This is a genomic window from Paenibacillus caui, from assembly GCF_019904135.1.
In the GTDB taxonomy this organism is placed as follows: Bacteria; Bacillota; Bacilli; order Paenibacillales; family Paenibacillaceae; genus Fontibacillus; species Fontibacillus caui.
The window spans coordinates 1-57,671 of sequence record NZ_JAIOGQ010000020.1; the positions used below are offsets into that span (position 1 = coordinate 1).

Sequence of the window (57,671 nt, forward strand, 5' to 3'; positions counted from 1 at the left end):
ATTCCTTGATCAGCGGCACGATCTTGTTCGTTACGTTCGAAATCATCGTCGGCGAAACGTCGACACCATATAGCTGAAGCAGATGATCTTGAATTTCGCGGGTGCTGACGCCTTTGGCGTAGAGCGCAATAATCTGGTCCTCGATGCCGGTTACGTTCGATTGATGCTTCCGGACGACGAGCGGTTCAAACTCGCCTTGGCGATCTCTGGGAACCGCAATCTCCTGCTCGCCATACTCGCTCGTGATCGTCTTCTTGCTTTTTCCATTGCGGCTATTTCGGGTCTGCTTGTTCTGCACGTCATGTTTCGTGTAGCCCAGATGCGTGTCCATCTCGGCTTCCAGCATCTCCTGCAGCGTCTCGGCAAACAGGTCTTTCAAGGCATTTTGTGCATCTTGCGCGGTGACCAAGTTGTTCTCCTTGATGAAAGCCCGTAGTTGTTCTTTTGACCAAAGTCCCATGTATTCTCCCAACCTTTCTATTACTTCCATTTTACTGGGTTTAGGAGTTTACACAAACTATTTTACAGACTCAGAGGTGGCATCAGCTAACACCGTATTCACACTGCGGCGCATTCGCGCCTTGGTCCGCCAGGAGTATTTAGCAGGGAGCTGAGTCAAGCGGACACATCGATCCCCCTAAGATAGGAGCTGTCTAAGGAGGATCGACGTCGTGAATACACAGAACGTTATATGAAAGAACAGGCTAGATTTCAATATAAATTGTAAATTTTATAGATGAATAATTACTAAGGGGGAGATTACATATGAAAAAAATTCCGACAATTCAATTAGAAAGACTAATATTACGACCTTTCAATTTAGATGATGCACAAGTAGTTCAAGAATTAGCAGGTGATAAATATGTTGCTGAAATGACATTAAATATCCCACATCCATATGAGGATGGGATGGCAGAAGAATGGATAGAAACACATATCGATAATTTTAATGAAGATCGATTACTTACATTAGCTATTGTACATAAGGAAGAAAAATATTTAATCGGCGCTATAAGTATAGGAATTAATAAGAAGTTTGATCATGGGGAACTTGGATATTGGATTGGGAGAAAGTATAACAATAATGGATATTGTACTGAAGCAGCAAAAGGAATCGTAAAATATGCATTTGAAGAAATGAAATTAAACCGTATATTTGCCCGTCATCTAGGGAAGAATCCTGCATCGGGAAAAGTTATGAAAAAATTAGGCATGAAATATGAAGGATTATTAAAACAGCATGTTAGAAAATGGGGTGAATATGAAGACCTTGTGCATTATGGTCTTTTAAAGGCTGAATATAATTCAGAGAATAACTAGTTAAAGATTCATCTAACGCCAGTTCCATAGTCGGTCACCATCCCCGTTAAAAGCGCCCCCCTCGGGGTCCAGATTGTCGTCGTGAATCCACATCAAGAGCTTCCCTTTACGCCGGAATTCTGCTATGATTGATACACTTATTAAAGATGTTTAATAAGTGTTCGCAAATGAGGTGATGTTTCTGTGAGCGAAAAGATATCAACGCCGAAAGAAATGAAGAAAGTCATTTTGAGGGGCATTCGTGCAACGCTGTTGGCGTCTGGAAGCGCAACAAAAGTCGAGCTAAGTGAAAAGCTGGGGGTCAGTTTTCCTACGATTAGTAAGTTTATCACCCAGATGGAGAAGGCAGGTGAACTGCTACCCGTCGGTCTCGACGACTCGAGCGGCGGCAGAAGAGCCCAGCGTTACGCGTATAATCCGGAATATAGACTGGGCGTCGCGCTATTTCTTGAGAAAGCGGAAACTCAATACACGATCTATAACGCTTTGGGCGAAGTGAAGGAAAAAGGGACTTCCTCCGGTTTTCTGCTGGGCGGGATTGAGATACTGACGAAGCAAATCGAGTCCTTGATCGAACGGCACCCTAGGATCCGTTCGTTGTCTTTCGGCGTGCCTGGATCGGTCAACGACGGGCGAATCATTTATATTCCGGGATACGAGAAGTTTCATAATTTTGACCTAAAAGGCTATTGCGAAGCGCGATTCACGCTTCCTGTCGTCGTGGAGAACGATATGAACGCGGCCGTTTTGGGCTATTATGACAAGTTGGACATCCGCGATAATCCTTCGCTGATCTATCTATATCTCGGCCAGAACGGGCCGGGGGCGGGCATATTGGTCAACGGCAGCGTCGTGCGGGGAAACACGTCATTCTCGGGTGAAGTCTCTTTCGTTCCCCTATATGACGGCCGAAACTTCCAACAAGCGATTACGGACGCTGAAGGAACGTTCACCGTCATGCACGAGGCCATCGGGGTCGATGCCGTGGGCCGGCTGGTCGCTGCTTTTGCAGCGATCTTGAACCCGAATGCCGTGATCTTTTGCCGCGACGAAGTAACAGGAGACCTTCTGGACGCCATCACAGCAAGAAGCGCGTCCTATATTGCGAAGGAGCATCTGCCTAAACTTATGGCCAGCGATTGGAGAGAAGACTACTTGAATGGATTGAAAAAGCTAGGGCTGAATCTAATGATTACCGCAAACGACGATTGTATCTGAAGATAGGAGCGCACCTGTATGGGTACGATTTTGCTATTGGTCATTTATTTGGCCTTTATCAGCCTCGGGCTACCGGATTCCTTGCTCGGTGCGGCATGGCCCGTCATCCGGCCGGATCTGGAAGCGCCGCTCGGGATGGCAGGGTTGTTGTCGATGACAGTTACGGTCGGCACGATCGCATCCAGCTTGTTAAGCGGAGCCGTTGTGCGCCGGTTCGGCACGGGAGGCGTGACGCTGGCAAGCTGCATCATGACGGCCGGTGCACTGATGGGATTTGCGTATGCGCCATCTATCGTTTGGCTGATCGTCTGCGCCATACCGCTCGGGATGGCAGAGGGGCTGTCGATGCAGGGCTCAACCATTACGTGGCGGCGCGGTACAAAGCCCATCACATGAGTTGGCTGCATTGTTTCTGGGGACTCGGTGCGACGGCCGGTCCGATGATTATGGCCGCGTTCTTGTCGGGGAATGCTTCTTGGAGAGACGGCTATTTAGCCGTGGCCGGCATTCAGTTCGCGTTGGTGACCTTGCTTGTCGTCTCGCTCCCGTTATGGAGGCGTCGAGTCGGGAATCAAGGCACTGGCTTGGACGCGGAGCAATCGGAGGCGGAACCGTCGCTTGGTAACGGGGGGACGTACAAACCGCAGCATGTGAAAGGAGTCAAGTATGCACTGGCATCGTTCTTGTTTTACTGCGGGGTCGAGATGACGGTGGGCTTGTGGGGCAGCAGCTATCTGGTGAAGGAGAGAGGTCTCCCTGCTTACGAAGCTTCGCAGTGGGTTTCGATTTACTTTGCGGGCATAACGATCGGAAGGTTGATCACCGGATTCGTCACCTTCAAGTTGAGCAATCCGCTGTTAATTCGAGGTGGCCAAATCACGGTGCTTGCCGGTGCACTGCTTCTGCTGATGCCGCTTCCGACCGGTTTCGCGCTGTCCGGATTGCTGATCACGGGGCTGGGACTCGCGCCGATCTATCCGTGCATGCTGCATGAGACGCCTATTCGATTCGGCAAGGCGCAGGCACAACGGATCATGGGCTATCAGATGGCCGTTGCTTATACGGGAAGCACGTTGATGCCGCCGCTTCTCGGCATGCTGGCCGGGTTCTCGACCATCGGCATATTCCCGCTCTATATCGTCGTCTCGGCTGCCGCCATGCTGTTATTCTCGGAACGGTTGAACGTCTTCCTGAACAGGCGGAACGAACGCAACGGCGCAATCCACCAATACTGAAGATAGGAGTTGTCCCATGAAAACGGAGAAAGAGAAAATGCTAAGCGGTGAGCTCTATCACGCCGGTGATCCCGAACTGACGCAAGAAAGGCTGAACGCCCGCCAGCTTATCCGGCTCTTCAACGAAACGCTCGAGACGGACCTCGACCATCGCATGAAGCTGCTCAAAACGCTGTTCGGGTCAACCGGCAGCAAACTGTATGTTGAACCGACTTTCCGATGTGATTACGGCTATAATATCCATGTCGGTGAAAATTTCTATGCAAACTTTGATTGTGTCTTTCTGGACGTTTGCGAGATTCGGATCGGCGACAATTGTTTTATTGCGCCCGGTGTCCATATATACACCGCAACGCACCCAATTGATGCCAAGGAAAGAATCTCAGGCGCGGAGTACGGTAAATCAGTGACGATCGGCCATAACGTATGGATCGGCGGGCGGACCGTGATCAACCCGGGGATAAACGTAGGCAACAACGTCGTGATCGCGTCTGGCGCGGTCGTCACAAAAGACGTGCTGGACAATGTCGTGGTTGGGGGGAATCCGGCCAAGGTGATCAAGCCGATTCTATAATGCTACAGGAGTAACCAGGTGATGGGATGTTGAAATTGAAATATCTATTCAATAATGAAAGCTTAGCAGAAATGATATATTAAAAAATTGGGATTTCGACGAACATTCGATGGAGCTGTTTAAGTATTATCGTATATCGTCAAACGCCATTTATCCGTTTAGATGGGAAGGTAAAACTCAACTATTAAGCAATAAAGGGAGCAATAGCACGGCCCATGTTTGAGATATTCCAAGTTCGAATAGATTCTTGACAACTTGGTAATAATAAATTATTGTATCAATAAGCATATCCACATATTGTAAAATGCAATGAAGAGGAAGAGTAATTAATCACTCGAATCTTAGAGAGCCCATGCTGGTGAAATTGGGTATTCGAGCTTAATGAAAGAAGCCTTGGAGCAGTAGACCGAAAAATTGGAGTAGGTCTATCGGGGATTTCCCGTTAAAGAAATGTGCAGCAAGATAATGAATTGCTGAATAATGAGCGGGTTTTTAACCAATTTAGGTGGTAACGCGGAAGCAAGCCTTTCGTCCTTTAACAGGATGAAGGGCTTTTTATTTTGAACCTATAGGGGGATATGATTATGTCAAATGAGAACATGGCAGAACTGTTATTTCCGGATGTCGGGCAGTTACCAGCTGATATTTACTCACTGTATCCGCCAAGAAATTTGTCTTCATCTGCTATGGTAACACGTTTTGCACCAAGCCCAACAGGTTTATTAAACATTGGGGGGCTTTACGCAACTTTAATATCGGAGAGATTAGCCCACCAAAGTAACGGGGTATTTTTCCTGCGTATCGAAGACACAGACAAAAAACGAGAAATAAAAGGCAGCCTCGAAAACATTATCAATTCATTGTCATACTGCGGGATTCATTTTGATGAAGGACTTACCTTATCCGGTAACGATAAGGGTGCTTACGGACCCTATAAACAAAGCTCACGAATACAAATCTATAAGGTATTTATTAAGCACTTAGTGCGAAATGGATTAGCATATCCTTGCTTCTGTGATACGGACGATTTACAAAAGATAAGAATAAGCCAGCAGAACTTAAAAGTAACCACAGGTTATTATGGTAGGTGGGCTAAACATCGAGATATTTCTTTTCAGCAAGCCAAAGAAGAGATTTTAAATGGTAAACCGTTTGTTATTAGACTTAGATCTTCAGGTTCATCAGACAGGAGAATCATGTACAATGATTTGGTGAAAGGTCCGATTGAGTTCCCTGAAAATGACCAAGATATTGTTATTATGAAAACGGATGGGTTACCAACATATCACTTTGCTCATGTCATAGATGATTATCTAATGGGTACAACCCATGTTATTAGGGGCGATGAATGGCTTTCTTCTGTGCCTACCCATTTTCAGCTGTTCGAAACCTTAGGTTTTAGAATACCGGAATACGGACATATTGCTCCAATAATGAAGCAAGTCGGAGCTTCTAAACGGAAACTCAGTAAACGTAAGGATCTTGATGGTACCGCTGAGTATTACAAAGAACAAGGATACCCAGGAGTGGCTATAAGTGAATACTTCATGAATCTCATCAATTCTGACTTTGAAGAATGGAGGAAGACAAACCTTCATAAATCATTTAGAGACTTTTTTATTTATACTGATAAAATGAATGCTAGTGGTGCTTTATTAGACATGAATAAACTTAATGACATCAGCAAGGATGTTATCTCAAGGCTCACGGGTAAACAAGTATTTGACCATTTATATACTTGGTCAAAGGAATTTGATACTGAGCTTTTTACTTTAATTGACAAGAATATGGAATACACTGTAAACATTCTAAATATAGGTCGAACAATTGAGAAACCAAGAAAAGATTATTCAAAGTGGTCAGATGTGAAGACAATGATTGCTTTCTTTTATGACGAATTGTTTGAAAAGGATGTACTCAGTGGCTACAAGTTACCTACAAATGTAAGTTTAGATGTTGCGAAAGAAATTGTACTAGGTTTCAGCAAAACTTATAGGTTTAATAATGAAAAGGAAGCTTGGTTCCATGAAATTAAAGAACTTGCTGAGGAACTCGGATTTGCAAAGGAAATGAAGCAATATAAAGCCAACCCTAACAGTTACAAGGGGCATGTTGGTGATGTAGCGATGGTAATTAGGGTCGCTCTAACTAACAGAATCAATACACCTGATTTGTTTGATATTATGAAAGTAATGGGCGAAAATAGGGTTTTTGAACGAATGCAGAGATTCGTAAGGATTTAAAGTAAAATGACCGGTCAAACGCCGGTCATTTTTTTCTGCTGGTTTGGGTTTAGGGATCATGATGAGATGAGGTGAGAAAAACAAATTTTCGCCTGAATTTCTTTTAAAAATATATCAGCAGCAGCGGAAAAAACCTGATGTTTTTTCCAAACAATATTTAAGCCAGCCTGTTTAAGAAAGCAGACCACTTCCAAAAAATCATGTTCAGCGTCTACAGCTGATAATGAGAGGGAGAGTGAAGGTCATGTCTAAGCAACTACAACCATTAACAGCGAAACAAGCAACCGTCCTGGAATTTATTAAGGCACACGTAAAACAACATGGCTATCCTCCGCCAATCCGTGAGATTACAGAGGGCTTGAATTCAAATAGGAGGCGTTAAGGTGGATATCAGAGTCATACCAATCGAGCAAAAAAATGCAGCATCCTACAACCCACGAGCCGGCCTACAGCCGGGTGATCCGGAGTACGAGAAGCTCCGACAATCCATCGAGGCGTTCGGCTATCTGGCCTTTTCGGTTGTGGATCTGGACGAGCAGCAGGAGAAGCTACCTGCACAATCCGCTCGGGAAACAAGTGGCTTCTAGCACAAACAGCTGTGGCGTAAGCAGGGTCAATATCGTATTCCCGGAAATTCCAGGAAATATTTTACGGAACATAACATCGATCAAATTGTAGGATTTGATGATGTGAATGCCACTAATGGTATCATGCACTGCCGAGTTTGTTTTTGCCATAATTCCCTGAAGCCTAGAAGAATATTCTTTAAGTGGTTTGCTAATTTTCCCTGTGCTGGATGGATAAAAGAAAAAGGCCATGATGACTAATTTTCATCATAGCCTGTGACCCAAGGGGTCATTAGTAGAAAAGAACTATAACCCTGACATCTCTTCTTATCAATAGAACTGAAAAGGAACTTTATGTCTGAATTTGAGTAAACCGTTATATTATTTTTTGTACAAGTCACAAAAAGCCTATTTTGAATTGTTATATAGACGAAAAGCAAAGGAGGTGATCACTTGGAAGGAGATAAACTTGGAACGATTTCTGATGAGCAAATCGAGAATACGGTTGAACTTGTAAAGGCGGGTAATCTCGAAGCGTACACGTTTATCATTCGGAGATTTGAAAAGCCACTTTATATCTATTGCTACCATCTGCTCGAAAACCGCGAAGAAGCTCAGGATGCCGTTCAAGAAATCTTTATCAAAGCATATCAGGAAATTCACCGTTATACGCCAACCGTTTCCTTTTCCGCATGGCTGTATAAAATTGCCTATCATCACAGTCTCAACCTAATGAAGAAACATAAACAAAGGCTAAAAGTTGCTATGTATTTCAAACAGCAGGAAGAATCCAAGGAATATACTTTCCGGGAGGAGTCGAATTTAGAAAAATTATTAGCCTATCTTTCCCCAGAGGAAAAGCATATTCTGTTGCTGAAAGCAGTAGAGCAATACAATTTTACAGAGATTGGTCAAATTACAGGCTGCAAACCAGCAACGGTACGGAAAAAGTATCAACGCTTGCGCATGAAACTTATAGAGCAAGGTAACAAAAGAAAGGAAGGTGGCTTATTTGTTCAACCCAACGGATGATAAAAAAATGAGAACTATTGAAGATATGATATGTGAAACTGAAATACCCGAGTACAGCCTCAGCACAAAAATTATAGAACGATTAGGAGAGATTCCCATGAAAAAAGTTGCTACCCAAGGATCCACAATTAAGAAAACGCTAATTGCCACAACTGCAGTCGCCGCACTTGGTTTGGGACTTGTTAGTACAGGCTTCATCTCACCGGCAATGGCGGATACTCTATCTAATGTCCTCTTAGTAGGAAGCCTTTTTCAAGATTCAGTCGATAACAATTTGAAATCTGCAGCAAGTAACAGTCAAATTAAAAAGTTGGGTATAAGCGATACCCATGATGGAGCAACCTTAACTATTGCGGAGGCTTATCACGATGGGGAACGTCTGTCCATTGCTCTATCACTTGAAGGGTTGACCTTGAAAGATGACGCCATCGTCGGTGATTACGAATCGTTGGGATATGGTCAGTTTGTTGCGGATGAGTTTAGTGTCCTTATGAACGGTGAGCCCTTTAACGGAATACTAAACGTTGGGCCAATAATTAACTCTGATCACAGTGTGCAAAAAAATGCAGCTCTCCTGCAAATTACGAATAATGACGATCAACCATTGCCAGATCAGTTCGAATTATCTATTCGGATCAAATTATACGGAATCGAAGATTACTTCGAATTCCAAGTGCCTGTAAATAAAGAATCAAAATAAATTTTCACAGTTCCTACAAGCTAGTTAGAAGGAGGTTCTAACTATAAAGCGGCTCGCTCGGCGCAAAATATAGAAATTATAGTGAATAAAGAAAATAAAGTAGTAGACTGGAGCTGCGGCTGCTCGATTTAGCGGCCGTCCCTGCTGCGCTGCTGCCGCAGCGGGCGACGCCCGGAAGCACCAGGAGTATGAGCTGGCGCCGCTCGATCCGGCGTAGCAGTCTACAACTTTATTTTTTCAGTCTATAACTTTATTATCCGAGTCTAACACTTTATTTACAGTCTAATACTTTATTTTCTTTGACATATAGTTTAATTACAAGAAACCCGTCAGGCTAGTGAAGTGCACCCTTAGAAGCCTATGATTCTACTGTATTTTCATATAGTGTTACACATCATATGTGGACATCCGTTTCATGGGAACGGAAATGTCCTTTTTTTTGTGTAAAAGATAGGTGGAGGTAGTAGAGGAAATGGCTTCATTTTTTCATGCATATTGTCCAGAAGGAGTGAACAGCAAATACCGACTCATTGTTTTTGACGATAAGAAGGAGGCGTTCATTCCTCTTACAGAGTTCTATCACGATCAGTTCAAATGCGGTTGATTTTTATGATGGTAGTATTCTGTATGATTTTTCAAAGGATTTAACCAGGATCTGTGACATCGACTTCTACAGGTTGGCACCTTCCGTAAATGACATGGGAGAGAACTTTTGGGGAGCAAGACGTTCGAAATCTCCGGAAGAGTTTATATTAGGTGCGCCTATTGATGCAAGAACGAATGTTTTCACGATGGGAGCTATCGCTTTTGGATTACTTGGTGGCGAAATGGATTATTCTTTTTCAAAATGGGAAGCAAACAGATCACTTTACGAAGTCGCTTTACGAGCAGTTAGTAAGGAACGAGAAGAACGATTTAAAACTATTAATGATTTTATAAATGCTTGGAATTCAGTTAAAAATTAAACTACGACCACACTCTAGAAACAACTCTCAACTAAATCGAAATCCACATGAACATCCACAAAAAGCTGTGCCGATTTGTAAACGGCAGCTTTGTTTAATCCAACTTATTATTTTGCATCTACAAAACAGGGGGATATAATGTATGACACTAAATAAAAAATCATATAGGGCGTGGCATTTAATTGATTTACAGACATATGTACAAAATACGGGTTTTGTGAAAAAGTCGAAATGTTTGGGAATGTGATATTCAGCTGCATCTTTGGATGATACAAATAATGCCAACTCATTTTTCGGTCGGTCCGACTGTAACCATCCCCCTACCAAAACCTAAGGCTACACATTAAACAGCGTTACCGTTGCAGACTGGACATGTCTTGCTGATATCGTTGGTAACGAGTCTTAGGCAGCAGGTCTAGTGTTTGCTTGGCACTGTCAGGCACATTGTCAATCATCAGCTCCAGCCAGTTCCGGACGACTTCTGCGATCACCGATTGCCCGTAATCGCTGTTCGTCAACACCACCAGTGCTTTTTGACGCTTCGGCACCAAACCAATCCATGTGCGAAATCCTCGATTGTGCCCACTATGCCAAATGAGACGTGTGCTATTCGGCAACGTCAGGATATGGTATCCAAGTCCGTAGGGAATTGGACGTTCTACACGGTTGTGCATCAGAGCGACCATATCTGGCTGCAAAACACCGCCGCCACCGTTCAGGTTCGCCTGAGCGAAACGGATCAGGTCGTCAAGCGTCGTGTACAATCCTGCCGCTGCCTGTTGCGAATGCCAGAGAACCGGCACTTGTAGCCCCAGATAGTCGTGCCCTCGTGCAGCGTCGTCCACCAATTGATCGGAACCCAAGTTGAACGAGCTGTGTTTCATCCCGAGCGGTTCGAGTATTTCTTCATACAGATAGTCAGCAAAGCTTCTTTCCGAAACTTTTTCGATCAGTATTTGCAAGAGACTGTATCCAGCATTGGTGTACCAGAATTCGCCCACAGGATGTGCGGATCGAACATCGGTCAATAGATCACCGCCTCCTTCATGGGGACGAATGCCGAGATCGTGAACAGGTGCCAGCCCCCCCGTGTGTGAGAGCAGATGCCGAACCGTAAGACCCTCGTACACGGTATCTTCGAGATAAAGACGCCCCGTTTGCACGAGCTTCATCACACCCCACGCTGTCACTGGCTTGGACAAGGAAGCCGCTTGAAAAAGGGTTGAGGAACGCACCGATGCATCGCCTTTTTTACAAAGTAAGCCGAAGGTGTGCCGTTCGACATCCGTTTCTGTTTCTAAGACGGCCATGGCAGCCCCTGGCGTACCAGAGTCCTCAAGGGCATTCACGCATGCGCGAGATAACATGTTCATTTTAGGAGCTCCCGTTTTTGGCGGATCAAATCTTTGAATTCATTGTCGAGTTCGTTATAGGCAGGCGAGCCAATCGCGTGCTTGTTGAGTTCGCCGAGCATGAAGGCCAAGCGAGCTTCGATGACAAGCAGTTGTTCCTCCTCTGCCCGACTTTTTTTCGAGAGCACCTTCTCATCCGAGCCATTTCCTTCACTCAATTGGCGATTCATGTATTCGCTAAAGGTACCCAGTACCTTCATGAACATTCCGTTTTCAAACACCAACAGTTGGTCGCACAACTTCTCCAACATATAGCGATCATGGGAAACGATCAGCATCGTGCCGTTGTAATCGGCGAGAGTATCCTCCAATTGCTCGCGGCTTTGCAGGTCAAGGTGATTGGTCGGCTCGTCGAGGATCAAGAAGTTGTGTTCCATTAAGATCATGCGGCCAATCTTAAAACGGGTGCGTTCCCCTAAACTCCACTTCTCGATCTTGCGCGAGAGCTTTGCCTCGTCAAATCCCATGTTGTCCATGAGGATGCGCGCCTTGGATTGAATCTCGCCTCGGAAATGGGAGATCAGATTCAGACCCGTCGATTCTTCGGGCAAGTCACTTACATCCTGCGAGAGATAGACAATCTCAGCCGTCGGGCTGATCCACAGGTCCCCTTCCGTCCAGCGTTCTTGGCCAAGGAACATCCGGATCAGGGTGGTTTTTCCACAGCCATTCGGACCGATCAATCCGATGCGATTTCCGCGCTGGATGGTAAACTCCGTGTTCCGGAACAGCCAGCGGTCCCCGTACTTTTTCCCGAGCCCCTTCACTTCAACGAGACGCTTGCCTCGCTTGGAAGCACTGCCAAAGTCGAATGAAACTTTTTGTTCTTGCTTTGGCTTTTCTATGCCCTCCGTTTCCATGCGTTCCAGACGTTTGATCTTGTTCTTCACCTGTTTGTCAAGTTTCTTGACCTTGGCACGCTCATGTTCACGCAAACCGATTTGGCGATTCTCGGAAAGAGTGCCTTGTTTACCCGCCATTCTGTGTCCAGCCGCCGTCCATGTTTTCAGTTGGGCTATTTCCTCTTGGACTTTTTCAATTTGTTTCTTTTGTGTCTGATAGAGGTGCAATTGAGACTGGTACTGACGCTCCTTCTCCTCGCGATAGAACGTATAGTTGCCCGCATACGACTTGAGTTTACCGTCATCGAGTTCGATAATCCGATTAACCGTTTTGTCGAGGAAGTAACGGTCGTGCGAGATCACCAAGATCGAGCCCGAGAACTTTCCCATCTCTTTCGTCAGCCACTCGACCCCTTGAAAATCAAGATGGTTGGTCGGCTCGTCTAGAATCAGGATATCTGGCTGACTAATCCATATGTTAGCGAGAGCCAGTTTGGTACGCTCTCCGCCACTCAAGCAGTCAAAACGATCCTCCTGCCACTCCTTTACTTTGTTAAGACCGATAAAGCTTGTCACTTCAAGAAACTCATTTACCTGTTCAGCCTTATAGCCACCAAGCAACATCGACTGAAAACTATTTGCCGTATAGGAGCAAGATTGTAGCAGGTAGCCAATCTTGATATCCTGTTTCATCTGCATGATGCTGCCTTCGTCTGACTGAAGATTACCGAACAGGATGTTGGCAAGTGTAGTCTTACCTGCCCCGTTAACCCCAACTAATCCGATGCGGTCTCGTGCTCCGATCTCCAAGGATACATCCGATAGAATCGTGCGCTCTCCGAAACGTTTATGAAGGTTACGAACTCTAAGGATTGTCAATGGTACCACCCTTTCCAATCTACCGTCTTACTTTTTAATTGCATTGATGACGCAGAACTGCTGCACGCCAGTCTTCATATCATTGTAAATTCCAGACCCTGGCAAGGAGAGCGAATCTTTCATACCTTCCATGAAACCTTGGTCCATTTTCCCGTATGCCGAGTAGTGATTTTCGGCAACTTCATCGCAGGACGTGAGTATGTTTTCAGTGATGTCTTGGTTGCGCAAGATCTCAAAGCCCAGCGAGATCAGGTATTGCTCGTACTCTGGCCATTTATCAGTTGGCAACATGTCACCGTACAGGAAGTGACCTCCCGACTTCAACACGCGGTACACACCATCATAAAACTTATGAATGTTCGGATAACCGTGCGAAGATTCGCAGTTGAACACCGCATCGAATGTTTCGCCTTCGAACGGAAGGTTCTCCGCATCGCCGACGAGGAAGAACATGTTGTCGCCTTTATGACGAACATGGTCGAACTGTACAGATGCTTCGGTGAGGTCGAGGCCCACGCAGGTATGCGCTTTGTAGTATTTGTTAATACCAGCCAAGTTGCCACCGCGTCCACAACCAACGTCAAGAACTTTCTTGTTCTTAAGATCGACTTGTCCAACGATCTCGAACAGTAGCTTTAGCGGGTTTTTGTTTAGCATGGAATCGTCTACTTCGAATTGAGCGAATTGCTCATTGTCTGTCACTTTATAACCCCAGTTCAGAAATGTAACAAAGCGGGTCATGTTGCTGACTTCAAGCGACTCAGCAACCGTTGTGAAGTGCTTTTTGATGTCTTCCTTATCGGCATGACGAACTTCGTCGAGAATGGTTATGCCATTCATGTCGATGGACTCCTCCATCAACATGATCGGTACTTCGGTACGTACGATGTATTTGAGACCGCATGGCTCACAGGTCAGGTTGTCGCCTTCAGTCGTAAGCTTTGTTTGGCATTTTGGACAAGCGAGCAGGTGGAAGTGATTCGTTTTCAGCAATGTTCGTCCCTCGTTTCCTAGTTGCGTTTATTCAATGCGTTTTTCTACGTAATTCACAACATCTTGGAGCGTTTGGAAGACGTTATAGTTCAAGTCCTCATCTTCGAATTCGAAATCGAATTGATTTTCAATCGCGACGATCAACTTGATGAAGCTCACGGAGCTGAGACCAATGCTGGTCAGGGAATCTTCGAGCTGAAGTTGATCGGTTTGCTCACCTAACTCCAGTTCGCGTTTCAAAATTTCTTTGAGTTGATCTGCAATAACGATTGTCTTTGTCATGATGAATACCTCCTATATAAAAAGTCACAATGTTTACGTCTAAATCACTATATAAATATTACAATTTCTACCGTTTTAATGTAAGGGGGTTTTTGAAAAAAAAGTCAAAAATAAAAATTTTCCTCTTAATCAAACAAATTATCCAGCTCATCGTCACTTAATGAAATCGTATCAAAGTCGCTCGCATCAAACGTCGCTCCCTCTTGTCCACAACAGAAGCGGATGACCTCGCGCAACTGATCGGCGAAGCAATCCATGAACGAATCGATCGTCGCTTGATGGAAGCGTTGACGGCTGTACATAACGGCAATGGTTAGACTCTTGTCCTGAACAAACGCAAGCAGGTCCAGTAACGCAGTCGCATGATTGGTTGGGCATATGTCCGCTCCATGCTCTTCGCTTGCGAATGTGAACGGCAGACCACGCAGTTGGTTGTCGATCTCGCCCAGATAATTGAAGCGGACTCCGCGTTGCAAACGAGCCGGCAGTCGTTTCGCCATGTAGACGAGTGCGCCATATCCCGCTCCCTTCTGCGGAACGCTACGCAGCTCGGTTTTGACGGTACGGATCTGTTGTTCCCAATCACTTGGGTGCACAGGAATGGCTACAGGGAACATGGTCGTGAACCAGCCTACAGTTCGAGCCACATCAAGCCCCTCAACGACTGAGTCACGGCCATGCCCTTCCAGTTCGAGTCGAACAAGGTCTCGATTGCTGTGTGTGTGAATCGCTCGCACAAGCGCAGCGACCAGCAAATCCTGTGCCTGTGTTTGTAATCCTTCGTGAGCCCTAACCTGCAAAGCCTCCGTCTCCTCTGGAGTAAAGGTGCGGCTGATCGTCTCGCAATCGGCCAACGAATTCCCTCCGTCCATTTCTGGGGAGAAATCGAATTCGTCTGCTTCCGCTCCCTCCTTGGCGATCCACATCTCTTCTTCTTCGCGCGCGGCCGTTTCGCTGTATGTCATCAACGCTTCGGCCCATTGCTGCATCGAGTGTGTTTTCATTGGCAGGCGGTTATGTCCATCTAACATAGTGGCGAGGTCTTCCAGCAAAATCTGCCAAGAGACGGCATCCACAACAAGATGATGCGCCGTAAGGAGCAGGCGCTGCCCTTGAGAGCCAAGGTCGAGCAAGGCGGCCCGCAGGAGTGGCCCTTCCGTCAAGCGGATCGAAGCTTTACATGCCTGTGCAACTTCACGGAGTTTATCGTAAAGCTCCTGAGACCTGAGATCGGACAGATCGTGGGTTTCCAGAAGCAATTCGTCCGGCATTTCCCGTTCCAGATATGTTAGCGCTTGTTTCACTTCGTCATAGAACAAACGCAGCGAATCGTGATGTTGGATCAGTTGTTTGATTGCCCGTCGAAGTTTTTCTGGGGCCAGATGGCATTTTAGCTCCAACAGGACCGATTGGTTCCAGTGATGTGGGTTTGCGAATTCTTGCGAGAAGAACCATGACATAATCGGCGTCGGAGTCAGCGTACCGCTTGCAGGCGTCTGCGGGTACAGCGCGTGTGAGCTGTTTGTAGCGACAATCGCCAGTTCACGGATCACCGGATACGCGAGTACATCCTTCGTTTGTATCTGGACGTTCGCTTGGCGGAGTTTATTGACGACTTGAATCGCCTTTACAGAATCTCCACCCAACTGATAAAAGTTATCGGTCGCCGTCACCGATTCAATCCCTAAGACGTCACGTATCACTTGGACTACGACCGCTTCGACTGTCTCATCCAGCAGTGCGGACAGTTCATCGTTAATGGCCGTTTCGATTGGATCAGGCAATGCAGAGCGGTCGATCTTGCCGTTCGCGGTCAGTGGCAGATGTTCGAGAAGCACGAAGTACGTCGGCACCATATAACCAGGCAGAACCTCTGTTAGATGCTGGCGAAACCCAAATGCACTCACAGCCTCCTCGCCCGCAACCAGATAGGCGACTAGATGCTTTGTCCCGTTTGCATCGATGTAATCCAAAACGACGGCATCCGAAACAGATCTGTGTCGCAGTAAACGGTGCTCAATCTCACCTAGTTCGATGCGGTAGCCGCGAATTTTCACTTGATAGTCCAGTCGCCCCAGATAGGTTATCTGACCAGACTTCGTACGAATCGCGAGGTCTCCCGTCTTGTAGAAACGACGTTCTGGCAAAAATGGATTTGGCAGGAAACGTTCCGCTGTCAGTTCTGGTCGGTTCAGATAACCGCGTGCCACACCGTCACCCGAAATGTACAGTTCTCCTGCCGTTCCCGTCGGAACTGGTTGTCCATCGCTGTCTAGCAAATAGATCTGCGTGTTTGAGATCGGGAGGCCGATTGGCACCGAAGCCCCTGTGTCCAGAGTTGGGTCGTAGCGATGAATCATGCAACCGACAACTGTTTCTGTCGGACCGTATTCGTTGAAGACCGTTACGTTTCCGCCAGAGTTCTCGACAATCTCACGAGCCACTTCCGTTTTCAGGTCTTCCCCACCAATAATCCATCGGCGAACCGAACCTTTGAGGGAGTCCCGCCATCGAAGCAAAGCGAGATGCGCAGGTGTAGCTTTGACCACGGTTACCCGCCGCTCTTGCAAAATACGATCAAGAATGAAATCCCCATCGTTTTCGGCATAAATCACCACTTCACGACCTGCAACAAGCGGTGGGAAGATCGACGTCACGGTCAAGTCAAACGACAGGGACGAGTACAAGGCGATCGCATCATCTTCGTCTGGCAGATACGTTGCTTGCGCCCACCAGACGTAGTTCACAAGACCTCGATGCTCGATCACTGCTCCCTTAGGGAGACCAGTTGATCCAGAAGTATAGATGACATAGACCGCATCGGAAAGTTCGTTCACAAGCTTTGGATTGGTCGTCCCCTCCGCAAGAGGTACGCTCAGTTCAAGAAGTTGTCCCGTGTAGGAAACTCCCGATGAAAAAGAACGATCCGTAAGAACTACATGTACTCCGCTGTCATCCAAAATATGCTGAATACGGTTGGCTGGATAGCTTGGGTCGATCGGCACATAGGTCCCGCCTGCTTTGAGAATCCCGAGCAGCGCGACCAACATCTCAAGAGAATGCCCGAGATGGACGCCAACCAGGCTGTTGCGAGTTACGCCTTGTCTACGCAGATGATGCGCGAGACGATTCGCCTTCGCATTGAGTTCCGCGTAGGTCAGCGAATGATCATCAAAGGAAACCGCCTTTTTGTTTGGCGTTCGGGCTGCTTGCTCTTCGATGAGTTTGTGCACGGGACGTTTCGGATAATCAGCTTCCGTAGCATTGCGTTCATGTATTTCCCGAGAGTACTCCGCATCCGGGAGAAGTGACAAACTGCCAATTCGAGCGTCGCCATTCTGCGTGACCACTTCAATCAAATGACAAAGGCGATTATAGAGCACCTCGATGTCCTCTTCGGCATACTCGTCCGTTTTGTAGTCAAACTGCAATTCCAATTCCCCAAGCCATTCCTTGATCACGACTTGCATCGGATAGTACTGGTTTCCGCTGTAGTACTCATCATGCATGAGTTCCCCTTCCGAAAACTCATGATCCATAAGCGTGTTGTAGTAGTTAACCGAAAGCTGAAACAGCCCATCAGAGCCCTGCTTCGACAACTCCAAGTCTTGAACAAGCAGATCATAAGGATAGCGTTGGTGAAAATAGGAACGAGTTAGTTCAGCCCCCACTCGCTTCATCAAGGCCCCAAGGCTCTCTTCTGGATCGACTTGTATTCGGATCGGCATGGTACTCGTAAACATGCCAAAGATATTCTTTTCTCTGACTCCGGATCGATTCACGACCGGCGTTCCGATGATCAGATCATCCTGTTGTGTGCTCTTATGCAGATGGAGGAACAGCAGGGAGACAAAAAACGTATTCAGCGAAAATTTGTGCTCTTCTGTCCAGTTCCGTACCCGTTCAGCCATCTCCCGGCTCAGATGAAATCGTTGTCGGCGCCCCGTGGCAAAGGACGAATTTTTTTGCAAAGAAGCTTCCGGGAGGTCTGTAAATATTTCGCGCCAGAACAGGCGGTCTTTCTCGAAACGATTGGATTGCAAATACTGCTGTTCTTTGGCGACGTAGTCGAGATAGCTAGGCTTCTCTTCTACACCGACTGTTTCACCGGCAGAAAGTCGACTGTAGACGTTCGCGATCTGTTCGCTAAGCAAACGTATCGACCAACCGTCAGCAATCAGATGATGAAACTTCAAATAATAAGCGTGTTCCCCATCGCGAACGGTTACCAGCGCGAAATCGAACAACGGATGTTCATAGAGCGGGAACGGCTTTTGAAACTCCTCCTGCACCCAAGCATCTGCCGCGATGCGCGGGTCGGATGCATCAGAAAAATCGAAGCGTTGCAACGAATTTCTTGCATAAGGTTGCACGTACTGCTGTGCTTCGTTCCCCTCTTGACGGAGCTGGAGTCTCATTCCTTCATGGTTCTCAATGAAGCGTTGAATGGCCTCCTCCAGCAAGTCCAGATTGACGTTTCCGTAGATGCGAATCAGTCCGCCGATAATGTTCAGGGAAGTGTTCGGGTACAGGTTCTCGATGTACCAAATGCGCTTCTGGGCATGAGTCAGCGGGTAATAGGTCTGTGTGGCGCATACCATAAGGGCAAGCCTCTCCCTTCGTTATCGTTACATCAAAGATTCATTGAACTGCATGTTGTGTAAACGGTAGTAGACACCTGCTTGCTTCAGCAATTCTTGATGGGTGCCTTTTTCCACGATCTTGCCCTTCTCGACGACAAAGATGACGTCGGCGTGTTCAATCGTCTTTAGACGGTGAGCAATGGCGACGGTGGTGCGTCCCTTCATCAGGGTCTGGAGTGCTTCTTGGACGAGTTGTTCCGAAGCGGTATCAAGCGCTGAGGTCGCCTCGTCAAGCAACAAGATCGGTGCGTCGCGCAAAATGGCGCGGGCGATGGCGATACGCTGACGTTGTCCACCTGAGAGACGAATCCCTCGCTCTCCGACGCGCGTTGCGTAGCCCTCAGACATGTCCGAGATAAATTCATGAGCATTCGCAAGTTTCGCCGCACGAACAATGTCGTGATGGGTGGCACCTGGACGCCCGTGGGCAATATTTTCTTCGATCGTGCCTTCAAACAGGAATGCCTCCTGCTGTACGTACGCGATCTGGTCGCGCAACTCTTCCAACGTATACGCAGAGAGTGGGCGTCCGTTGATCGACAGGTTTCCGCCTGTTGGTTCATAGAACCCCAGCAACAGCTTGATCACCGTCGATTTACCGCTACCGGATGGACCGACGAGCGCCGCCATTTGACCTGGGCGGATGTCGAACGTGAGCCCTTGCAATACTTTTTTACGACCGTCGTATGAGAAATCGAGTCCTCGCAACACAATCGTTTCGTCTCCGTCACCAGTGCCAGGAACGTTGTAGCGTTCTGGTTCTGATTCTGCATCGAGGATGTCGTAGATACGCTTCGAACCAGCCAGCGAGCCTTGCAGGTTGGTGAAGAAGTTACCGAAGTTCAAGAAGAGGAACGCAACGCCGTTTTGCAACGTGACGATACCCATAACCGTACCGAAGTCAATCTGTCCACTCGCAGCCATGAACGACCCGACGACGAAGACACCGATCAAGCTGAAGATACTGAGCAGGTAGTTGATACCCTTGAGTTGACTGTCCAATCGAATCTTCTCAATGTTATGGGCTACGATTGCTTCGTTCTTTTGCCCAAAGCGCTCCAGCACAAAACCAGAGATCTTGAACACTTTCAGCAGACGGAATCCACCTACCATGTCTACCCATTGCACAGTCATATCAGACATCGATGCTTGCACTTTGTCGCCGATTTCACGAAGTGGTCCTGCGTATTTCGTGGTGACATACGCCGAAGCAATACCCAGTACAACCATCAGCATCGAGAGTCTCCAGTCGAGTACGAACATCGCGATTGTCGAACCCGTCCCGTAGAAGAACGCTTCAACGAGCAGATACAGGTAGTAACGATAAGCCTGTTCTACGCTGTTTACGTCGTTAGTAATGGTGGAGATGAGGTCTCCGCTGTGACGCTTCTCCAAATACGAAACTGGGAGTTCTTGAATTTTCTTAAACAGACGAAGTTTCAGATGAGTCAGAGCACGATGAACGGCCAAGTCAAACAGGTACATGGCGATCGGACTGGTGATACAAGCGAGCACCAAGACGACACTGGTGAGTACAATGGCCGAGGTGAGCAATTCTTTGTCACCGCTAATTGCACCATTCAATAATCGTTCATTGATGAAGGCCAAGAGAATCATGTGTGCTGAGTAGATGCCAGCAATCAGAAACAGAGTGATCAAATAGATCCAGAGTTGGCGTTGCATCAGCGACATCATACGGAAGAACTCTGGGAAGTTCCAGTTTTTAAACATGCTTCAAATCCTCCTCATTCGCCAGATTATCGTTGGATTGTCTCATGTAGTACTGGCGGTAGAGTCCGTCTTGCTCTATCAATTCTTGATGTGTACCACGTTCAGCGATTCGCCCTTGATCAAGCATGAGAATCTCGTCTGCCATCTTAATTGTGGAGAGGCGGTGGGCGATGACCAGCGTCGCATGATCCTTCGAAAATACCTCAAGCGCTTGCTGGACTTGGGCTTCGGACTCGGTATCAAGTGAGGAAGTCGCTTCGTCGAGCAGAAGAATGCCAGCTTTTTTCAAAGCAGCCCGCGCAATGGAGATACGCTGTTTCTGACCACCCGAGAGCACCGTACCACGCTCGCCGACTTGAGTTTGAAACCCTTCTGGGAGATCCTGAATAAAGGAGTAGGCTCCTGCGATTTTCGAAGCCTCCACAATTTGATTAAAGTCCGCATCTGGGTTACCCAAACGGATGTTGTCCTCAATCGTGTCTGGGAACAAGAACGTGTCTTGTGAAACGACAGCAAACTGATCACGCAAGGCTTTCAAATTCCAATCTTTTAAGTCGTGACCATGAACGCGTATCGCGCCCTTTTGCGGCTCATGGAAACTGAGCAACAAGTTCAAGATGGTGGATTTACCACTGCCGGACGAACCGACGAGGGCTACTGTTTTGCCTTTGGTCAATGTGAAAGAGACGCCAGAGATGATGTTCTTGTCCTTTTCATAGCCGAACGTAACATCCTCAACCAGCACCAGATCTTTTTCTACTGGGGTAAATGCACGACCATCCGTACGCTCAGTCGGTGCTTCCAGCATGTCGGTGATCCGTCCAACAGCACCGGCGACCGAACGAGCGTTGGCTACCAGGTCAGGAATCTGAACGGTTTGAATGACAAGCATACGCAACATTTGCAAGAAGGCTACCAATGCCCCGGCTCCTAACAAGCCATTAACAGCCAGATAACCGCCGTAGATGGTACAAAGCACAACTGGCAATTCATACATCATAACGACCGACGGACGCATCAGTGATTCTTGCTTGGCAATCTTGAAGCCATTGCGCATCGCTTTGTAATAGAATCCTTCCACTTTTGCATACATCGGTTTTTGCAAATTAAATGCCTTGGTGATGGTATTGCCCGCAACAGCTTCTTGCGCGACAGAATTCGCTTCTGCAAGCGCCCCGTAGTAGTTCGAAGACTGCTCGTGAATCGGCTTCGAGATCAGGCTGGCGATATACATCATGATTGGTGTTGCCGCAAAGCTCACCAAGGTCAATTTCCAATTCAAGCTTCCCAAATAGATGAGGGCGGACACAACGATGATCGGCGCATAAATCAGGTTGGTAAAGCGTTGGGAGATAAACGATTGAATGGCGCTCGCGTCATTGGTTACACGCGAGACGAGGTCACCTGAGCGTTCGCTTTCGACATCAGACACCGGAAGTTCGCTCAATCGTGCGGCGAGGGCGTTACGCATACCCCCCACTGCTTTTGTCCCAAATCGACCGGTCGCATACGTGAGCAAATAATTGGCACCAAAACCCGCCAATACCATGATCACAACGAGAACGACGATTATGGCGAGTCGTTGTGTTTCACTTGCCAGAGCATTGTCAATCATTTGCTTGATCAGGTAGACGCCAGCGAGGTCACATATCGCAGCGATAACGGAGGCGGTCAAGGCCGTGATCACCCACCCCTTATAGGGGCGGATGAACCGATATATGCCACTGATCGTTTTTCGTAATGTAGAACTTTTACTGTTTTGAGTCATGAACCCGCACTGACTCCTTTCAAAATAGGTGTTAGACGATCATGCTGACTAGGAAGTGCCGCATCCGTTCAAGCAAGCTTTGAATCTGTTGCTCTTGGTATCTTGCTTCGTCGTACGTGAGTGTCAGGATAAAACACTCACCTGGCTGAGCATACATTCGCAATGGGACGTTCAATTGACCAACGGACAGCAGATCAGCAAAGGTGAGATCTCCGCCCGATAACTCCTGCGAGATGTCCAATGGATAGTTCAGATAGACAAGCATTCGCTCATAGACCGCTTGTTGCAGCACGTTGTAAGGCACCCCTGTCCATTTGGCGATCTGGTGTGGACTGACATGCTCGTATTTCATCATCTCAACCAGTTGTTCTTGCAGGCGTTTGAACTGTTGCGTCGGGTCGCCTCCGCCTCCGAGTTGGATACGCACAGGCAAGGAATTCGTGAACAATCCGACCATCGCGTCGAGTCCTTCGAGATTGGCCGTACGTCCTGAGGTAATCAGACTGATCAGCACATCGTCAGAGCCGGACTGCTCGGCTTGGCAGAGCGCCCAAGCTCCGATGGAGACTGTGCTAAGGGTCAGACCAAGTTCCTTCGCTCGAAGGTTCAGCTGATGCGTCTCCTCTTCTGTAAGCAAGAGTTCACGCTTTGCCGGAATGACGGTTTGGTGTGTCTGCTGCTCCGCGGTAGCAAGTTCCTCGGGAGCCGGTGTGTATCCACTGAAAGACCGTTTCCAATAGTCGCTCGCGAGCTCCGAATCTTGTTCATGAAGCCAACGGATGTATGAGGAGAAAGGTGGTGCGGGAGGTAAGTAGAGATATTCCTCTCTACTATCAGCCTTCACCTTTAATTGATAATAGTTAAGCACTTCTTTAATGACTAAAGAAATAGCCCATCCGTCAAAAAGTGAGTTTTGGAAACTCCAGACGAAGCGATAAGCACTGTTATCGACCTTTATCAGATGAATTCGCATGAGTGGGAAATTACTCACTTTAAATCCTCTCTTACATTCCGAGTCCACAAACTCCTCATAGGCCGAGGCGTGTTCTTCTGTCGTGCGATCCGTCCAATCATGTTCTGTCCACGGCAGTTCCGCGTGTCTATACACCAACTGAACAGGGTACTCAAGACGACGCCAACGGAACGTGGTACGCAAAATGGAATGACGGTTCATTACCCATTGCCATGCCTCACGGAACTGGTCGATGCGCAGTGCTCCATCTATTCGGCATGCGAACACGCCCGTGTCCAAACCAGTGCCTGCAGAGAACAGGTTGTGCGTCAAGATCACTTGTTGCATCGGAGTCAGCGGATAAATTCCTCGAATGTTGGTATCTCCGCTAACCAGACGTTCAATCGTGCTTTCTTCAAATGTGAGCAGCGATGTGTCGAGCGCGTTTTCCGCGCAATCAGATTCCATGGTTGTTTCAATCGCATGCTCCTGTTGCTGATAGTCTCTCGATTCCTTGATGCGCTCCGAGACACCAGCCAGAGATGAAGATTCAAAGAAACCTGCAATCGGGAGTCGCACATCGAACTCTTTTTGAATTTTCGAGATCACAATGATCGCCTTCAGCGAATCGCCGCCAAGCTCCAGAAAATCATCCAATCGTCCGATCTGATCCAAGCCGAAGAATTGCTGCCAAAGGTGAGACAATCGTTGCTCAACCTCATCAGTCGGTGCCACATACTCTGTGCTCAAGTCTGGGCGGACGTGCACATCTGCTGCAATCGTCACACCTTCTTGCAAGATATTGTCCGAGAGTTCTCCCTTAGGCACTTGAAGCTGTGGCCTTTCAATGGTGACAGCGATCTGAGCGACCGTGGTTTCAAGCAACTTCGTGAACGCCTCCTGACCTTCTACGCGGGTAATGCCGCCCTCGAGTTCTTCTCCCGTCAATTGGTGATGCAATTCTTCGACGTTTCGTGCAATCCCGACGTTACGCCAGCGATCCCAGTTTACGGAGAGTGTTACGCTATTCTCACGAGCGGTCTTGTAATGCGCAAAGGCGTCGAGGAAAGCGTTGGCACCACTGTAGGCTACTTGTCCAAATCCACCTTGGACAGAGGCCATCGAGGAGCAGAGCAGGAAAAAGTCCAGTTCCACTCCACGTAACACTTCATCCAGCAATAGGGTGCCTCGGATTTTCGGAGCGAGGATATTGTCGGTATTTTCAACGGTCCTCCGTTGGATCATCGCACCATCAGCAAGACCGGCAGCGTGAATGATACCATGCAGGTTCGTGAAGCGGGATCGGACTTGCTCGATCGCAGTTTGGAGTTGTGCTCTGTCCGTTAGATCGGCTTGCAGAACGAGCACCTCACTCCCCTTCGCCTCCAATTGTCGCAGGGATTCTTGTTTTTCAACGCTTGGAGCCGTACGCCCGATCAAGACGAGTTTGACAGGAGAAGCGCTCGCCAGTTCCTCTGCGAAAGCTAAGCCCATGTCACCCAATCCACCGGTGATCAGGTAGACACCGTTTTCTCGCACCGGCGGCAAAGACGTTGTGCCTTTTTCCACGTGTACCTCTTCAAAAGTCTGTACCAGACGGTGTCCCCCGCGATAGGCAACGATTGGGTCCGTGCCTTCAGACCTCACTTCATCGAGAAGTTGACGAATCTGCTTCGCCTCCTGCCCTTGGCTTTCAGGCACACGGAGATCGATGGATGTACAAGTTATATTCGGGTATTCAAATGGAATTACCTTGACGGGACCCAGCAAAGCTGCTTTTTCTGGATCGCAGAGATCATCGCCTTGCACGTCTTGCATGAAGCTGCTGATCACCGACAGAGTGATCGGCGTTTCCACGCGATGCTTGCCTAGCGCTTGTGTCAAGTAGAGCAAACTGTAGAAGCCACGTGCCAGCAGACCTTCCATTCGGCTGACACTCGGTTCTACCTCAACCGATCGATCATAGTTCCAGAGATGCACAATGCGGTTCGGGAGCAGACCGTCTGCTTGCAAGTCCGCGACCAACTGCTCATACTGGTCACTTTGCTCTGGGCTCAGAGTGAACGTATCCGATTCACGTTGGAACGTTTCTCCTGCTCGAATGCGCACGACTTGATGGCCTTCCGCTCTCAAGGCTGAGATCAGGCGATCTCCCAACCCCAGTCCATCTTCGAAGAACCACCACGTAGCCGGCGTCGTATCAACTGCACCCTGCAGGGAGCGTTTCCAAGATGGGATGTGATAGCGGACTGGCTTTTTGCCTGTCTCCACTATCGCTGCAACTTCTCCGCTCAAACCCATGCGTGTGGCTTGGAACACTTGCATCGGATGAGGAACGTTTGCTGGGAAATGCCGTTGCTCAAATGGGTAGGTTGGGAGTGCGATGCGAATCCGTTTTTCCCCATTGTAGAACGCCGTCCAATTCACCTTGACACCGTGCGCCCAGAGTCCCGCAAGTTTGTGCAGGAAGTAGTAGTGGTCGGGCACATCTCGCGCTGCAATCCGTACAAGATCGAAGACCTGTTGCGTCGATTCTGGCTTGAGGAAGCGGCGAGTCAACACGGACAGATCACGACCTGGACCTACCTCGATAAACAGCGCGTTCGGCTGTTTCAACAATTCCTCCACGCCATCGGCAAACCGTACCGTGTCGCGCATATGACGTACCCAATACTCAACCGATGTCGCTTCCCGAGCCGTGATCCACCCGCCGCTAATGTCTGAGATATAAGGCAATTGCGGCTTGTGAAAGGTTACGCTGCGCATAACTTTCTCGAACTCTCCCAAAATGCCGTCCATCAGCTGGGAATGCCCAGCTAGTGGAGAATTGACGTGCATACACAGCAAGCGGCGGTTTTTCATTTCCGTTTCAAACGCCTCGATTGCTTGTGTCCAACCTGCGACAATACAGGAATTTCCGTTGTCCACCGCCAGCGACACATCCGGAGTCAACAACGGTTGCAATTCCTGCTCCGTCATAGGCACGCTGAGCATCGAACCCGCTGGCACAGATTGCATCAGTTTTCCGCGCGCGACGATCAGTTTGAGCGCGTCGTCCAGGGAGAAGACGCCTGCGAGGCAGGCTGCCGCATATTCCCCAAAGCTATATCCGACCATCGCCGATGGCTGCAATCCCCAGTGCATCAGCAACTTGGCGAGGCTGTATTCGAAGGCGAAAATCAACGGTTGCGCATACAGAGTCTGGCTGAGCTGGCTTTTCGAAACTTCCGCTTCCTCATCCCCTGGATAGAGAATGCGGGCGAAGTTTTCACCCGTCATCGCTTGCAACTTGTTCAAACACTCATTGAGCTGATCTCGGAAAAACGGTTCGCGTTCGTACAGTTCGCGTCCCATCTGTACATACTGCGATCCTTGACCTGGGAACAAGAAGTACACGGGACGCTGATCTTGGGCAACCGCCAAATGAGCGCGGGCGCGTTGTTCGCTCGGATTGACCAGCAATTCCAACTCGCACACGGCATCTTCTACAGACGATACGACCAAGCTACGACGGTGCTTCATCTCCCTGCGCCCAACTTTCAGCGTGTAGGCGACATCCGCAAGTGAGACCTGCGGATTCTGTTTAAAAAAGTTCAGCAGGTTCTCCGTTTGCTTCTCCAACGCACTCGGTGTCATCGCGGACAGCATCAGGATCTGTTGGGAACGCCTAGCAGGGGCGCTCTCGACTTGTGGTGCTTCTTCCAAGAGTATATGCACGTTCGTCCCGCCGATGCCAAACGAACTGACCCCAGCCCGCAGCGGTCCACTCTCCTCTTTCCACTCGTTCAACTGCGCGTTTACAACAAACGTACCTTTCGCGATGTCCGTACGTGGATTCGGCTTTTCAAAATGCAGGCTCGGTGGCAGCTGACCATGTTGCAGGCACAGCACCGTTTTAATAAAACCTGCTACCCCAGCAGCCGCATCTAGATGTCCAAAGTTAGACTTAACCGAACCAATTTTGATACCAGGACGTGCTTTCGTTCCGAACGCAGCCTTTAACGCTTCCAGTTCGATCGGATCGCCCATCGCAGTCCCCGTACCGTGTGCTTCAATGTAGGAGATCGTCTCAGGCTCAACGCGAGCAATGCGGTGCGAAGCGCGGATGACTTCTGCCTGCCCCTCGATACTAGGGGCCGTATACCCGACCTTGCGAACACCATCATTGTTCGAAGCCGAACCTTTGATCACCGCGTAGATCGTATCTCCGTCAGCCAATGCTGCCTTCAATGGCTTCAGCATGACAACACCCGCGCCCTCACCAGGGACCGACCCTTGAGCCGCTGCGTCAAACGGACGGCAATGTCCATCTGGAGACAAAATCATACCTTCCGTGTACAAATATCCATCCTTCTGCGGCGTGCTAATGGAAACCCCGCCCGCCAAAGCGATACGACACTCCCCTGTAAGCAGCGCCCGAGATGCCATGTGAATGGCCGCAAGCGATGTCGAACAAGCCGTATTCACCGAAACGCTTGGCCCCTGCAAATTGAGTTTGTAGGAGACCCGCGTATTCAGATAGTCGCGGTTGGCCAACTGTCCGACCGCAAATTGCTCAGTACCCGACTCCATGCTGTTCAGCGAAGCCGTTACCTGCCAGAAGACGTTCGGGGAAGCCCCCGCGTAGAGACCGATCGATCCCTGCAAGTCTGAATTATATCCAGCATGTTCAATCGCTTCCCAAGCGACTTCATGAAAAATGCGAATCTGTGGATCCAAAAGGGCAGCTTCGCGTGGCGAGTATTCGAAAAATTGATTATCGAACCAATCCGCGCGTTCGAGAACCCCCTTGGCGGGGACGTAATCGGGGTGTTTGACCAACGCCTCGTCTACGCCCGCCGCGAGCAGTTCTTCTTCAGAGAAAAATGTGATCGATTCAACTCCTTCTTTCAAGTTGTTCCAAAACCCTGCCAAGTCAGAAGCGCCCGGAAAACGGCAAGCCATGCCGATAACGGCGATCTCAAGACCTGTGCGAGCGGGTTCGACCTTCTTAGTCATGGAGTACCTCCCCAAACAAACTCAAGGAATCATCCAAGATTTCCAACTGTTCATCCGACAGTTCCTGTACCTCGATGCCTTCTTCCGAGCGCAGATACTCCGCAAGCGAATGGATCGTCGGGTAATTGTACATCATGAGGACAGGAATCGATTTGGAGAACGTCTCATTGACTCGGATGTTCACTTGCACCATGTTGTATGAGTCGCCGCCCAAATCGAAGAAGCGGTCGTTCACTCCGATTTTCTCCTCATCTATGCTCAGTACGGAGGCCCAGATCTTCCGGATTTCAACTTCCACATCGTTGGAAGGAGTGACATACTCGACATTTGCTGTACCTGTCACGACCGGGAGCGGCAGCGCCTTGGTGTCCACTTTGCCGTTGGCTGTCAGTGGCAGGCTTGGCAGTTGCACGAAGTAGGTTGGCACCATATACGATGGCAACTCTACTGCCAAAGCCTCGCGAAGCCAGTCCGCTTCGAGTTCATCTTTGGCGACAACGTACGCACAGAGTTTTTCCTGCCCACTGTCGTCACGGATTGGCACGACAACGACATCGTCGATCTTCGGTGCTTGGAAATACCCGATATACTTCAGTACACGCTCAACATGGTTGACGTCACCTTTATAGGTGATTTCCTGCATGCCTTCTTCGCGGGAAATGATGCCAAATCGAATATCCCAAGACGATGGGGCTGCATAGTTGTGGTAGCCCTCATTCATCAGATGGACATAGATGCCGATATCGTTGATCCGGCAGTTGGACGAGCAGAATCCAGTGTCCTTCGGTGGCACCCAGCCTTGTTCATACAGATACTCACGAATCTGATGAGTCGGTGTGTTGTCATAACGGAAGAAGTCCACGAAGTGCAACGATTCCACAAAACCACCATCCAAATCCACGTCGAGCGTCTTGGAGAAGATGTTTTCTCGGGTATGGAAGCCCTTGCGGAACAGCAGCAGTTTCTCTTCGATCTCCTGTTCGTCAAAGATGCCGAGTTGGAACAGTCCCCACAGACGCATGTCAAAAATTTGACCACGCGACAAGCCGGAGATGATCACTTTACATCCGGTTTCTTCTGCGAGCCCAGCCCCAAGTCCGTTGATCGCATTCCAACAGCCGTTACAAACGTTGCTATACGTCTTCAACGACTTCACGAAGACCGATTTCATCTGATCAGCCGTCAGGACGCGGTGATCGACACCGAGTTGCTTCGTGATGTTTTTGATGTTGATAAAGGCCCCTTCGGAAATAAAACCGTTGTCGAACGTGAACGTGAGCACCTTATATCCCATGTTCACCAAGCGGTACAAGACATACGTGGAGTCCTTGCCACCCGAGAAGAGCAACAGAACATCATAATCGGAGCCTTTGTTTGCATCAACGAGTTCGCGGAAGTCGTCCATCGTCTTGAAATACTTTTCCGTATGTGGTTGATACGTTTCATAATCGCGGCAAACGGAGCAGACACCATGCTCGTCAAACGTGATCTTTGGATAGTTAGAAGGCAACACGCAACGTGTGCAATAGGTCACCCCTTCTGGGTGTACCTGTTGCGTAATGTCGTGAAACACCGAGTCTTTAGGTGTGTACTTTTCATGCAGATGCAGAAGTTGAGTCTCAATTTCACCGAGTTCAATGCGGTAGCCGTTGATTTTGACTTGGTTGTCTGCACGCCCCAAATATTCGAGCTCTAAAGACGGCAAGAACTTGGCGAGGTCGCCCGACCTGTAGACACGACCTTGAGGCAAGGTGACAAAACGTTCCGCCGTCAATTCAGGACGGTTGCGGTAGCCACGCGCCACGCCGTCACCACCGATGAAGATCTCGCCAACCACACCGACTGGCACGGAGTTTCGATCCCCATCGAACACGAAAATGTACGTGTTGTCAGCCGGAACCCCAATCGGCACCGAATCACGAGTATCCGAAGACTCGTCAAAGCGGTGAATCATGCAACCGACGACCGTTTCCGTCGGACCGTATTCGTTGTAAATCTCCACGTTCCCGCCAAAGGCCGCGATCACTTCTCGTGCGAGTTCGGCTTTCAGGTCTTCCCCGCCCACAACCAGTCTCTTGATGGAGGAGTTCGACCAATCACGGTGCTTAATTAACTTCAAATGAGCAGGTGTAGCCTTCACAACACCGACACGATTTTCTTCCAAGACTCGCTCCAAGAGTCGTTCTTTGTGTTCCTCTTGGTAGACAATCACAGCATTGCCGGTCAGGAGCGGTGTGAAGATCGAGGTCACAGTGAGGTCAAAGGCGATGGAAGTGAACAGTGGAAAATCAACCATTTCCCCTTGAACGTAATGTTTCGCCGCAAACATCAAGTAATTGACTGCACCCTTGTTCTCGATCAACACCCCTTTTGGTTTACCCGTCGTGCCCGAAGTATAGATGACGTACGCGAGGTTCGATGGTCCCGAGACTGGTGCAAGGTTGGTCTCGTCTTGGTCCGCATACAAATCGAGGTCATCGATCAGCAACAGACGCTCCGACTCGACTGCCTCAAACAGTTCTGCTTGAGCTGTCAGCAAATGCTGCTGTGTTAAGATGACGACCGCTTGGCTATCTTCGAGCAAGAATTTTTTGCGCTCAACTGGGTTGTCTGGATCGATCGGCACATAAGCACCGCCTGCTTTTAATACAGCCAGCATGCCCACGATGGTTTCGACGGAGTTTTCAACGATCAGTGCGACAAGCGAGTCAGCACTGATACCACGGCTTTGCAACACACGGGCAAGACGGTTGGCTTTGGCATTCAATTCTTGGTAGGTCAGCGAGACATCACCCGCCGCCACTGCAAGATTTGCAAAGTTGTTTTCCACTTGTTGCTCGAAGAGTTGAGCAACCGTCTTGTCTGCGGGATACTCGGTTGTTGTCGCGTTATAAGCAACCACCAGAGCCTCCTCTTCCGCTTTGCTTAACAACGAAATAGTGGTGAGGTCTGCGTTGATATCGACAAGCACTTTTTCCAGCAACGTGATGAAGTGGCTGATGATACGTTCGACACTTTCCTCATGATAGCGGCTGTTGTTGTACTCCACCGTCGCCTCTACGACACCGTTGCGATGCGCAAATACGAAATTCAGCGCAGCCGGCAAACGGTCGAGATGTTGTGGCGATTGGATGTTTTCCATCACCAGGGAGACCTCATACAAAAGCGGGCGATTCAATTTTGTGAGCAGCACTTCCATCGGATATTCCTGATGCTCGACGGCTTCGAGCATCGTCGAGCGCACCTGCAGGAGCAGATCGCGGAACGAGTTCCCCGCCCCGATTCGTGTTCGCAGCGGCAAGACCGTGTTCAGGAACTGACCGTCCGTCTCAGGACGGTAGATCGGAGTGCCGACAACAAGGTCCCGCTCGCCGGTGTACTTCGCTAGCAACAAATTCAAGGCTGCGGTCAAAATGATGTGCAACGTGTGGTCAGAACCTTTGGAAAGCACCGAGACCTTTTCGTACAGCGATCCGGTCAGCTCAAAACGCAGACCTTCTGTAGTATGATCTCCGTTCCGGAAAGCGCTATGGTCGGTTGGGAAAGCCGCAGCTGGGACTTCCCCCGACATTTGTTCGAGCCAATACACTTCTTCACGAGTGCGTTGGTTGGCAGCCAACACGAGTTCACCGGACAAAACCTGGTCGGACATGTGGTTTTCCTCCTTAAAAATCAAACTCGATCGACGGAACGGCACTCTTTGCTTCCACAAGATCGTGGGGAAACGAGATGTCTCCGATGCGTCGATTTGGATTTTCTGCGACTTGAGCCGCGATTTCGACGAAGCGTTGTGTCATTTTTACAACGGTCTGGCGCTTGAACAGCGCGGTTTTGAAATCAAGCCAAAGCGTAACGGTCTCTCCGCTCTCCACCGCTTGCAGGTAGAGATCGAAGATGGAGGTCTTCATGGAGATGTCATAAGGTGTGAGACGCAGACCTTCGAGTTCGACCTTGCCCTCTTTCATATTCTGCATGACCAACACCGTCTCGAACAGTGGGTTGCGGTTCGTCACACGCTCGAGTTGCAGACGTGCCACGAGGTCTTCGAATGGATACTCTTGGTTTTCGTAAGCATCGAGTGCGTGTTTCTTCACTTCTCCGAGCAGTTCGGCAAACGTCTTATCGGCTGTCGGACGGTTACGCATCGCGAGCATGTTCACAAAAATTCCAGCAATCCCTTGCAGGTCAGGGCGCGTTCGTCCCGCGATTGGCGAGCCGATGATCACATCGTCCTGCATCGAGTATTTTGCGAGCAGGATGTTATAAATGCCAAGCAGAGCCATATACAGCGTCGCACCTTGACGTTGTGCCGACTCTTTCAGACCGAGCACAGTCGAGGCATCAAGTTCAAATTTCAAACGCTCCCCCGTATAGGATTGAATCGGCGGGCGTGGGAAATCGGTCGGCAGGTTCAGCTTCGGCACGTCTCCTGCGAAACGCTTCAACCAATACTGCTCCTGTTTCTTGACCTCGTCACTTTGCAGTTGTGCCGTTTGCCATGCCGCAAAATCGCGGTATTGCAATCGCAATGGCGGCAACTCGAGGCCTTGATACAGTTCAGCGATCTCACGCTTGACGATTTCGATGGTCACGCCGTCTGAGCAGAGATGATGCAGGTCGATCAGCAAGAAGTGTACATCTGCCCCCGTATGTACCAATTGAGCCCGCAGCAGCGGAGCCACTCCCAGATCAAATGGACGGATGAAAGCTGCGATGACGTCATCGATTTCCGTCTCATCGGCTGTGGTCGTCACGGTCTCAAAATCAACTTCGTCATACACGCGCTGAACAGGTTGTCCCTCCAAAATCTCAAACGAGGTGCGGAGTGCTTCATGACGTTGGATCAATTTTGCAATGGCCGCCTCCATGCGTGCACGGTCGAGATTCCCTTCCAGACGCATCGCCAGCGGTGTGTTGTAATTCGTGCTGGTGCTGTCGAATTGGTTCAGGATAAACAGGCGACGCTGAGCAGAAGACAGCGGGTACACCTCCTGTTTGGTGATCGGTTGGATCTCTTCGTACCGCTTGCCCTTGCGGTTCTGGCGTATGAAATCTGCCAGTTTTCCAATCGTCGAACGTTCAAAAAACTCATGCAGAGGGATATCGGCGTTGAGCTTTTTGTGGATCGCAGAGACGACAGACACAACCTTGACAGAGTCGCCTCCCAGCTCGAGGAAATCATCTTCGATCCCGATCTTCTGGAAGCCGAGGACACTTTCCCAAATCAACGCAATCTGTTGTTCAAGTTCGTCACGCGCCGCGACATATGGATTCGAAAGCGCTGGACGAGCATGCCCTACCGTATGTGGCACGTGAGCAACCTCGGCATCACGGGATTCCACCCGAATCCATTGATCGAGTCGTGCTTGCAGATCGGCTGTCGAGATCAGAACTTGGCTTTCTTCACAACCGTTAAGCAGGGCTTCCAGAACCGTCAGTCCCTCCTCTGGTGTCATCGCAAACTCAGTTGCACTTTTGCCAAAGTACGCGCCTTGCTTGGCTTCATCCTCTTCAAACAGCCAGAAATCCCAGTTCACGCCGATCCAGCGTACGTCTCCTTCTGTATTATGACGGTGAACGTAATGATCGACGAACAGGTTGGCCGCAGAGTAGACGATGTGCCCCAGACCACCTAATACGGAAGTCAAAGAGGACATCAACATACAGAAGTCGAGCTCTTTGCCGCGCAACACGTTTTCCAGCGTGAGAATCCCGTACAATTTCGCTTGAAATTGTTCCTCGACATGGAATGGCGTTGTTTCTTGAATCGAGATGAACGACTTTTTTCCGACGATACCAGCTGCATGGATCACGCCATTCAGAGTTCCAAAGTGTTCCTCTGCCTCAAGTACCACGATTCGCATTCGTTCTTCATCGGCGACATCCGCTTCCAGAACGAGTACGTCCCCGCCGCTTTGGAATATCGTTTGCAGACGGCGAATTTTTTGAGAGGTCGCATCCTCTGCTGGATGAGTCGCCAGATAGCCATCCCACTCCTGTGCGGAAGGGAAGGAGGTACGACCCGTGATTACGACTTTTGCGTGCCAGCGGGTGATCAGGTACTCCGTAAACAAGAGACCGATCGCACCAAGACCGCCGGTGATCAAATAGACACCTCCTTCGCGCAGCTGCAAGGCGTCTTCTTGCGGGTGATGGAGTGTTATAGACTCCAACGACTGCACCAAACGTGCGCCTCTGCGATACGCAACCAACGGATCGCGTACAGGTGCAGATAACTCTTTGACCAGTTGTTCGAGGAGCTTTTTCTGTTGCCATGCTGTGCGCTGGACATGGTCGATGTCTACGCTGCGGCAACGAATGGCTGGATACTCCTGCGGAATGACCGTGACGCCGCCGAGCAGTGTCGCTTTTTCCGCCTGCACGATCTCATCTCCTTTGACAACATGGATGCCGTCGGTGATGACGGTGATTTCATAGTCATGCTCTGTACGGACACGGTCCATCGCTTGAGCCAGATACAATAGGCTGTAAAAACCGAGGGTCTGTGCATCCCGTGCTACTTCTGGACTCAAGATTCGAATCTCTTTCGTCAAGCTCCACGCATGGACAATTTTGTACAATCGCTTTTCAGGCTGGTTCAGATGCTTCAAAAGCGCGTCGTAGTCTTGCGCATTCGACGGGTTCAGCACGATTCTCTGATCGTTGTGCACAGCAAACTGCGTTCCAGGCTCAACCGTCACGACCGATTCTCCCCGCTTAGCGAAGCGCTCGGCAAGGGCTTGACCAATGCTTGTCTGGCTAGCGAGAAACAGCCAGCCTACTCGATCATGATTCGCTTCCTCTTGCGGGTCAGCCGTGCGCTTCCACGTCGGGATATAACCCCAGTTCGTCGTGTCATTGCGTTTCCCAATGCTTGTGCCGGTTTGGGATTGCAATGCCTTTGCCGATTCGGCAGCAGAGCCGTCGATCCAGTAGCGTTTTCGGTCAAACGCATACGTTGGCAGTTTGAGTCGATGTCGGACTGCACCTTTGTAAAAGGCGTTCCAATCCACCGCCACCCCATATGCCCACAACCAACCGAGCTTCGCCAGCAGATGTTCGCTGTCGGATACTTGACGTTGTGCATTACGGATGAGATCGACGATGTTTTGACCTTTCTTCACATCTACGAAACGCCCGATCAAACTGGACAAGTCCCGGCCAGGTCCGACTTCTAGGAAGACGAGATTCGAGGTCTTCACCAGCTCTTCTACCCCCGCTGCAAAGCGAACCGTCTCGCGCATATGGCGAACCCAGTACATCGGATCCGTCGCTTCCTGATCGGTGATCCAGCGTCCGGTGATGTCAGAGATATACAGGCGTTGTGGCTTGCGGAGCCTAACACTTCGCACCAACTGTTCAAAAGGTTCCAAGATTTCGTCCATCAAAAGGGAGTGACCTGCGAGTGCCGTTTTCACACGCATGCAGAGCACGCGCGCTTCCTTCATACGACGTTCCACTGCATTAATCGCATCGACGGTCCCTGCTACAATGCAGGAAGTTCCGTTGTCGACTGCGAGCGATACATCAGCGGTCAGATAAGGCAGTACTTTCGATTCGGACAGCGGGATCGAGAGCATCGCTCCCTCTGGAACACGTTGCATCAAGTTACCACGTGCCACGATCAACTTCAGCGCATCTTCCAATGTGAACACGTCTGCGAGGCAGGCTGCCACGTACTCACCGAAGCTGTACCCGATCATCGTGTGAGGTTGAATCCCCATATTCAGCAACAGTTTGGCGAGTGCGTATTCGAATGCAAAAATCAGCGGTTGAGCATTCTGCGTCTTGGGCATCTCTTCCTCTCCGGCCGCTACATCTCCAGCTGGATACAACACATTTCGCAGGTGTGAGCATCCCAAATGATCGAGAATCGCGAAACAACGGTCGAGTTCAGTGCGGAACACCGCCTCTTCCTCGTACAAGTCCCGTCCCATGTTGACGTACTGCGACCCTTGACCAGGGAACAGGAAGACGACTGGACGATTTTTTTCACGGGAAAAGTGGGTGTGTACCATGCGCGTGTCCGAAGTCTCTGCACGCAAAGCCTCTACCGCTTCCTGCACGTTCGTGACCACCAGATGACGACGATGGTCGAACAAATTGCGTCCCGTTTGAAGCGTATACGCAACGTCCGTTAGATTCACGTCCGCTTTCGATTCCAAGAAATCGGCCAACTCGGATGTCATGTTTTGAAGCGAAGCATCCGATTGAGCAGACAGCGTGAGAAGATGGGCTTCTCGACCTTGTCCCGATGGCTGACGTGGCGGTGCTTCTTCAAGCACGACATGGGCATTCGTTCCGCCGATTCCAAACGCACTCACACCCGCGCGAAGTGGCGTCTTCCCCGTTCTTTCCCACCGTTTGAGTTCGGTGTTCACGTAAAACGGGCTGTTCTCGAAGTCGATTTTTGGATTCGCCTTTTTAAAATGCAGAGCGGGTACCAGTTCTTTGTGATACAAGGAGAGCACCGTTTTGATGAAGCCGGTGACGCCTGCAGCTTGGTTGAGGTGACCCGTGTTGGTCTTAGCTGATCCCAAAGCGCAAAATCCCTTTTGGTCGGAGCTGAAAGCGAGTTTCAGGCCTTCAAACTCAATCGGGTCACCGAGCGTCGAACCCGCTCCGTGGGTCTCGACGTAGGTGATCGTTTCAGGATCAACTTCGGCAACATGATGGGCGGAACGAATGGCAATCATCTGCCCTTTTGGCGATGGTGCGGTGTAGCCCGCCTTAAGGTTGCCGTCGTTGTTAATCGCAGTCCCTTTGATCACCGCATAGATGTGGTCGCCGTCTCGAATCGCGTCGTCGAGCATTTTCAACACGACACATCCAGCCCCGTCACCAAACACAAGCCCGTCTGCCTCTTCATCAAATGCGCGGCATGCCCCACTCTTTGACAACAGCATTCCCTCTTCGTACAGGTAGCCATTTTTGCGTGGAACCACGACGGAAGCGCCACCTGCGAGCGCCATGTTGCACTCGCCTGCGATCAGCGCTTGGCTGGCCAGGTGGATCGCCACCAGCGAGGTCGAACAAGCGGTCTGCACGGTCAACGTTGGACCTCTCAAGTTCAACTTGTACGCCACACGTGTACTGAACGTGTTGCTGTCGTTAAGGCTGACGATCTCAAATTGATCGTTCGGAGACTGCATATGAGGAAGCAGATGCCCCATCCAAAGCAGATTCTGGGTATTGCCGGCGTAGAGACCGATTCTGCCTTTGTATGTCTCGTTGGCATAGCCTGCGTCTTCAAGTGCTTCATAGCTAACCTCATGGAAGAGTCTGAACTGCGGGTCCATGTAACTCGCTTCCTTTGGGGTGTAGCCAAAAAAGGAAGCGTCAAAGTCTTCGATAGCGTCAAGGCTGCCCTTTTTCTTCACATAGTCCGGGTGGCTGAGGAGTTCGCGGTTAACCCCAAACTCCAGCAACTCCTCATCGGTAAATGTCGAGAGAGCGTCCACGCCCCGCCGCAGATTTTCCCAAAACTCCTGAATGTTCTTCGCTTTGGGAAAACGTCCAGACATACCGATGACGGCAATTTCTAATCCGGTTCTCTCATCACTCACTGAATTCCACCTCGCGTGCCTGTCTTCTTCGTTTTCGGTTCTCGCGACCTTTTTTCTGCTCGTCGAGCCAATCGTTCTCTTCTTCGGATACGGTCTCTGTGCCATTTTGTGTGACCAGATGATCGACCAGCGCACGGATCGTAGAATACTTGAACAGTGTCAGCACTGGGACTTCCTGCCCCAAGACGGCTGGCAGTTGCTTTGAAATCTGCACCATGTCGATCGAGGACGTCCCGAGTTCAAAGAAGTTGTCATGTACACCCACCTGCCCCAAACCTAGGTAGTTCTGCCAGATCTCACAGAGTTGCTGCTCGATTTGATTGGCTGGTGCAAGATACGATGTGGTTAGTTCTGGTCGGGCAAACACGACGCCCGTTTCTTGCTTCTTGTCCTTATCGCTGAAGTTAACCCAACGGTTGAGTCGCGGTTGCAACTCTTCGGTGGAAACCACCACCTGTGTCAGTCCCTGTTGAACCAAGATGCGTCCCAGCGCGTCACCGCCCTCGTCTGGAGCGATCATCATTAGATCGTCACTCGTGAACACTTCGCGTTGCGGTTTGGTTGCGATTCGCCAGCCATCCCATGCCACGCTAATCCAACGGGTCGGTGTGAGTTGCGACTGTTGCTTGGCAAACGTATCGAGGAATGCATTGGCAGCAGCATATCCCGCGTACCCGAGACCGCCCAGGATCGAAGATAAGGACGATGTCAGCACAACGAAATCCAATTCACGACCACGGAGCGCCTGTTCCAACGCGAGCGTGCCGTAGACTTTCGGTGCAAATTGGGTCTCAACCTCTGTTTCCGTGATGGAATCGATGGCGGTAATCGAAGTGCCCTTGGTGATACCTGCAGCGTGAATCACGCCGTGCAATGCCCCGAAGTGCTCCTCCGTTTGATCGATTGCCGAAGCTAGCTCTGCTCCGTTCGCGACATCCGCTTGCAGACACAGGATCTCTGCTCCGTGTCTTTGCAACTGTTTGATGCGCTCTAGTTGTTCGTCACTTGGTGCTGATCGACCGAGCAAGACAAGCTTCACGCCTTTGCCCACACTTTTCGCGATGCATTCAGTCAGAGCCAGACCTACTCCGCCGAAACCGCCCGTCAAAAGGTAAACACCATTTGCACGCAACGGCAGGTTCTGCTGATTGTCCAATCTTCGTGGGGTGAACGACTGCAAGAGACGTTGCCCGCCACGATACGCAACGACCGGATCGAAGGCTTTGGTTGTGAACTCCGTGATCAGCTGATCGAGCAGTTGACGTTCTTGCCAGCCACCTGCCATTGGCACGGTTACGTCGACAGAACGGACTTTTAGGAATGGATACTCCTGTCCAATGACTTTGAGCAAGCCGAGCAACGTCGCTTTCCCTGCTTCCACCGCTGTTTCACCCGCTACATCGTGCAATCCAGAAGAGAGCACATAGATGTCGAGCGGTGAGGAGTCGAGCGCTTTTACGAGGCGCAGGAGACTATAGAAGCCACGCTCTTGCGCCTCTTGTACGTTTGGCAACGAGTCAAGTGTCCACGCATGAACGATTTTTTGTGGCTTTACGGTTTGTAAATGAGTGGTGAGTTCATCGTGAGAAAACGCCGTGAACACCTCGTGCCCTCTCGACTTCAATTCAATTGTCAGTCGTGTTGCCAATCCGCCGCGGTCGAGCAGAAGCAACCACGTTTTTGGTTCTTCCGATGTCTCCTCTACTAACGGATTCTGTAGCCATGCTGGGAGATAGAACCAATCCGCCAGCTTTTTACGCTTCGACGTGCTGCCAGGAAGCGGAATCACTTGACCGTTTTTTTGCATATCGAGCAGTTCTTGCGCGTGTTTCCAGAAATATTGACGCTCGAACGGATACGTTGGGAGCGGGATCCGACGGCGTTTTTGTTCTCCGTAGAGGTACGACCACTCCAGACGCAGACCCGCAGCATACAAAACTCCAATTTTCGAGAGCAAATGCTCGCGGTCGGATGCGGCATCCTGCGGATGACGGATGATGTTCAAGACCGTGTGTTCGGAACGTTTGGCTGGATGTTTGCGCAACAAAGTTACGAGGGTGTTCCCCGCACCGAGTTCGATGAACACCGCTTTTTCCATCGTCAGTAAACGTCCGATCCCATCACTAAAACGCACAGTTTCGCGCAGATGGCGTACCCAGTAGCGGCTATCCTTCACGTCCGCTTCCGTTATCTCCACCCCAGTCACGTTCGAGAGATATGGAATCTGCGGCGCATGGAAGGTGACTTCCCGAACTTTTTGCTCAAACTGCGCCAACATCGGTTCCATCATCGGAGAGTGGAATGCGTGCGACGTGTGCAACCGTGTGGAGGAATGACCAGCCGCTTGTAAAGTACGCTCGAACGCATCCACCGCGTCGAAGGAGCCAGATACCACGCACATGCCTGGACTGTTAACGGCTGCCAGTGCGAGGTCAGCGCTAAGCAGCGGACGAATATCCTCTTCCGGAAGTTGAACTGCCGTCATCGCACCCGGTGCCATGCTTTGCATGAGTTTGCCACGCCATGCCACCAGTTTCAACGTATCTTCAGGCGATATGACCCCCGAGAGGCAGGCCGCTGTGAACTCGCCGATGCTGTGACCGATCATCACTTGCGGGCGGATTCCTAAGCTCAGCAGGTATTGAGCAAGCGCGTATTCCACTGCGAAAATGGCAACTTGTGCTGCTTCCGTTTGGTTGAGGCGCAGAGCATCTTGCTCAGAAGGGACAGACGGAAAGAAACGTTCTTTTAAATCAAAGTCCACATAGGGACGTACGAGTTTAAAACAAGAGTCCAGCGCGTCACGGAATACAGGTTCTTGTTCGTAGAGTCCGCGCGCCATGTTTACATACTGCGACCCCTGTCCAGAGAACAGGAATACCACTGGCGATTCGCCCGATTCCTTGGTGTGGAACGTTTGCGATTTCAATGGGTCTGTCAATGCGGCTGCCATGTCCAAAGCGTTTGAAGCGACCACTGCTCGCTTGTGTGCGAACGTACGGCGACCCACTTGCAACGTATAGGCAGCATCGGCCAGGTTCAGCGTCGGATTCTCGCGGAGATACGCGGCGAGATCGGCGCTCATTGCTTCGAGTGCAGTCGCGGTCTTCGCACTGAGCAGGAACAGCCAAGCCGCTCCCGTTGGCGAGGAAGAAATGTCTCGTGGTGCTTCTTCCAGAACCACGTGAGCATTTGTACCGCCAATGCCAAAGGAACTGACCCCCGCCCGACGCGGTGTCGCCCCTGTCCACGGAGTGAGTGCGGTGTTTATCACGAATGGCGAGTTGGTGAAATCGATTTTCGGATTTGGCGCTTTATAGTGCAGCGTTGGCGGAATCAGACCATCACGTACGGTCAGCACCGCCTTGATGAAGCCAGCAACACCAGCCGCAGTGTTCAAATGCCCCAGGTTGGATTTGGCCGAACCAATGCGACAAAATCCTATCTGCTTCGTGTCGAACGCAACTTTCAATCCTTCAATTTCGATCGGGTCACCAATCGCTGTACCTGTGCCATGCGCTTCGATGTAGCCGATGCTTTCCGGTTCCACTTCCGCCATATAATGGGCGGCTTTGATCACTTCGGCTTGCCCTTCCACGGACGGAGCCGTGTAATCCACTTTGCGTGCACCGTCGTTGTTGGTAGCCGATCCCTTGATCACAGCATGAATCGTGTCACCATCGGCAATGGCGTCTTCGAGACGCTTTAACACGACGATCCCAACGCCATCCCCTTCCAATGTCCCTTGGGCGTCGGCATCAAACGGGCGGCAGTGACCATCTGGAGAGTTGATCATGCCTTCTGTGTAGAGATACCCTTTTTTATGTGGCAGGGAAAGCGAGATACCGCCAGCGAGCGCGATATCGCAGCCGCCTGTCAGCAAGCCTTTGCAGGCGAGATCAATCAACACGAGCGATGTGGAGCAAGCCGTGTCGACGGTATAACTCGGTCCCGTCAAATTCAGATTGAACGAGACACGTGTAGCCAAAAAGTCCTTGTCGTTCAAGAGCCAAGCCGTGTGGTTGGCTTGCGCGTCATCGGAGAGCACAGGCAGTCGGTGCCAAAAATGGTTCACAGCAGCACCTGCGTAGTTCCCGATCAAACCGTTGTACAATTCACTCGCATAGCCGGCGTTTTCCAAAGCCTCATATGCGACCTCATGATAGAGGCGAATCTGCGGCTCCATCAATTCAGCCTCGCGTGGCGTGTAACCGAAAAACGAAGCGTCAAACCATTCGGTTTTTTCCAAGAACCCTTTGGCTTTGACATACCGTGGGGAGCGGATCAGATCGGGGTCTACCCCGGCCTGTTCCAGTTCCTCGTCGGTAAAATGCGTAATGCTCTCCACACCGTTTTTCAGATTCTCCCAGTAAATCGTTACGTTGTCTGCTCCAGGGAAGCGTGCTGCCATCCCAATGACGGCGATCTCAAATCCGGTGCGATCCGTTTCATTGTCAGCGTGGTATAAGGTATCCGTCATTTTAGCCTCCTGTTGAGCTTTTGCAGGGTTTGTTTCATGGTCTTTTTGCCTTTATCCATCGTCTCCGTGCGCTCTGCCTCTACTTGTGCAGCAGCGACTTGAGCGCTTCCGTCTATCTGCTCGGTCAGAAATGCTGCCAAGGCTTGGATCGTCGGATACTGGAACATCTTAACAACTGGAATATCCAGCTCAAATTCTTCTTGTAACTTGCCGTTCACTTGGATCAGAGCCAGCGAACTGCCGCCAACTTTGAAAAAGTTGTCTTTCGTGCCCACAGTGATGCCCTTCTGACTTAAGTGCAAGGTGTTCTCCCAAAGTTCCAACAAGCGCTTCTCCATCTCGTTCTTCGGCGACTCGTAAGCGACGGTTGTAGTCTTCTCCGTATTCTCAGGAGTTGCCGTGAGATACACCGGCAACGAAGCCAGCTTCTGACCCGTTGCATGTTGGAGTGGCAACCAGTATGAACGGTGCAACAAGCGGTCTTCGTTCAGCAACGTAACACGCCATTCATGGTTGCCTTGCGTTACGGGTTCACGAACAGACTCCTGCTCTCCTTGAAGCACTTCATAGAGATGCGGACCATTTACTTCGAAGTGTTCGCGCTCTGCTGGAACCGTCGTCGGAACAAACAGTTCGAGCACGCCAGAATCAGGTCTGCTCAGGCGCACCCGCTGATCTGCGGCTTGCAGATCATTCACTTGGCTATAGCCAAGCGCTTGGAAGAAAGCCTGTGACGAATGCAAGTCGGCCACTGCCATTCGGGTAACCGTCTTGATCACAGCGACTTCGGACACTGCTGGTGCCTTTGTGAACTCAGCATCTTCAAGCAATTCGATCAAGCCGACATCCTTGAGATAGACGAACATGACTGATTTTCCGCCGAAAATTTTGACAGGTAACAGATCGCTGACCACTTGGTAATCCACTTGCCAACTGGACAGGAATGCCTTGGCATCCTGCACGCGGTAGCAGAGGTGATAAGGCGAGTTGTCGTCGTTTTTCGCGAGGATACCAAGCGTCGGCGAGGTTTCATCCATCGGCGCGACCAACTCGATGTTGTCAGAGTGTGCTTTCGTACACATTACCAGTTTCGAGCGTTGCGTCTCTTCCTCGAAGACGGGACCACATTGGTAACCAAGTGCTTGGTACCTGGTGATGGCTTCGTCCATGTCTGCCACGGCGACGCCGATGTGATCGAACGCGAGTACCATCTGATGCTTCTCTTCCTGCTTTTCCTCGGCTGGAAGCAGCTTGCCATCGTAAATTTCAATCGCTGGAAGCGTTTCGCTCACATCCGACACGAGTGTCAGGTAGGTCGTGCATGCTTCGGAACGATGTGTTTCTTTCCACGGTGCTTTTTGCAGGAATTCAAGGGATGGTTGATTCTTCGCAGTTGGATAGAAATCGGCTTTCAGCGACTGCAATCCTTTTTCCAAACAGAACTTGCGAAGAGCCACCAAGACCGCCTGTTCGACTTTGCGCCCCAGCACGCGGCAACTGAGCAGGAACGTGTCAATTTCCAGCGACTCATTCACTTCCTTGGCGAGGATCACACCGACCAGCCCGTAATCGCCAAAACGATCGGCTACCCCGACGATCCATCCGTTCGCATCAGATGCTTGCAACCACTCAGTCAACTCTTCCTCCGTGCGACGAATGGTGCTCAAGTTGAACTGATTCGTACGGAACGACAATTGCGACGCACGCGGGATGTGGTTTGCTTCGATCGGTTGGAAGCTCACTTTCAACTGCAGGCTCTCCAAATAGTGGTCGAGCGACAAGACGTTCGCTTGTAATTCTTTGCGTTTGCGCTCTGTCACGTACATGGCGCTGCGCTTACGGTCTTCCTTTGTTACTTTCGCTCGGTCGAACGCCCAGACGTGGCGCAGGAATGCTGGAATGTTGTCTGCGTCCTCTGGCAATTGCAGAGCTAGGACTTCCGGCAAATTCTGCATCATCTCATGGGTTTCAACCGCGTTGTCATCAAGGAATACAAAGCTGTCCACGCCTACGTTCAACTCGCGAGCGAGTTCACGGACGTTCTCGGACTTTGCTTGCCAATTGATCCGCCATGCTGCGATGTGTTCCTTTTTCAAGATCATCTGTGGATTTTTCTCGAAGACTTCCATCACGTCGGCTTCGTTGTTTTTCGAAACCAAAGTCAGAATCATGCCTTCGTTGTATTTCTCCAACAGGAAGCGTTGCAGGTACTGGTATGGTTCCTCCACCTGCACACCCAATGCTCCCTCTTCTCCACAGACACCGCGCCAGAGCGTGTTGTCACAATCCAGTGCGATCACTTTGAAAATTGGCTGTTTCATAGCGATGATCTTACGTACGATAGCTGTGGCTACCGTTGCGGAAAAATCGTTTGTGAATGGCACATGGCCTTCACGGTCGGTTTTTGCATCGAACATCTCCTGGATCTGGTACTCATCAGCCAGTGTTGTGCAGTCGATGAAGGTTGCGTACTCGAACTCGAGTTCTTGAATGAACGCTTTCCAACGCTCGTTCAACTGATTTAACTTGGCCAAGATCTCCGTGCTGAGCCCAAGGTGTGTTGACACTGGGAACAGAGCAACGAGTAATCGGGCTTGGAACGTCTTTTGCTTCAAAATCCCGGTAAGTTGCTCATAGTTTGTCTCCAGGCTGCGGCAACGCGCTTCATCGGAGGATGCATCATCGCGAATCCAATCCTCAAAGCGTACGAGGAGGGCATTTACACCCTTGTTCGTCGAGAGCAGACTCTGATCATCAAGCAGTTCTTGGAAGACTTGGTTGTAAGGCGCGAACTGCACGTCGAGCTCGAGCCCGAACTGCGCTCCCCACCATGCCACATGCGGACGGATCGTATCTGCCGTAAACGTCGCTGCGACGGCAAGAATCGTGGAGGCAGAGCCAGTTGTATCTGATCCCTCTGTTGTTTCCACCTGTGCGTTCGACTGTTGTCCACGCTCGTACAGGAAATACGAACCTTGCGCCTCACGAATCGCTGTCACAAAGTCATACACTTCAGCCACCACATCCAATGGCGATGGGAGATATTGTTCACTGACGTTGGTGATCGTCTGATCCGAGAGGAACTTTTGTGGACGAATCACCGCCTGTTTCACGTGACGGAACTCACGAGACAACGATTTCATCAAGCCCTCAATGGCCGATTTCGCAGTCACGTACTCTACGAAACCTTCCTCTGGCATGTCGACGTATTTGGAAGAGATCGTCAACATCGTACCTGCTGTGCGTTCCAATTCCGGCAAGAATGCCTTTGCCATCTGGAAGACCATGCGAAGGGCATTGGAGACAGGCACTTGGAATTCATCGAACGAAATCGTATCCCAACCACGTTTGGCGATAAAATCGAATGCGTTGTTGACAACTAGATCCACTCGTCCGAAGCGTTGGAGCGTTTCCGTAAGCAGATATCGGCAGTCTTCTTGACGGGTGATATCGCCTTGGACGATCATCACTTCTGCACCCGCCGCTACCAATTCATCTTGCATGGTTTGGGCTTCGAAGACGCTGCTGCGGTAGTTGAGCACGACCTTGGCCCCTTGTGTAGCAAATAACTTAGCCAGATTCGCACCCAAGCCGCGGCTAGCACCCGTTACCACCACAACCTGTCCGTCAAAAGCTCGTCCAGACGGGATGCGACCATGAGCCGCGAACTCTTCCAGCCCGTATTGTCGTGGGCGAGGACGCACAAAGCTATCCAGTCGAACATTGCCAAGCAGCGTACCACTCGCAAAAACCGAGCCCGTTACTGACAGCGAACCGAGTTGTGCATCGAACTGATCTGTGTTGACCATGTAGGAGATCACCGTTGATTGCTGTGCTTTTTCAGGCACATGTGGCAGGAAGTCCAATTCGAAGCGTGTGAACAACGCTTGGCGCCCTGGTGCCAACATCCCGACATAGTAGCTTGTCCAGATGATCGAGGTCAGTTGGGATTGCAACAGAAACGTCTCGGCCAAAGCAGAGGCGTTCAGACTGTATTGCCCAGCGTTCGAGAGTGTTGCCAGTTCATCCTTTTCCAGATCGGAAACATCCGACGAAACGGATGCCGCGGTATAGTTGAGACTATACCGTTGACGAGGGACTCGTTCGTAACGCATGTCGATTTCAAACAAGGTCTCTCCGTGTTCAAAAATCGCGAGTTTCGCCTGCGAGCCGTCCGTTGAACACAACTCCGACTCGTACACGTTTCCGACTTTCAACGGTCCGTTAAAGCGAACTTTCAAGGAGTGCAAGTACAATGATTCCTGCACACCCGGATTCAAGTGTTGTTGCAAAACGGTCAGCGTACCGAGCACACCGTGGACAAGGCAACCGCCATATGGCGTTTTCCGTGCATACTCAGTGTCCACATGAAGCGGGTTGATATCGTGGGAAAGCTTCGCAAAGGCCAGAATGTCCTGCTCTGTAAACGAGACGATCTGACGTGGGTGTTTGGCTTCGAGCGATAATTCCACCAGCTTTTGTTCTGGTGCACGACTGATTTCTTCTAATAAATAGAGGAATTGCTGGGTCATCTTCTCAACTGTCTCAGGCTTGAAGAGACGCGTCGCATATTCCAGATTGAACTCGATATCCCCTTTTCGTTCCCAAGCTTCCAAGAAGAGGTCAAATTTCGCCGTCTTGGTCTGATACCCATAAGGCGCAAACGTGAACGAACCCGTTTGAACATCTGTGTTATAAGCATTTTGCAAGATGAACAACGTGTCGAACAGCGGGCTGCGCGATGGGTCGCGTTCCAGCTCCAAACGCTCTACAAGCAGGTCAAACGGATAGTCTTGATTCTCAAACGCTTCAAACGCATGTTTCGAAGTCTTCGCGAGGAAGTCGAGGAACGACATCTCTCTACGTGGACGGTTATATAAAGCAAGCGTGTTGACAAATACGCCGATCTGATCTTGCAGATCTTCGTGGTTGCGGTTGGAAACCGCTGTGCCGACGACGATCTCTTCCTGACCCGTCAGCTTGTGCAGAAACACATTGTAAGCCGCCAGCAACACCATGAACAGCGAAGCGTTTGTCTGTTTCGCCAGTCCTTGGAGTTTCAATGTCAGCTCTTCGTCTGCCTTGAAAGCGAGACGTCGGCCCTCTACCGTTTTCAACTCTGGACGCGGCTCGTCTGTCGGCAAGTTCAAGACAGGAACGCCCATCTCAAACTTTTGAAGCCAGTACTGCTCTTGGCGTTTCAGTTCGTCCGTTTCGAGCAAGCGGTTCTGCCAATCAGCGTAGTCTTTGTACTGTACTCGTAGATCGGACAGTGTTCGTCCTTCATACAACGCGAGGAATTCGCGGACGAGCACAGCCATCGAAGCTCCGTCCGAGATGATATGATGCATGTCGATCACGAACAAATAGCTGTCTGTCGCTCGGCAGATCAACCCGACGCGGAACAGAGGCGCTCGGGTCAGGTCAAACGGACGCACGAACCGCTCGATCTCTGCGTTCAAGCGGACATCATCCGCTCCGAGCGCTTCGATCACTTCCACTTGCACCGGAACTTCACTCGCACGAATCACCTGTTGCACAGGCTGACCATTTACGAACAAAAAGCGGGTACGCAGCGATTCATGGCGCTCTACCAACAGGCGGAATACCGATTCACAGCGCAATGGATCAACAGGCCCACCATCCATCTGCATGACGATGGTAGCGTTGTAATACGTGCTCTCTGGATCGAACTGATTCAAGATGTAAACTCGGGTCTGTGCAGATGACAATGGATAGTAACTCGATTCAGCAACAGGCACCAGCGGCGGCAGCACCGATACGTCGTCTGCAGTCGTTCCTGGCACTTGTTCCACAAGCAACTCCGCGAGTTCAGCAATGGTTGGCGAACGGAATATTTCCTGAAGCGAGAGATCCGTTTGGAACTCCTTGCGAATCTTCAAAACCAGCGTCGCAGCGTTGAGCGAGTTGCCGCCGACCTCGAAGTAGTTGGTATGGACGCCAAACGATTCATGGGTTGCGAGCACATCTTGCCAAATCGCAGCGAGCTTTTTTTCCATCTCGTTACGTGGTGCCACGACCTCCTGCGCGCCTAAAAGGAAATCATCAACCTCAGGCAACGCTTTTTTGTCCACTTTGCCGTTCGCACTGACCGGGATGCGTTCGAGTTGGACAAGGGAGCCTGGGATCATGTAAGACGGAAGTGCTTGGGCGAGGAACACACGCACCTGCTTCATGTCAAGCTGTTCATCAGCGACCAAATAGCCGACGAGGTATTTATCCCCACGCTCACCACGTGCAATCACAACCGCTTCTGTAATCAGATCGTGCTTCACGAGGCGGCTCTCAATCTCCCCGATTTCGATTCGGAAGCCACGGATCTTCACTTGATCATCATGGCGGCCAAGGAACTCCAAGTTGCCGTCTGCGAACCAGCGCGCGCTGTCACCCGTCTTGTAAATGAACTCACCTATGGTAAACGGAGATGGCAGGAATTTCTGTGCCGTCAATTCTGAATCTGTGTATCGTGCAGCCAGCACTTCCCCACCGATGTAGAGATCACCAGGCACGCCGACTGGGCATGGTTTGAGGTCTGCATCCAGTACGTAGTACTTCGCGTTTTGGATTGGCTTGCCATACGGAATCGAATTCCAGCTAGGGCCGACTTGCTCCACTGGGAAATAGTTCGACCATACCGTGGCTTCTGTTGCCCCGCCGAGCCCGACCACCTGAACCCCAGGGAAGTGTGCCTGAAGTTGGCTTGGCAGTTTCACAGGAATCCAGTCACCCGACAGGAAGACGAGGCGCAATTTCGAATCAGCAGCCACACCCTCAAAGAATGGTACGAGTTGCATCAATGCTTGTGGCGCCGAATCCCAGAACGTAATGCCTTCCGTACGGATGATGTCGAGCAATCGCTCTGGCTCACCGATCTCCTCCTCGGTTGACAAGCGCACTGTCGCGCCCGCAGCGAGAATCCCAAAGATGTCATACACGGAAAGGTCAAAGCTCAGCGAGGTGACAAACAGCAGTTTGTCGCCCTGACCGACTTGGAACTTGCCATTCACCCACTCGATCAAGTTGATTACCGGCTGATGTTTCACGACGACGCCCTTTGGCAGACCCGTCGAACCAGACGTGAAAATCGTATAGGCGATATCGTCTGAGTTGTTCACAAGCGTGAGATTGTCGGACGGTATCGTACGATCCATCTCCTGTGGCGCCAGCACGTGTTTCAAATCGGACAATTGCGCCTGCAATCCCTCCACGGACTGATCGGTAATCAATGACTTGACCTGTAACACGCGCAAGATGTGCAGCAAACGCTCCTGTGGCAACGTCATCTGTAACGGCACATAGGCACCGCCTGCCTTTAATACGGCGAGGACGCTTACGATCATCTCCACAGAGCGGGTCAAATAGATCCCGACGAACTGGTTCGGCTTCATGCCTTGTTCGCGTAACACGTAGGCCATCTGATTCGCCCGAGCGTTCAGTTCTCCGTACGTCAACTTGATTCTTCCGTCATCAACAGCAAGCGCATCTGGTGTTTCGATCGCACGCTGTTCGAACAATTGGTGGATCAAAGTTTCCGAAGCGTATGGAACTTGGGTATCGTTGAAGCCAAACAGCAATTGCTCACGCTCTTCTGGCAACAAAATAGAATTACGATCCATTTTCGACTCTGGATTCTCAATCACGCATTGCAAGAAGCGAACGAAGTACGCGCAGAGCTTGTCATCCACACCTTCACCAAACACCGTGGAAGTGTAACGCAAGGTCAGTTTCATCTGACCCATCGTGGTGTCCAACATAAAGTCAAACAGCGTATTCGTATCTTGATGGCCATCGATTTCTAGAGATTCATTGACAATCTCCTCGGAAAAATCGTTCAGGATGTGGAAATCCATAAAGTTGAACAGCGTATCAAAGAACGGGTTCTTATCACCACTCTTTTCAGCGGTGACGTTGGCAATCTCAAAGAGTGGCATACGTTCATGACGCTTCACTTGCAACAGTTTTGCATCCACCTGTTTCAAAAACTCACTCCAACGTCTGCCACGCGGCACTTCCATTCGCACAGGCACCGTATTCAGGAAACAGCCAAGCAAGCGGTCACCCTCTTCGTGAACAGGACGATTGTTGGTGAGATACCCCACAACCAGTTCTTTCTCGTAGGAGATCAGGTTCAGCAAATAGAGATATCCGGCAAAGCAAACGTTTTTCACACTGGTGTTGTACGCCTTTGCCACCTTTTTCAACTGCACCAGCAGATCACGTTCGAGGTGATATACTTTTGTCACCCGTTTCACCTGATCAGGCTTGTCCGGCCCTGTTTTCACCGAGAAGTCTAGTCGCTGGTAACCCGCGAGTTCTTCCTGCCAGTAGCGGATGTTCTCTTCGTTTCGAGTCTCCACCAACTCGTCGATGACGCTGTCTTTGTACGTGATTCCGAGTTTCTTAGGTACGAACGTTTCATTGTTCTCAAGTGCCTTGTAGATCTCGTGCAACTCAATGACCAGTTGGTTGATACTCCAGCCATCAAGCAGAGCGTGGTGGCAAATGAAGAGGAACGTAACATTTCCTTCATCTAATTGGAACGTGCGCAACTTCCACAACGGACGATGCTCCGATAAATCGAACCGATGACGGCGATCTTCGGCAATGTACTTACGAACATATGCCGACTGCTGCTCGAAATTCAAATCGGTGAGATCGAAGTGTTCCAGATCGTTTTCCAGTTCCCGATAAACAACCGCCATCGGACGCTCGAAATCTTCCATGAGGAAGACGGTACGCAGAATATTATGCTTGTCGACTAACAAAGCCCAAGCACGATTCAAGCGATCGAGATCGAAAGACTGGTAGCGAATGCGAAACACGAACTGTTCGTAGTAAACCGACTTCTCTGTGTCCTTCAAATAATAGAAGGCCATGCCATTTTCAATCGCTGACAGTGGATAGATATCTTCGACTTCGCCTTGTGGGCGGAAGTCTTGGAGCAATCTGCATTTTAAACCATCCAACTCTTCTGCAACTTGTGCACGCAACGCTGAACTCTCTCCGGCCTCCGGAGCCATGAGTTTGGCAGCTATTTTTTCAACCGTATCGTGCTCGTAGAGGTCTGAAAGCGATAAATTTGCGCCAAGTTTTCCGTTCAGGGCACTGACCAGACGGATCGCTCGCAAGGAATCGCCACCGTTGTTGAAAAAGTTGGCATGGATGCCAATCTGTGCGACGCCCAAGATGCGGGCAAACTGTGCAGCAACATTCGTTTCCAGTTCTGTGCGCGGTTCAACGTAGAACTCTTCCTCCACGAACGTCTCCAACATGAGCAAAGCCTTGCGATCGGTTTTGCCACTCGCAGTGAGCGGTATGCTGTCAACGCGGGTAAACGCAGATGGCAGCATATAATCAGGGAGACGCAACGAGAGGTACGCACGCAGCTCGGCGTTAGTCAACTCACGGTCTGTCACGTAGTATGCGTAGATGCGGTGTGATCCGTCTTCCTCCTGCTTCGTCAACGCCACCGCTTCGCGAATCTCACCATGAGCGGACAATGCCGCTTCGATCTCGCCCAATTCAATGCGGTAACCTCGCACCTTGACTTGATGGTCGATCCGACCCAAGAAGTCGAGATTCCCATCTGGCAGCCAACGCACCAAATCTCCCGTACGATATGCACGCTCTCCTTCTACAAACGGATGAGCGACAAATCGATTCGCTGTCAGTTCTGGACGGTTGAGATAACCACGAGCCAACTGCACGCCAGCAATGTACAACTCACCTGGCACGCCAATCGGTTGCACCTGACCGTCATGGCTCAAAACCAACAACTGTGTATTGTGTACTGGTTTACCAATTGGCGTTCGATCCGCATCTAGATCCGGTGTGCAATCGAAGTACGAAACGTCGATGGTCGCCTCTGTTGGTCCGTACAAATTGATCAGACGAGTCGCAGTACCCTGTGCACGTTTTGGCACCAATTCGTACCAACGCTTGACTTGATGTACTCCGAGCGCCTCACCAGAAGTGTAAACTTGACGCAATTGCGATAATTTACTTCCTTGGTGCGTGCTGCTGCTATAGTCAAGGAAGCCTTGCAACATCGACGGCACAAAGTGCATCGTCGTCACACCATAGGTCTCGATCGCTTGCAACAACGCCGCTGGATCTTTCTCGGCGCCTGGCGCCAGCATCGCGACGCGCGCGCCTTGGAATGCCCACCAGAACAACTCCCACACCGAGACGTCAAACGTGTAGGCCGTCTTTTGCAAAAGGGTATCCCCTGTCCCGATCGCTGCATGACTCTGCATCCACTGCAGGCGGTTGATCAACGAGTGTTGTTCGATCAGCGTACCCTTTGGCAATCCGGTGGAGCCCGATGTATAGATGACATAGGCCAGATCGTTCGGTTGGCTGATCACTTCCAGGTTCGAATCGTCCCCTGTGAATAGCCCATCCTCATCGAGATTCAAAATCTCACCGTCAAAAGCAAGTCGTTCGAGCAAGTGTTCTTGTGTGAGGAGCAACAAGCATTGACTGTCCTCCAACATGTAGCGAAGACGATCATCAGGGAATTTGTGATCGAGCGGCAGATAAGCGCCGCCTGCCTTCACGATCGCCCAGATGCCGACGGTCATTTCTAGAGAACGCTCTGCCATCAGACCTACGATGCTGTCACGCGTCACGCCTTTGGCACGCAGAACACGAGCCAGTTGGTTTGCTTTTGCATTCAACTGGGCAAATGTGAGATGTCCAGTTTCGGACACGACCGCTTCCAGATCTCCGTAACGAGCCACGGTCTCCTCAAACACCTGTGGCAACGTCTTCTCCACATCATATGGTGCGTTCGTATCGTTAAAGGAAGCCAGCCTTTGTAACTCTTCATTCCCAACCAATACCAATTCCTTGATGTTCACCTGTCCAGCCGAATCGACGATCTGGGTGAGAAGTTCTGCCAAATGCTGAAGCATCGTACCCGCGAATTCTTCTGTATACAACTCGCTTGTAAATAACAAAACCGCGTGGAGACACTCATCAGCCACAAGGTTCAGGGTCAGGTCGAAATTCGTCTGCTCAAACATAGAATACGACTCGACGTGCAGGCCCTCTTGCCCTTCGGTCAACAACTTGTCGAGCGGGTAGTTCTCCAGGACAACAATCGAGTTGAACAAGCTCTCATGATGTTTAGCACCACTGTACGATTTGATTTCAGTAAGAGACGAGGACATGAATTCCCCACGCTCTTGCAGGTCATGTGCAACTTGACCGAGCACCGTCCGAACCGAAGTGGCTCCCGTGGATTTCAAACGCAATGGCAACGTGTTGATGAACAACCCGACCATCTCTTCAATACCGTCGACCCGCGCTTCACGCCCAGATACTGTCGTGCCGAACACGACATCATGGCTGTTGGTATAGCGTTGCAACAGTAGGCCCCACGCTGTGTAAAGCAGGGAAGCCAACGTGATGTTCTGCGCGAAACAGAACGCTTCCATCTGCGCAAATTGCTCAGCGGACATAGTCAATTCCACCGTTTTGATACCTGCATCCGCAGTCATGCCGTTCGTAACCTTGAGGATCGATGGTGCATGAAATTCTTCGAAATAGCGGGACCAGAACGCTTTTTGTTGTTCCTTACTCTGCCTTTGCAGGTATTGAATGAACGACTTAAAGGACGTTTTCTGAGGCAATTGCAACGAGAGACCATTGCTCAGACGGTGATACGCGTCCAGAAATTCTCGTAACAAAATCCCAGTAGACCAACCATCGAACAAAATGTGATGGTTGCTGATCAGCAGGGCGTACTTTTCATCCGGCAGCCTGACCAGCGTGACTCGAAACGGTATCTCGCTCAAATCGAACTTGCGCTCACGATCTAAACGCTTGACCGTTTCGAGGTCATCCGTTTCTACGATTGTCACTTCGAACTTCCGTTCCTTCAGAATGATCTGAATCGGTTGCTCAACCTTGTCCCAACGAAACGTCGTCCTCAACATCTCATTGGCTCTGACTACCTCGTTCCACGCTGAGTTCACCCATTCTTCGTTCACTCCGCCCGCGAGATGCAGGCAGAGTTGTTCGAAGTAGCGATCCGATTGCGGATCCTCAAGATAGTGGAAGAGCATACCTTCTTGCAAAGGTGTCAGGGCGATGATGTCTTGGACGTTTTTACGATCTAACTTTTGCGACATCGACATTGGCACCGGCCTCCCCTTGTTATCGCTTACAAGCTTTGCTGTATTTACGCAGAGCATATCCAGAGATGATCTCCTGCTGAATCTGCGAAGTACCTTCGATGATCTCGAGCATCTTCGCCTCGCGGAACAATCGTTCCGCTGGGTAATCCGAGATGCATCCGTTGCCACCGTGTACCTGCACGCAGTCAGTCGCCACCTTCATTGCCACTTTCGAGGCGAAGTACTTCGCCATTGTCGTCTCCATGACGGCGTCCTGCGCTTTGTTCTTGCGCATTTCGCCAGCTTTCAGGCACAGGGCACGAGCCGCGTGCGTTTCGGTGGTTGCGTCGGCGATCAGACCTTTGATCAATTGGAATTCCGCCAAGCGCTTGCCAAACTGCTTGCGCTGACGAGCGTATGACACCATATGGTCGACCGCCTCTTGAGCGATCGATACACCCGCCCACGCGATACTGTAACGTCCGTGATCAAGCGCCGTCGAAACAACGTACTTGAAGCCGCCCCCTTCCTTCCCGACCAAATTCGCGACTGGCACTTCCACGTTGTCGAACTCAATCATCGCGATGTGCGTTGCTCGTCCAGCGAGCATCCCCTTCAGCGGCCTAGTGGTTACACCAGGGAAATCCCGCTCGACGAGAAATGCAGAAACCTGCCCCTGATCATTGCCCGCAATCACCACGAACAGATCCGCTTTGTCCCCAAAGGAAATCCACTTTTTGTTGCCGTTCAAGACATAGGTGTCGCCCACCTTGCGATAGCACGTCTCGACAGACTTTGCATCCGTCCCTACGTTCGGCTCAGACAAAGCAAATGCGGCCAGCGATTCACCTTTTGCCATGCGCGGCAACCACAATTCCTTTTGCTCCTCATTGCCCCAGCGGAGCAAGCTCTCACCACACAAGGCCGAATGAACCGTGATCAAAGTGCGAGTTGCGCAGTCCGCCTTGCCGATCGCCTGCTGGAACAAGCCGTAATACACCGGGTCCAGGCCGAGTCCGCCATACTCCGTCGGGAGGTTGGCGGTCAAGTATCCGCGAGCCGCCATATCTTGAATCAAATCGTCTGCCAGCACCCCTGCTTCATCAAACTCACGAGCACGCGGACCGATCTGTTCTTCTGCAAACCGTTCCGCTCCTGCGACGATCTGCGCTTGACGTTCCTCTTGCGTCAGGTCGAGAATGTGGCTCATCGGATTATCCAACCTTTCTGTTGACCAGTGCTGAGATGTTGTTGACGGTGGAAAAGTTTTTGATATCAAGGTCGTCGTTGTCAACGGTCACGCTGAACTCCGACTCGATGTATTCCAGCAATTGCATCGCAAACAACGAGTTCACAAACCCCATTTCGAAAATGTTGTCGTCGTCTTCGAATTTTGCTTCATCTTCAAATACGACCAGTTGGGATTCAATAAACGAACGAATTTTTTGGTTGAGTTCCATCTGTATAACGCTCCTTAGCCGATGTATTTTGTTCACGGACATTGACTTCGATATAAGGTGGGAATGGCTGAATGGTGCTCAAGTCGTTCTCAAACAAAATGTTGCCTTGCCCGTCGTTTTCGATTTCTTTGAAGTTGGCGAAACGGTAGGTCACGTACATCATTCGGTTGCGATCCGTCTGCTTAAAGTCAGCGAGCAGTTTTTTGCCATCCTGCTTCGCTTGCTGCATAATGTGTGACATCAAGACCGTTCCCACACCTCGCGACATCACGCGGCAGGACATCAACATTAGTTGGAGATGCCAGTGCGTTTCCGTCAGTTCAATCAGTGCAAGACCGATCTTACCGTAGGAACCGTAGCGGTCCGTCAACTCACAAACCAGTAGGCGGTGTCGATCCGAATGACGGAACGCGTTCAGTTCGTCAAAGTCGAACGTTCGCCCTGTCGAATTCAGCTGGTTGGTGCGCTGGGTCAACTCCTCAGCACGCTTCAGGTCTTCCTCTTCGCAATCCGAGATGGTGAACGACATCTGCAGGGAAGCCAAGAACTGCTCCTTTGGTCCTTGGTACTCCTCTTCCTCTTGGTTGCGCTGCATGTCTTCGAGATACATGAGGCGACGGCGTTTCGAATCTTCCGTGATGAACTTCGGAGTCAGTCGTGGATGAGCAGGCAGTTCCGCATACTCCAGAGCGTCCACACAGAACACCTCCGAGTACACGCTTGCCACTTCATCGCGCTCAAAGCTTTGATCGTCCACAAAAACGAACGTGTCAATCCCGATGTTCAGTTTCTCACGAATCGTCGCAATCGACTGTGACTTCGCGTTCCAATGAATCTGTGGGTAGAGAAAATGGTGGTCGATGCCAAATTCCTGCAACTTACGCATCGCGTCGTCATAGTTGTTTTTGCTGGCAATGGATTGCAGGATGCCTCGGGAGTCGAGCAATTCGAGAATCTCCACAATGCCTTCCTTCAAACTTACGTTTTCCGACTCCAACAAAACACCATCCCAAATCGTATGGTCCAGATCCCAGACTACACACTTAATTTCTTTACCTTTCGAACTCACCGGAATTACCCCTTCCGTGTATATTCAAAGAATCCCATCCCCGACTTGCGACCCAACAAACCTGCGTCCACCATCTTGACCAGCAGTGGAGCCGGGCGGAATTTCGGATCGTTGAACTGATCATACAGGGTGTACAGAGAATTCAGAATCGTGTCCAGACCAATCAGGTCACCAGTCGCCAATGGCCCCATTTTATGCCCAAAGCCCATCCGGAAGATCTTATCAACGTCTTGTGGCTTCGATACTCCGTCTTGAACCGCCCAGATGCACTCATTGATCGTCAGCATCAGAACACGGTTGGTCACAAAGCCAGGGAAATCATTTACAACGACAGGTGTTTTTCTGCAAGATTGCAAAAACTCCTCAGCCACCGCCACCGTTTCATTGGATGTGTGCATACCGCGGATGACCTCAACCATCTCTTTCAATGGCACTGGATTCATAAAATGCATCCCGATGACAAGTTCTGGGCGTGGCAACAGTGCTGCCACCTTCGTAATCGAAATGCAGGACGTATTGACCGCGTAATAGACATCCTCACGGCATACCTCACGCAATTCGGAATACACTTGCTTCTTCGTGTCCCAATGTTCCGTCACA

General features: G+C 50.3%; 26 protein-coding genes, 1 pseudogene and 1 other annotated feature (1 of these 28 running past the window's edge). Of the genes and pseudogenes, 10 read left to right on the forward strand and 17 right to left on the reverse strand.

Annotated elements, in window-relative coordinates:
• Nucleotides 1–460 (reverse strand): transposase (locus tag K7397_RS12950; protein WP_223067260.1); only part of this gene is annotated, 460 nt, incomplete at its 3' end.
• A 305-nt stretch (nt 461–765) separates the two neighbouring features.
• Here K7397_RS12950 and K7397_RS12955 point away from each other — a divergent pair.
• The 10 genes and pseudogenes from K7397_RS12955 to K7397_RS13000 all read left to right on the forward strand — a co-directional run bounded on the left by K7397_RS12955 (nt 766) and on the right by K7397_RS13000 (nt 9,853).
• Nucleotides 766–1,320, forward strand: coding sequence for a GNAT family N-acetyltransferase (locus K7397_RS12955; protein ID WP_223068378.1), 555 nt, complete (start codon nt 766–768; stop codon nt 1,318–1,320).
• Nucleotides 1,321–1,503: 183 nt separating this feature from the next.
• Nucleotides 1,504–2,538, forward strand: coding sequence for an ROK family transcriptional regulator (locus tag K7397_RS12960; RefSeq protein WP_223068379.1), 1,035 nt, complete (start codon nt 1,504–1,506; stop codon nt 2,536–2,538).
• 18 nt (nt 2,539–2,556) lie between these two features.
• Nucleotides 2,557–3,773 (forward strand): annotated as a pseudogene (locus tag K7397_RS12965) (MFS transporter).
• A gap of 16 nt (nt 3,774–3,789) precedes the next feature.
• Nucleotides 3,790–4,347: a maltose acetyltransferase domain-containing protein gene (locus K7397_RS12970; RefSeq protein WP_223068380.1), complete on the forward strand. Its 558-nt coding sequence runs from the start codon at nt 3,790–3,792 to the stop codon at nt 4,345–4,347.
• A 300-nt stretch (nt 4,348–4,647) separates the two neighbouring features.
• Nucleotides 4,648–4,886 (forward strand) — a binding site (T-box leader).
• A 45-nt stretch (nt 4,887–4,931) separates the two neighbouring features.
• Entirely contained in the window at nt 4,932–6,590 is a 1,659-nt protein-coding gene (gene gltX / locus K7397_RS12975; protein ID WP_223068381.1) for a glutamate--tRNA ligase, read from the forward strand.
• Nucleotides 6,591–6,834: 244 nt separating this feature from the next.
• On the forward strand, nt 6,835–6,972 hold the full coding sequence (locus tag K7397_RS22215; protein ID WP_223068382.1) for a LexA family protein: 138 nt from the start codon (nt 6,835–6,837) through the stop codon (nt 6,970–6,972).
• Between the two features lies 1 nt (nt 6,973).
• Nucleotides 6,974–7,177 (forward strand): ParB N-terminal domain-containing protein, encoded by a 204-nt coding sequence (locus K7397_RS21560; protein WP_237690897.1) that lies wholly within the window; start codon nt 6,974–6,976, stop codon nt 7,175–7,177.
• A 432-nt stretch (nt 7,178–7,609) separates the two neighbouring features.
• Nucleotides 7,610–8,188 (forward strand): RNA polymerase sigma factor, encoded by a 579-nt coding sequence (locus K7397_RS12990; protein ID WP_223068383.1) that lies wholly within the window; start codon nt 7,610–7,612, stop codon nt 8,186–8,188.
• Nucleotides 8,169–8,888, forward strand: coding sequence for a DUF4179 domain-containing protein (locus K7397_RS12995; protein ID WP_223068384.1), 720 nt, complete (start codon nt 8,169–8,171; stop codon nt 8,886–8,888). The genes K7397_RS12990 and K7397_RS12995 overlap by 20 nt, the downstream gene beginning before the upstream one ends.
• Before the next feature lie 677 nt (nt 8,889–9,565).
• The gene (locus K7397_RS13000) at nt 9,566–9,853 is read left to right on the forward strand and encodes a hypothetical protein (RefSeq protein ID WP_337926726.1); all 288 of its coding nucleotides are present in this window, start codon (nt 9,566–9,568) and stop codon (nt 9,851–9,853) included.
• A 353-nt stretch (nt 9,854–10,206) separates the two neighbouring features.
• Here the strand turns inward: K7397_RS13000 and K7397_RS13005 are convergent, their stop codons facing one another.
• From K7397_RS13005 to K7397_RS13080, 16 genes are all read right to left on the reverse strand, one after another.
• Nucleotides 10,207–11,226: a serine hydrolase domain-containing protein gene (locus K7397_RS13005; protein WP_223068385.1), complete on the reverse strand. Its 1,020-nt coding sequence runs from the start codon at nt 11,224–11,226 to the stop codon at nt 10,207–10,209.
• The gene (gene abc-f, locus K7397_RS13010; RefSeq protein ID WP_337926727.1) at nt 11,223–12,995 is read right to left on the reverse strand and encodes a ribosomal protection-like ABC-F family protein; all 1,773 of its coding nucleotides are present in this window, start codon (nt 12,993–12,995) and stop codon (nt 11,223–11,225) included. Before abc-f ends, K7397_RS13005 begins: the two co-directional genes overlap by 4 nt.
• Before the next feature lie 18 nt (nt 12,996–13,013).
• Complete coding sequence (locus K7397_RS13015; RefSeq protein ID WP_223068387.1) at nt 13,014–13,979, reverse strand: methyltransferase domain-containing protein; 966 nt, start codon at nt 13,977–13,979, stop codon at nt 13,014–13,016.
• A 27-nt stretch (nt 13,980–14,006) separates the two neighbouring features.
• Entirely contained in the window at nt 14,007–14,261 is a 255-nt protein-coding gene (locus K7397_RS13020) for a phosphopantetheine-binding protein (RefSeq protein WP_223068388.1), read from the reverse strand.
• Nucleotides 14,262–14,386: 125 nt separating this feature from the next.
• Nucleotides 14,387–18,862: a non-ribosomal peptide synthetase gene (locus K7397_RS13025; protein ID WP_223068389.1), complete on the reverse strand. Its 4,476-nt coding sequence runs from the start codon at nt 18,860–18,862 to the stop codon at nt 14,387–14,389.
• Between the two features lie 27 nt (nt 18,863–18,889).
• A complete protein-coding gene (locus K7397_RS13030; protein ID WP_223068390.1) occupies nt 18,890–20,635 on the reverse strand; it encodes an ABC transporter ATP-binding protein in 1,746 nt (581 codons plus the stop codon).
• Nucleotides 20,628–22,403, reverse strand: a complete 1,776-nt coding sequence (locus K7397_RS13035) for an ABC transporter ATP-binding protein (protein WP_223068391.1) — start codon at nt 22,401–22,403, stop codon at nt 20,628–20,630. Before K7397_RS13035 ends, K7397_RS13030 begins: the two co-directional genes overlap by 8 nt.
• A gap of 31 nt (nt 22,404–22,434) precedes the next feature.
• Entirely contained in the window at nt 22,435–28,353 is a 5,919-nt protein-coding gene (locus tag K7397_RS13040) for a type I polyketide synthase (protein WP_223068392.1), read from the reverse strand.
• Nucleotides 28,346–32,005 carry a non-ribosomal peptide synthetase gene (locus tag K7397_RS13045; protein ID WP_223068393.1) on the reverse strand — a complete coding sequence of 1,220 codons (3,660 nt, stop codon included), beginning with the start codon at nt 32,003–32,005 and terminating at the stop codon, nt 28,346–28,348. The genes K7397_RS13040 and K7397_RS13045 overlap by 8 nt, the downstream gene beginning before the upstream one ends.
• A 13-nt stretch (nt 32,006–32,018) precedes the next feature.
• On the reverse strand, nt 32,019–37,919 hold the full coding sequence (locus K7397_RS13050; protein WP_223068394.1) for a type I polyketide synthase: 5,901 nt from the start codon (nt 37,917–37,919) through the stop codon (nt 32,019–32,021).
• Entirely contained in the window at nt 37,912–42,399 is a 4,488-nt protein-coding gene (locus K7397_RS13055; protein WP_223068395.1) for a type I polyketide synthase, read from the reverse strand. The genes K7397_RS13050 and K7397_RS13055 overlap by 8 nt, the downstream gene beginning before the upstream one ends.
• Entirely contained in the window at nt 42,396–54,563 is a 12,168-nt protein-coding gene (locus K7397_RS13060; RefSeq protein WP_223068396.1) for a non-ribosomal peptide synthetase, read from the reverse strand. The genes K7397_RS13055 and K7397_RS13060 overlap by 4 nt, the downstream gene beginning before the upstream one ends.
• Nucleotides 54,564–54,582: 19 nt before the next feature.
• Nucleotides 54,583–55,752 (reverse strand): acyl-CoA dehydrogenase family protein, encoded by a 1,170-nt coding sequence (locus tag K7397_RS13065; RefSeq protein WP_237690899.1) that lies wholly within the window; start codon nt 55,750–55,752, stop codon nt 54,583–54,585.
• 4 nt (nt 55,753–55,756) lie between these two features.
• Nucleotides 55,757–56,002 carry an acyl carrier protein gene (locus K7397_RS13070; protein ID WP_223068397.1) on the reverse strand — a complete coding sequence of 82 codons (246 nt, stop codon included), beginning with the start codon at nt 56,000–56,002 and terminating at the stop codon, nt 55,757–55,759.
• Nucleotides 55,968–57,071 carry an HAD-IIIC family phosphatase gene (locus K7397_RS13075; protein ID WP_223068398.1) on the reverse strand — a complete coding sequence of 368 codons (1,104 nt, stop codon included), beginning with the start codon at nt 57,069–57,071 and terminating at the stop codon, nt 55,968–55,970. The genes K7397_RS13070 and K7397_RS13075 overlap by 35 nt, the downstream gene beginning before the upstream one ends.
• 5 nt (nt 57,072–57,076) lie before the next feature.
• A protein-coding gene (locus tag K7397_RS13080; RefSeq protein ID WP_223068399.1) for a 3-hydroxyacyl-CoA dehydrogenase family protein crosses the window boundary here: on the reverse strand, nt 57,077–57,671 show its 3' portion. 266 nt of this gene lie beyond the right edge of the window; only the last 595 of its 861 coding nucleotides appear in the window; the start codon falls outside the window, past its right edge — the gene reads right to left on this strand; it ends in the stop codon at nt 57,077–57,079.

What these genes read in the sequence shown, in the direction of transcription:
- K7397_RS13005 (WP_223068385.1), bottom strand. Translation starts at nt 11,226, where the DNA reads ATGAACATGTTATCTCGCGCATGCGTGAATGCCCTTGAGGACTCTGGT.
- K7397_RS13070 (WP_223068397.1), bottom strand. Translation starts at nt 56,002, where the DNA reads ATGGAACTCAACCAAAAAATTCGTTCGTTTATTGAATCCCAACTGGTC.
- gltX (WP_223068381.1), top strand. Translation starts at nt 4,932, where the DNA reads ATGTCAAATGAGAACATGGCAGAACTGTTATTTCCGGATGTCGGGCAG.
- K7397_RS13030 (WP_223068390.1), bottom strand. Translation starts at nt 20,635, where the DNA reads ATGTTTAAAAACTGGAACTTCCCAGAGTTCTTCCGTATGATGTCGCTG.
- K7397_RS13020 (WP_223068388.1), bottom strand. Translation starts at nt 14,261, where the DNA reads ATGACAAAGACAATCGTTATTGCAGATCAACTCAAAGAAATTTTGAAA.
- K7397_RS13045 (WP_223068393.1), bottom strand. Translation starts at nt 32,005, where the DNA reads ATGTCCGACCAGGTTTTGTCCGGTGAACTCGTGTTGGCTGCCAACCAA.
- K7397_RS12955 (WP_223068378.1), top strand. Translation starts at nt 766, where the DNA reads ATGAAAAAAATTCCGACAATTCAATTAGAAAGACTAATATTACGACCT.
- K7397_RS22215 (WP_223068382.1), top strand. Translation starts at nt 6,835, where the DNA reads ATGTCTAAGCAACTACAACCATTAACAGCGAAACAAGCAACCGTCCTG.
- K7397_RS13065 (WP_237690899.1), bottom strand. Translation starts at nt 55,752, where the DNA reads ATGAGCCACATTCTCGACCTGACGCAAGAGGAACGTCAAGCGCAGATC.
- K7397_RS13025 (WP_223068389.1), bottom strand. Translation starts at nt 18,862, where the DNA reads ATGGTATGCGCCACACAGACCTATTACCCGCTGACTCATGCCCAGAAG.
- K7397_RS13055 (WP_223068395.1), bottom strand. Translation starts at nt 42,399, where the DNA reads ATGACGGATACCTTATACCACGCTGACAATGAAACGGATCGCACCGGA.
- K7397_RS13060 (WP_223068396.1), bottom strand. Translation starts at nt 54,563, where the DNA reads ATGTCGATGTCGCAAAAGTTAGATCGTAAAAACGTCCAAGACATCATC.
- K7397_RS12970 (WP_223068380.1), top strand. Translation starts at nt 3,790, where the DNA reads ATGAAAACGGAGAAAGAGAAAATGCTAAGCGGTGAGCTCTATCACGCC.
- K7397_RS13035 (WP_223068391.1), bottom strand. Translation starts at nt 22,403, where the DNA reads ATGACTCAAAACAGTAAAAGTTCTACATTACGAAAAACGATCAGTGGC.
- K7397_RS13040 (WP_223068392.1), bottom strand. Translation starts at nt 28,353, where the DNA reads ATGACTAAGAAGGTCGAACCCGCTCGCACAGGTCTTGAGATCGCCGTT.